Raw genomic sequence first — 55,965 nt, 5'->3', positions numbered from 1 at the left:
ATAGCCGCCGATGGAGTTCGCGAGCAGAATCGGGGCGTTCGCTGGGTCGACCGTCTCGCCGTCGATCTCGACCGGGGCGCTGACGATGAGCGACTGGTAGGTGGCGTCCACCGGGTTCGCGACGTACGTCATCGCCTTCCAGAAGTGGTAGACGACCGTGTGCTCGTCACCGTCGGTGTCCGTGACGGTCTTGGTCAGCTTCGTGTAGCCGTCCGGGTCGAAGACCAGCGCGTCCGAGGAGGAGGACGCCGCGGACGCCGAGGACTTCGCGTCGCTCGCGTTCGCGCTGAGTGCGATGCCGCCGACCGCCGCGACACCGGCGGTGGCGCCGAGCCCCATGACCACTGTCCTGCGCTTCACTGCCCTGTGCTTCACCGTGCTGCCTCTCGCCGCTCCGACGTCATGGCCTGACTTCCTGGCCTGACTTCCTGGCCTTGCGCTTGCGAACGTAAGTGGTCGCGAACAAAATCGTCAACAATCTGCGGTGCCTTCATGGGGAGCCCACAGCCCTCTCCTGGACTCACAGGTTTTTCCGACGCCCCCCTCGGCTTCCGCACATATCTGACGTACCGTCAGATGCCATGGACACGATCTGGCTCAGCGGGGCGGAATGGCTCGCGGTCCTTCGGATAGGACTCGGCCTGTGGTGGCTGGAGAGCTGGCGGCACAAGGACAAGAAGGGCTGGTTCGAACGCGGGACCGGCATCGAGTGGGCGGCGGGCGTGGCGGCCAAACACCGCTGGAACGCGGTCCGTTCGGGCTTCGACGTCGTTGTCCGCCCACGCCCCCGCACGATGGCGTACGTCGTCGTCTACGCCGAACTGGCCCTGGGCCTCGGCCTGGTGGCCGGCTTCCTGACCCCCGTCGCCCTGATCGGCGGACTGCTCCTCAACGTCCTCTACTTCACGCTCATGATCCACGACTGGGCCGAGCAGGGGCAGAACGCGATGATGGCGCTGATCTCCCTGGTCGCCCTGTTCGGGATGGCCTGGCAGACCTGGTCGGTGGACAGCGCGCTGGGCTGGTTCGGCGGATGACGACGACCGGGTCCCCGCGCGGTTTCGACGTCCCCGAACCGGACGCCTTCACCAGCGCCTACTGGGAGGCGGCGGCGCAGGGCCGCCTCCTGATCCGCCGCTGCGCGAGCTGCACCCGCGCCCACCACTACCCCCGCGAGTTCTGCCCGCACTGCTGGAGCGAGGACGTGACCTGGGAGCCGGCGACCGGCCGGGCGACCTTGTACACCTGGTCGACCGTCCACCGCAACGACCTCCCGCCCTTCGCCACCCGCACCCCGTACATCGCCGCCGTGGTCGACCTGGCGGAGGGACCGCGGATGATGACGGAGATCGTGGGGTGCGGGGAGGGGGAGCTGCGGGCCGGGATGGAACTGGCGGCGACCTTCCCGGACGGCGTCCCGAAATTCAGGCCGCACGGCACGGCCCCAACGACTTGAATGGCCGGATGGCCCACGCAGACGCCCACCACGTGACCGACCCCGCCGATTCCCCGTCCCCCTCCGCCGCCCCCTTCCCCGACCTGCGGGGCCAAGGCCTCCGCCTGCGCTCGTGGGACGCGGACTCGGACGCCGACGCCGAGGCCTGGCTGCGCGGGGTCGCGGACCCGGAGTTCCAGCGCTGGAACACTCCGCTCACGCTGATCAGCGACCTGGACGGCGCCCGCGGGCTGCTGCGCGACCGGGTCCGGCAGCAGGCGGAGGGCACGACGGCGTCGTACTGCATCACCGACGAGTCGAGCGGTACGACGCTGGGGCACATCAGCGCCAACGGCATCAGCCACATCTTCAGCAACGCCCACATCGGCTACTGGGTCCTGCCCGAGGCCCGCGGCCAGGGCGTCGCCACCCGCGCGCTGCGCCTCGTCGCCCACTGGGCCTTCACCGACCTCGGCCTGCACCGCCTCGACCTGGGTCACGCCCTCGGCCACGACGCCTCCTGCCACATCGCCGAACGGTGCGGCTTCCGCTACGAGGGCACCCTGCGCGGCTCGATGTTCGAGGCGGGCCGGCACGACGCCTTCCGCGACAGCCACCTGCACGGACGGCTGGCCACGGATCCGGAGGGGCCGTAGTAGTCCGCAGGTGCGGGCCGCTCCACGGTCTCCACGGCCGCCACGGCCCCTGCGCTCCCTACGGCCAGAGGAGCTCCCGCTCCCAAGTCCCGCCCGCACGCCGGTAGTTCACCCGCACATGCCGCCGCCGCTCGTCCCCCTGGAAGAACTCCACCGCGTCCGGCCGCAGTCGGTACAGCGTCCAGGTCGACACCGGGGCGTCCGGCTCGCGCTGGGCCCGGTCCCAGGCGGCCTGCGACGCGCTCGCCAACTCCTCCAGTGAGCCCAGGACTTCGCTCTGCCGGCCGGTCAGGGCGGCTGCCAGGGCGCCGGTGGAGCGGGCGTGGAGGTCGGCTCGGCCCTCCTGGGACGGGGCCGCGGTCACCGGGCCGCGGACGCGGACCTGGCGGCCCAGCACGGGCCAGTAGAAGGCGAGCGCGGCGTGCGGGCGGGTGGCCAGGTGGGTGCCCTTGCGGCTGGTCGCGTGGGTCGCGAAGGACCAGCCGTCCTCGTCCGCGCCGTGCAGCATGACGATCCGCACGTCCGGGTCGCCGGCGGCGTCCGCGGTGGCCAGGGACATGGTGTGCGGCTCCGGCTGGCCCGCCGCGACCGCCTCCGCGAACCACGTCGTGAAGAGGGCGAGCGGGGTCGCCGGAGCCGTCGTCGGGTCGAAGGGCGGCAGTGAGGTGACCTTCGGGTCCCACACCCGCAGTGACCTCAGCAGCTCGTGAAGATCCGTTTCCGTTCCCATGCGGGGATTGTCCCGCGGATCACCACGCCGGACCGTTTCCTGGTCAGAGCGAGCCCAGGTCCGACGACAGCCACCGCTCCGGCCGCATCCGGACCAGCACCTGATCGCCGTGGTTCTTCTCGGCGAACTCGACGTAGCCGTCGACCTTCTCGGCGGGCAGATAGCGCGCGCTGATCTCCCGCAGATGGTCGGTCGTGGAGGGCTCGGTCGCGATCACCGGGCCCTCCACCGACACGTACCGGATCGTGGGCTCGAGCCGGTCGATCATCAGGGAGAAGCGCCCCGCCGCCTGGATCAGTTCGTTCTTGCGGGAGTTGAGCGCCGTCATGATCCAGACCGTGCCGTCGGGCTCGTACTGGTACCAGATCGGCACCGTGAGCGGCGCCCGCCCCGCTCCGGCGTCCACCGCCAGCGCGGCGACGTGCGGCTCGGCCAGGAACTGTTCGCGCTCTTCGCGGTTGAGGGCCATGCGGGTTTCCTCCAGCGGCTCGGCGGCGTCGAACTACATCCGTGTACGTCCATGTACATCCATACAACGAGGGCCGAGCAGGGCTGTGTTCCCTCCGCCGTGTCCCCTTCCGTGTCGTCCTACTGGCGCCGCCCGCCCAGCACGCAGAACTCGTTGCCCTCGGGGTCCGCCAGGACCACCCACGACTGCTCGCCCTGGCCGATGTCCACGCGCTTGGCCCCGTGCGCCTCCAGGCGGGCCACCTCGGCGTCCTGGTCGTCGGGCCGGAAGTCGAGATGCAGCCGGCTCTTGGCCTTCTTGTGCTCGTCGACCCGTACGAAGTCCAGCCCCGGCACCCGATCCGGCGCCGGGCGGATCTCGAACTCGTCGTCGGAGGAGTGGACGACGACCCAGCCGAGAGCGTCGGCCCACCACTGGCCCAGGGCAGCCGGATCCAGCGAGTGGACGATTACCTGTTCCCATTCCAAGGTCATCCGGTGAGCTTAGACGGGCCCCGCGTACGCTGCACCGATGACCGCCCCCGCGAAAACGATCTATGGCTGGGGCGGTGGCGTCCTGGCGCTCCTGCTCCTGCTGGTCGGCCTCAACTGGTGGAGCACGGGCACCCCGTTCGGCAGTGGCGACGCGCGGACGCTGGACGCGCCCGACGTCTACTACCTGCGGCCCCACGGCGATTCGGCCGGTGCCGCGGACCCGCGGGCGCTGTCGGTGGAGGCGAAGGGCGGGTCGGTGGAGCCCAGGGGCCGGCACCGGATGACCGCCGACGTGGAGCCGGGCTCCGAGGACGTCGTACGCCTGCGCAAGCACGGGCCCGACTGCACAAGCACCCCCGCTCGCACCCACGTCACCTGCCAGATCACCGGCGGCTCCCTCAACCATGTCGCCGACACCCGCGTCTTCGCCGTCGCCGCGCAGGGCAGTCACGTCGGTGACGTGGGGTACGTCCGCTTCACGTTCACGAAGGCGGACGGCAGGAAACTCACCGCGCGCACCAAGGTCGTCGTCGGGGAGCCGGTCGTCGAGATCGGGCGGACCGGACCCGTGCGGGAGGTACGGCCGGGCGCGGTGGTGACCACGCCGTTCGTCGTGCGCAACAGTGGGGAGCGTACGGTCGAGGGGCTCGGCATCCGACTCGGCTCGGGGCAGATGGAGTTCACCGAGCGGTACGCCAACTGCCGTTACCCCGGCACCGCCCACCACACCGCCGTCTGCACCTTCCCGGACCTGCGGGTCGCACCCGGCGAGACCGTCGTCCTCCGCCCCGGGACCCGACCGGGGTTCACGATGCGCGCCGCCGAGACCGAGATGTACGACGTCGTCACGCAGGCCGCCTGGCCCCTCGACGTCGGCCCGGGTGAGGGCGGTGACTGGCTGAGCAGCGGTGACCACGGCGACGGGTCGACCCTCACGCCCGAGTTCGGCCCCGCCGAGGGCGTCCGTGCCTTCTCCCAGGGCGAGTTGCGCACCTCCGTCGGCCTCGCCGTCCGCGCCGACTACGCCGTCTCCGCCAGTGCCCTGCACGGCGCCCCCGGCACCGAGCGGCTCCTGCGGCTGACCGTCCGCAACGACGGCCCCGGCGACCCCGGCAATGCGGCCGACCTGGTCTTCACCCCGCCCCCGGGCGCCGAGGTGCGGAAGCAGCCCATGGAGGAGATCGACGAGGACGCCTACGAGCCCTACTGCGAGGACGAGGACGGCGCCTACACCTGCCTGATCGGCGCACTGGCCCCCGGTTCGGACCGCACCTTCGAGTTCACCCTGCGGCTCGGCGAACCGGATACGGCCGGCAGCGTACGCATAGTGGACAACAAGCCCAACCTCTTCGATCCGCCGGACCAGTTGGATCACCTCGGCCGCCAGGACCCGGACCCGACCGACGACCGGGCCGCCGTCCCGGTCCTCAACTGACCTGACGCCCGCCCTGCTTGAGCCCTCTCACCCGCCCGGCACCACCGCTCCCGACCCCCTCACCGCCCCAGCACCACCGTCCCCGCCGAGCAGAACCACCCCCCGGTCCCGCTCGCCACCCCCAGCCGTGCCACCTCCCCGTCCCGTCCCCGCACCTGCCGCGCCCCCGCCTCGCCGCGCAGCTGCCGTACCGCCTCCACCAGCAGGAACAGCCCCCGCATTCCCGGGTGTTGGGCCGACAGCCCACCCCCGTCCGTGTTCACCGGCAGCTCGCCGCCCTCGACCCGCAGCCGCCCCTTCTCCACGAACGCCCCGCCCTCGCCCTTCGCGCAGAAGCCGAGGTCCTCCAGCGTCACCAGGGTCATGTAGGTGAAGGCGTCGTAGAGCTGGGCGAAGTCCATCTCGGCCGGCCCGACCCCGGCCCGCTCGAAGGCCAGGCGGCCGCTCACCGCCGCCGGGGACACCGTGAAGTCGGGCCACTCGGACATCGCGGAGTGCGAGACGTGCTCCCCGGTGCCGAGCACCCACACGGGCGCGGTACGGCAGTCCCGTACGTACTCCTCGGCCGCCAGCAGCACCGCCGCGCCGCCGTCGGAGCGGATGCAGCAGTGCAGCTTGGTGAAGGGGTCGGCGATCATCGGGCCGGCGAGGACGTCGTCCACGGTGATCGGGTCGCGGAACATCGCCTCGGGGTTGAGCGCCGCGTTGGCCCGGGCCTGGACCGCGACCTCCGCCAACTGCTCGATCGTCGTACCGAATTCGATCATGTGGCGGCGGGCCGCCATCGCGTACTTGGCGATCAGCGTGTGGCCGTAGGGGACTTCGAACTGGAGCGGGCCGCGCGCGCCGAAGGAGAGGTTGCCGGTGCGGCGGCCCGCCTTGATGTCCGCGCGGGCCGTGGAGCCGTAGACCAGCAGGACGGCGTTCGCGTGGCCCGCGGCGATCGCGTCCGTCGCGTGGGCCGCCATGACCTCCCAGGTGGAGCCGCCGACCGCCGTCGAGTCGACCCAGGTGGGGCGCAGGCCCAGGTACTCGGCCACCTCGACCGGCGGGAGCGTGCCCAGGCCCGCCGAGCCGAAGCCGTCGACGTGCCGGCGCTCCAGGCCCGCGTCCGCGAGCGCGCGCCGGGCCGCCTGGGCGTGCAGCGCGTACGGGGTCGCCTCGTCGACCCGGCCGCAGTCGGACAGGGCCACGCCGACCACGGCGACCTTCCGCCCTCCCCGTGTCCCGGCCGGTGTCGCGGCTGAGGTGCCGACCGATGTGCCGACCGGTGTCATGAGGGGCCCGCCTTCCTCTGTGCATATCGTTCCCGGACTCCTAATATGACGGACCGTCAGATCCGGAGGGAAGTGCCATGGACGCGAGCTTCACCGCCGAACAGGACGAGATCCGCCGTACCCTGCGCGAACTCCTCGACAAGCGTTGTGGGTACGAGGAGTTGCGGGCCGCCGTCGACCTGCCCCGCGGGCACGACCCCGCCCTGTGGACGGCTCTGGCCCGGCAACTCGGCCTGCCCGGGCTCGCCCTGCCCGAGGCGTATGGCGGTGTCGGCTGCTCGGCCACCGAACTCGCCCTGGCCTGCGAGGAGACGGGCCGGGCCCTTGCCCCCTCGCCGCTGCTGGCGACCGCCGTGCTCGCCGCGCCCCTCGTCCTCGCCCTCGGCACCGACGCCCAGCGCGCGGAGCTGCTGCCCCGCCTCGCGGCCGGCGACCTCACCGCCGCCCTCGCCGTCCCCGGCACCGCCCTGGCCGCCGCCCTCGCCCTGACCGGCGACAACGGCGGCGAGTGGGCCGGCGGCGGACGGGCCGGCGGGGTGCAGGCGCGGCGGGTGGGGGAGGGGTGGAGGTTGTACGGGCAGGCCGACCAGGTGCTGGACGGGCACAGTGCGCGGTTGTTGGTGGTCGCCGCGCATGCCGGGGGGTTCGCCCGGTCCCGGACGCTGTTCTTCCTGGTCGCGGGGGAGGCGGAGGGGCTGGTGCGGGCGCGGCAGACCACCCTGGACGCCACCCGGCCGCAGGCCCGCGTCCAACTGAGGGATGTGGAAGCCGAGTTGCTGGGGGAGGAGGACGGGCACGGTGTTCTCGCCGCGCTCTCCTCCGTCGGTGACCGGGCCGCCGCCGCGCTCGCCTGTGAGGCGGTGGGGGCGGCCGACCGGGCGTTGGAGCGGACCGTCGAGTACGTGAAGCAGCGGGAGCAGTTCGGGCGGGCGATCGGGTCCTTCCAGGCCGTCAAGCATCGGCTGGCGGATGTGTATGTGCAGGTCCAGGCGGCCCGTTCGGCCGCCTACTACGCGGCCTGGGCGACCGTCCACGGGGAGCGGGTGGGCGGGGTGGCGCTCGCGCAGGCCCTGGAGGCGCTGCGGGACTCGGCCGCCGAGGGGATCCAGCTGCACGGCGGCATCGGGTTCACCTGGGAGCACGAAGCGCATCTGTACTTCAAGCGGGCCTGCGGCGACGAGCTGCTGTTCGGCCCCGCGCACCGGCTGCGGGCGCACGCGGCGGACGCGGCACGGCTCTTCGAGGGACGGGAGGTGGCGATGTGATCGGCGTCCGGGTGGTGCAGAAGGTCTCGTCGACGCGGGGGTTCGCGAAGGTCGCCCCGCATGTGATCCCCGCGCTCGACCGTGCCGTGCACCGGCTGACGCGGGGGAGGGTGCTGCTCAGCGCCCAGATGCTGCCGGGGGTGATCCTCACCGCGACCGGCGCGAGGAGCGGGCAGGTCCGGCGTACGCCGCTGGCCTGCATGCCGGAGGAGAAGGGCCGCACCTGGATCCTCATCGGCTCCAACTTCGGCCGTACGGGCCATCCCGCCTGGACCGCCAACCTCCTCGCCCACCCCGATGCCGAGATCAACTGGCGGGGCACGGACATCCCGGTCACGGCCCGCTTGCTGGAGGGGGAGGAACGGGCGGAGGTCTGGAAGCAGCTGCTCCTGTTCTGGCCGCCGTACGCGACGTATCAGGAACGCGTCGAGCGCGAGATCCGGGTCTTCAGGATCGTAGGGAATTCAGGAGCGTAGGGAATGACACGGCAGGCGGTGGTCCACCGGGGTGGACCACCGCCTGTCAGACAGGACTTGAGCCGGAGTACTGGAGGTCGAGTACTACTTGGTCGGCTTCTTTCCGGTCACGCCGAGGTGCACCAACAGCGCCAGGTTCGGCTTGAGTTCGGCCTGCTTGACACCCCAGGTCTGGAAGCCCTTCTGGTGCGAGGCGACGGCCGCGAGCATCGCGACCAGTGAACCGGCGACCGCCGCCGGGTTCACGTCCTTGTCGACCTTGCCCTTGGACTGCAACTCGGCGACCGCGTCCGAGAGGGAGTTGTTCACGGAGTTAAGGATCTTCATCCGGATCTTGTAGAACCGTTTGTCGCCCTCGGCGGCACCGAGGTCGACGACCCTGAGGATCGCGTCGTTGCGGCGCCAGAACTCCAGGAAGCCGTCCACGAGTTCCTGCGAGGTGGCCCATCCGGCCTTGCCGACCCACGACCGGCCGTCGAGCAGCGCCGTCAACTGGCCGCCCTCCGTGGCCATTTGCTCGGCGATCTCCAGGACGGCGCCTTCGACGTCCGGGAAGTACTGGTAGAAGGTGGCGGGCGAAGTGCCCGCCTTCCGGGCGACATCGATGACTTTGACGTCCCGGTAGGGGGAAGAGCTGAGCATCTCGCTCAGGCAGTCGAGCAGCTTCTGCCGGGTCGCCTGCCCACGCCGGCCGGCCACGCGGCCGTCGACGGTACGCACTTGTCCTGTCATGCCGTCAGCTTACCGAGGGGTGATCGGAGCGCGATTCGGCCGACTGCAAATGGGGTGCACGGGTGCTCAGAGGCGGGTGTGCCTGGTCTGCGGGGTGCGTGAGTCGCCGTTAGCTTGGCGGTATGGCCGAAAACAGGGCATCCGCGTACGGAGAGGGCGTCCCCTGCTGGATGGACGCGCAGCTTCCCGACGTCGAGGCGGGCAAGCGGTTCTACGGTGGGCTCTTCGGGTGGACCTTCGAGGAGGCGTACGGGGGATCCGTGTGGGCCCGCCAGGACGGGGAGCCCGTCGCCGCGCTCGCGCACAAGACGGACGGGCGGATGCCCACCGTATGGACGGTGTACTTCGCCACCCCGGACGCGGAGGCCCTGGCGGACCGGGTCTGGGCGGCCGGCGGCCAGGTCGTCACCGCGCCCCTCCCGGTCGCCGAGCTGGGCACGACGGCGCTGGTGACGGACCCGGAAGGGGCCGTCTTCGGGCTCTGGGAGCCGTCCGGGCACCCCGGCTTCGGCCGGCGGCACGAGCCGGGCACCTTCGCCTGGGTCGAGCTGTACACCCGGGACACCGAGGCCGCGAACGACTTCTACGGCGGTCTCTTCCACGACGCCCTGTTCGGTCCCGACGCCGAGCCCGACTTCGGCCGCGCGGCCGTCTCCGACGTCTTCCCGGCCGAGATGCCCCCGCATTTCCTGGTCCACTTCGCCGTCGAGGACTGCGCGGCCGTGGTCGGGGTCGTCCAGCGGCTCGGCGGGCGGGTGCAGGCTCCGCCATTCGAGACGTCGTACGGAAAAGTGGCGGTCGTCACGGACAATCAAGGGGCGTCGTTCGCGGTCCTGGAGCGGCTTCAGGGGTAGTCGGGGGTCGATCGGGGCGGTATCGGGACGGAATCGGGGTGGCATCCGGGGTGGATCGGTGATGGATCATGCCGTTTTGCGCGAGACATCCCGATATGTTCCCGGGTTCGCAACCTGTGGCCCGGACAGGAAGAATCAGGGTGCGTGCCGCCAGGGCGGTGCGGTGGTGAGACGCTGCACGGGGTCGCGTACATATGTGGGTGGCGCGGCCCGTACGGGGAGGTGGCAGGCAAGTGGTGGATCAGCTGACGCAGCACGATCCGCGGCGGATCGGTCCGTTCGAGGTGCTGGGACGGCTGGGTGCGGGCGGCATGGGGCTGGTCTATCTCGCGCGCTCGGCGTCCGGCCGGCGCGTGGCGATCAAGACGGTCCGTACGGAGCTCGCCGAGGACCAGCTCTTCCGGGTCCGCTTCACGCGTGAGGTGGAGGCGGCCCGGGCGGTCTCCGGCTTCTACACGGCGGCCGTGGTCGACGCCGATCCCCGCGCGGCCGTGCCGTGGCTGGCAACCGCGTACGTTCCCGCGCCCTCCCTCGAAGAGATAGTGAACGAGTGCGGGCCCATGCCGGCCCAGGCGGTGCGCTGGCTGGCGGCCGGGGTCGCGGAGGCGCTGCAGTCCATCCACGGCGCCGGGCTCGTGCACCGGGACCTGAAACCCTCCAACGTCCTCGTCGTCGAGGACGGCCCCCGGGTGATCGACTTCGGTATCGCCTCCGGTGTGTCGAACACGCGTTTGACGATGACGAACGTGGCGGTGGGCACGCCCGCCTACATGTCTCCCGAGCAGGCGAAGGACTCCCGCAGCGTCACCGGCGCGAGTGACGTCTTCTCGCTCGGCTCGATGCTGGTCTTCGCCGCCACCGGGCATCCGCCCTTCCACGGGGCCAACCCGGTCGAGACGGTCTTCATGCTGCTGCGCGAGGGCCCGGACCTGGAGGGCATGCCGGACGAGCTGCGTCCGCTGATCGAGTCCTGCATGCAGATGGAGGCCACCGGCCGGCCCAACCCCGCCGACCTCCAGTCCCAGCTCGCCCCGCACCTCTTCGGCTCCGGCTCCGACGACAGCGGCACCGCCTCCGCATGGCTGCCCGAGCGGGCCGTCAGCCTGATCGAGGCCCGCCGCAACGGACGCCCGCCGGCCAAGCCGGGCCCCGGCGGTCCCGGCGGCCGCAGCGGCGGACGCGGCGCCCTGCCGCCCCCGCCCCCGCCCCCGCACGACCCGGTGATCCCGGCCCCCGTCGGCGCCCCGGACACCGGCCCGGTCCGGCTGGCCGGCGGCCAGGTGCCCATCGGCCCCGGGCCCCGCGTCTCCGACGTGCGCGCCGCCGCCGTACAGGCCCCGCGCCCCGAGACCGCTCTGGCCGCCTCCTGGGCCAAGGCCCGCCCCGGCGTCAACGGCGCCGACCCCGGTCTGGGCGTACCCGCCCTGCCGCCCGTTCCGCCGGAGACCGCGAGCGGCTGGCGGCCCTGGCGGTTCCGTATGTCGAACGACGTCTGGGGCACCCCCTCCGTCTCCGACGCGCTCGTCTACGTCACCTCCTTCGAGGTGCACGCCCTGGACGTGGCCACCGGCCGGCGCAGCTTCAAGACGCGGGACGTGGCCTGGTCGATGGCGGTCGCGGACGGCCGCATCCACGCCTCCGACGGGCCCACGCTGTACGCCCTGGACGCCCGCGAGGGCGGCGATCTGTGGCGGCTGTCCCTCGACGCCTGGGTGTACTCCCTCAAGGCCGACCGGGGCACGGTCGTCACCGGCACCCGCGGCGGTGGCGTCCAGGCATGGGAGGCCTCCAACGGCCAGAAACTCTGGGAGCTCACCGGCTGTCAGAGCGACTTCGAGTCCCCGGAGGCCGGGCCCGCCGTCCACGAGGGCACGGTGTTCGTCTGGCAGGACGCCCGGCTGCGCGCCCTGGACGCCCGCACGGGCGAGGAGCGCTGGTCCTACCCGATCGGCGACGCGGCCTCCTGCGGCGGGGTCCCGGTCCGGCTGACGTACGCGCCCGACGGCTATGTGTACGCCAGCGCCGGCACCCGCGTGCTGGCCATCGACGTGGCGACCGGCCGGGTGAGGTGGCACTTCGAGGCCCCCGCGGCCTTCCTGTGCGCGCCCACCTTCGCGCCCGGACCGGCGGTCACCGGCGGTGGCGTCTACCTCGCCGACTACCTCGGCACGGTCTACGCCCTCGACGCCACCGACGGCCGCGACCGCTGGCGCATCGCCACCGAGTCCCGGGCCTCCATCGAGCCGGTGCTGGTGGCCGCGGGCCATGTCCACGTGGGCAGCGGCAAGGGCCTCTACACCCTGGACGCGGTCACCGGGACACCCAAATGGCGGTTCCAGGCGGGCGGCGACATCGTGGGCGCCCCGGCGGTCGCCGAGGGCCGGATCCACTTCGGCTCCACCGACCACCTCCTCTACACGCTCAAGGCCGACGACGGCCGGCTGCGCTGGAAGCTCGCCACCGGCGGCGAGATCACCGGCTCCCCGGTGGTCAAGGACGGCGTGGTGTACGCGTGCAGCAAGGACCGCTGCGTGTACGCGCTGGACGCGGAGAAGGGGACGGGGACGGCGCGGACGTCCTAGCGGGCGTCGGCGGATCCATGGCGAGGGTCGGCGGATCCATGGTGGGCGTCAGCGGATACGGAACTCCCTGTTCCGCTGCGCGAACAGCTCCGCCTGGCGTTCGCCCGGCAGGTTCCCGAGCGAGACCAGGTGCGGTGCCTGCGCGAACCCGGCGGTCACCGCACTCTCCCGCGCGGCCCACAGTGCCCGCACGGTCCCCTGGACGCCCTCGGGCGGATACCCGGCGAGCACGGCCGCGCACGCCGTCGCCGCCGCCAACGCCCCACCGGGCTCGGTGAGTTCGGAGACCAGACCGATATCGTACGCCCGCCGCGCCCCGATCCGCTCGGCGGTTCCCATCAGCATCATCCGGGCGACCTCCCCGTACGGCATCCGCTGCGCCATCAGCACCGACTCGTACGCGCTGACCATGCCGTACGTGGTGTGCGGATCGAAGAAGCTCGCGCTCGGCTCGGCGACCAGGAACTCCGACTCCCCGAGCAGATAGAACGCGCCCCCGCAGGCCATGCCCCGCACGGCGGCGACGACCGGCTTCCACAGGTCGTTGGCCTTGGGGCCGACGCGCAGCAGCGGATCGTCCGCCATGTAGGGGGAGTTCGGCTGCGGGACGTCCGCGTCCCGGTCGAGCCCGGTGCAGAAGGCACGCTCCCCGCTGCCGGTGAGCACGACGGCCCGCACCGAGTCGTCGAACCGCAACTCCCGCCAGACCTGCTGGAGTTCGTCCCGCATGGTCAGGTCGATGGCGTTGAGCCGCTCGGGCCGGTCGAGGGTGACGACGGCGACCCCGGTGTCCTTGTCGGTGTCGAGCAGGACGGTGTTCATGGCACCTCCAGGGCGCGCGGCGGCCGCCCGGGCGGACGACTCCGCCGTCGCTCGGATGTCCGGGGTCTCGCGGCCCGCCTTCATGCCCGCTCCAGAACCCACTGCGGCAACCCGGAATCGTCGAAGACGACCTGCACCCGCGCCCCGATCCGGATCCGCTCCGGCGGTACCGAGTCAAGGCGTGCCCCTGCCTCCGCGACCAGGTTGCCGACCAGGCGGATCCTTGGATGCTCGGCGAGTTCGACGACGATCACGTTGTACGGGGCCTGCTCGGCGTAGTCCGGCAGGAGCGGGGGGTGGGGGACGACGTAGGACCAGATGCGGCCGTGGCCCGAGACCCGGTGCCACTCGCTCGCGAAGGACTGGCAGTGCGGGCAGCAGGGGCGGGGCGGGAAGCGGGGTTCGGCGCACTCGGCGCAGGTCTGGACGCGGAGTTCGCCCTGGGACGCGTACTGCCAGAAGGGGGCGCCGTCGGCGTCGGTGACCGGAGTCAGCATGGGTCAGCTCCTGTTGGTGAGCAGCAGCGCGGAGGTCGGGACGCCCTCGCCGGCGGTGACGAGACAGGTCGCGGCGCCCGGGACCTGGGCGGTGCTGGTGCCGCGGAGCTGTTTGACGCCCTCGTTGATGAGGTTGAAGCCGTGCACGTAGGCCTCGCTGAGTCCGCCGCCGCCGGTGTTGATCGGCAGCCGGCCGCCGATCTCCAGGGCGCCCTGCTCGGTGAACGCGCCGCCCTCGCCGCGCCCGCAGAAGCCGTAGCCCTCGAGGGAGAGCGGGACCAGGGCGCTGAACGCGTCGTAGATCTGGGCCACATCGACGTCCTGGGGCGTGAAGTCGGCGTGTTTCCACAGGTGTCGGGCGGCGCTCCAGGCGGGCCCGGTGAGCGGGTCGTCGTTCCAGTAGTTGACCATGCCGTGGTGCTGGGCGGGCAGGCCCTGGGCGGCGGAGTGGATGTGGACGGGCCGCCGGCGGCAGTCCCGTGCCCGGTCGGCGCTGACGACCACGCAGGCCAACGCGCCGTCCGTCTCGAGGCAGTTGTCGAAGAGGCAGAGAGGCTCGCTGATCCAGCGGGAGGTCATGTACATATCGCGGGTCAGGGGGCGCTCGTACATGATCGCGGCCGGGTTCTGGTTGGCGCGGTTGCGGCAGGCGAGGGCGACGTTGAAGAGGTGGTCGCGGGTGGCGCCGTACTCGTGCAGGTAGCGGCGGGTGAGCATGGCTATCTCGTCGGCGGGGCGGAGCAGGCCGAAGGGGCGGGTCCACTGGCCGGGGGTGGGGAGTTGGCGGGTGGTGTTGGACCACGGGCGCGGTCCGCTGCCGCGTTTGCGGGACCGCCAGGCGACGCCGACCGTGGCCTGGCCGGTGGCGATCGCGGCGGCGAGATGCGCGACCGTGGCGCAGGAACCGCCGCCGCCGAAGCCGACCTTGCTGAAGAAGGTGAGGTCGCCGAAGCCGACGGCCTTGGCCAGTTCGACCTCGTCGGTCTCCTCCATCGTGTACGAGGCGAGCGCGTCCACCTCGCCGGGGGCGATGCCGGCGTCGTCGAGCGCGGCGAGCACGGCCCGGCAGGCCAGGGTCCGTTCGTCGTCCTCGAGGTGTTTCGCGAACGGGGTCTGGCCGATGCCGACGATCGCCGTGGCGTCCTTGATGGTCACGCTGCACGCACCTCCGCACCTTGTGAGGCCTGCTGACAGCCCGTCAGGCTACAGCTAATCTGACGGGTAGTCAGCTAATGCGTCGGACGTTGGAAGTTCAGGTGCGGGGAGGCCGATTGTGGAGTGGCGCAGCATCCCGGAGCTGGTCCGTGCGGCGGCGGAGCGGTACGCGGACACCGAGGCGGTGGTGGACGGGCGGACCCGCGTCTCGTACGCCGAGCTGGGCGCGCGGGTGGAGCGGGCGGCGGCGGCCTGTGTCGCGAACGGCGTGATGCCGGGGGACCGGGTCGGCATCTGGGCGCCCAACTCCCTGGACTGGATGGTCGCGGCGCTGGGCGCGGTCTCGGCCGGCGGGGTGCTGGTGCCGCTCAACACCCGCTTCAAGGGCACGGAGGCGACGGACGTGCTGCGCCGCAGCGGGACCCGGCTGCTGTTCGTGACCGGCACGTTCCTGGGGACCTCGTACGTGGCGGCGCTGCGGCGGGCGGCGGGGGAGGGCGCGGGGGACGGGCCGCTGCCGGGGCTGCCCGCGCTCGAGCAGGTGGTGGTGCTCTCCGACGACGCACCGGCCGACTTCCGATCCTGGAAGGACTTCCTGGCGAGCGGGGACAAGGTGCCGGAGGCCGAAGTCGCCGCCCGCGCCGCGGCGTTGGACGGCTCGACGCCGTCGGACATCGTCTTCACGTCCGGCACCACGGGCCGCCCCAAGGGCGCGGTGATCACGCACGCGCAGACGCTGCGAGGCTACGAGATCTGGAGCGAGCTGGCGGGCCTGCGGCACGGCGACCGCTACCTGATCGTGAACCCGTTCTTCCACACCTTCGGCTACAAGGCGGGGGTGATCGCGTGCCTCATGCGCGGCGCGACGATGATCCCGCAGCCGGTCTTCGACATCGACACGGTGCTGGCGAACATCGCGGCGGAACGGGTGTCGGTCCTGCCGGGCCCGCCCACCCTCCACCAGTCCCTGCTGGACCACCCGGCCCGCGACTCCCACGACCTGTCGGCCCTGCGCCTGGTGGTGACCGGCGCGGCCGTGGTCCCCCTGCGCCTGGTGGAACGCCTGCGCGGCGAACTGGGCGTGGGCACCGTCCTCACCGCCTACGGACTGTCCGAGGCGAGCGGCATCGTCACGATGTGCCGCCGCGGCGACCCGCCCGAGGTGATCGCCTCGACCTCGGGCCGCGCGATCCCCGGCACGGAGGTGAAGGTGGACGCGGCCCCCGGCAAACCCGGCGAGATCCTGGTCCGCGGCTTCAACGTCATGCGCGGCTACTACGAGGACGAGGCGGCGACCGCCGAGGCGGTGACGCCGGACGGCTGGCTGCGCACGGGCGATGTCGGCATCCTCGACGAGGCCGGCAACCTCCGTATCACCGACCGGATCAAGGACATGTTCATCGTCGGCGGCTTCAACGCGTACCCGGCGGAGATAGAGCAACTCCTCGGCCTGCACGCGGATGTGGCCGACGTGGCGGTGATCGGCGTCCCGGACGCGCGGCTCGGCGAGGTCGGCAAGGCGTACGTGGTGCGGCGCGCGGGCGCGGTCACCACGGGCGAGGACCTGATCGCCTGGGCGCGGCGGGAGATGGCGAACTACAAGGTGCCGCGGTCGGTGGAGTTCGTCGCCGGACTGCCGCGGAACGCCAGCGGGAAGGTGCTCAAGAGGGAGCTGCGGGCGCGCTAGCCGGGCCCTTCGGCCGGGTGCCCGGACATGCCTCGGCCGCGACGGCTCCCCCTCGGTGCCGCCGCGGCCGGGTCCCCCGTCGGGACGTCGCGCGTACTGGGTCAGACGGTCTCGTCCGAGGCGTGGTTGTCCAGGAGACGGGCTTCCTCGCCGGAGGCGTGGTTGTCCAGCGTGGTCACCTGACCCGGGGTCTGGGTCGTGGCCTGCGGCGCCTTGTCCTTCGCGGCCGTGATGAGGTTCTCCTCCACCAGGGAGGCGTGGTTGTCGAGTGGCTTGACGACGTCGTCGTTCTGCTCGGGCTGGGTCATGATCATCAACTCCTGCGAGACGGTGCACGAAATCTGAGCGGCCCGTCCGACTGCTCCCCCGGGGGCTGTCGGACGGGCCGTCGCGGGCCGTTCACCCTAATGGGGCGCCCTCATCGAGATCCGTCTGCCCCCCGACGCGACGGATCGACTGAGGCAAGACTGGCGCGCGCCGATAAACGAACGATGAACGCGCTATGCGGCGGCCTTCGACGCCAGCAGCGCCCGGACCTCGACGGCCTCGGCCGAGCCCAACTGCTCGTAGATGGTGAGGGCTTCCCGCCAGCAGGCCTGTGCGCGGTCGGACTGGCCGAGCCGCGCCAGGGCCCTGCCCAGGACGGTGAGGACCGTCCCGCGCCGCCACTCGCCGCCGATCCCGCGCAGCGCGATCGCCTGTTCCGCGTGGCTCGCGGCGAGGGTGGGCTGCTGGGCCGCGAGGTGCATCTCGGCGATCCGGAAGTGGGTGACGCCCTCCCAGAGCGGCTGGCGGTGCTCGTGGAACAACGCCAGTGCCTCGGTGAGCTGGTGGAGCGCCTCGGGCAGGCGCATGGCCTCGGTCAGCGCGATGCCCAGGGCGTAACGGCCGTTGGCCAGGCGCAGGGTGAGGCCCATCCGGTCGTAGATGTCGATGCCCTGCTGGGCGAGTTCGATGGCGCTCGCGGTACGGCCCATGGCGAGCCGGATCCGGGAGAGGTTGCACAGCGCGCTGGCCTCGCCGACATCGCTGCCGTCCGCCCGGAAGTTGTCGATGGCCAGCTGCAGATAGCGCTCGCCGTCGGCGTGCCGGTTCTCGTAGAGGGCGATGATGCCCCGGTCGTTGGGGGCCCAGCAGCTCGGCAGCGGGTCGTTCGCGTCGGCCGCCAGGGCCATGGCGTGCTGGGCCTCCTCGTCGGCCTCCTTGAAGCGGCCCGCGATGAGGTGGACGGTCGTCAGCACCGTGCGGGCGCGGCCCTCCGCGTGGGCGTTGCCGACCTCGTGGGCGGCGTCCCGGACGGTCAGCGCGGCCAGTTCGTACACGCGGGCGTTGGCGCCCGACTCGGCCAGGTCCTTGGTGGCCCACAGGAGGTCGACGGCCCGCCGCAGACTCCGGTCGTGGGCGGACTGCCGTACGCAGGCCATCAGGCAGTTGGCCTCGGAGTAGAGCCAGTCCTGCGCGGCGCGGGCGGAGTCGAAGGTGAGACCCGGATAGGCGGTCCGCTCCAGATGGTGCACCAGGCGGTCGCCGGGCCGCTCGATCGCGTAGACGCCCGCGGCGGTCGCGAGATAGAAGTCCAGCAGCCGGGACATGGCCGCCTCCCGCTCCGCGGGCGGCAACTCGTCCCGTTCCGCGCAAGAACGCGCGTAGAGCCGTACGAGGTCGTGGTAGCGGTAGCGGCCCGGCGCCGCCGACTCCACCAGGGAGGTGTCGACGAGGGACTCCAGCAGGTCCTCCGTCGCCTCCACCGGGAGATCCAGTACGGCCGCGGCGGCGGCCAGCGAGATGTCCGGGCCGTCGGCCAGGCCCAGCAGGCGGAAGGCGCGGGCCTGGGCCGGCTCCAGTTGGCCGTAGCCGAGTTCGAAGGTCGCCTTCACCGCCAGGTCACCGGCCTGGAGTTCGTCGAGCCGGCGCCGCTCGTCCGCCAGCTTCGCCGCCAGCACCGACACCGTCCAGGTCCGGCGCGCCGCCAGCCGGGAGGCCGCGATGCGCAGAGCCAGCGGCAGGAACCCGCAGGCCGCGACCACGTCCAGGGCCGCCTCCCGCTCCGCGGCCACCCGCTCCTCGCCCACGATCTTCGTGAACAGGGACAGCGCCTCGTCCGGGGACATCACGTCCAGGTCGACGAGATGGGCCCCGGCGAGATCGACCATCCGCACCCGGGCCGTGACCAGCGCCGCGCAGCCCGCGGTGCCCGGCAGCAGCGGACGTACCTGCGCCGCGTCCCGCGCGTTGTCCAGCAGTACCAGCACCCGGCGCCCGTCCAGGACGGACCGGTACAGCGCCGAGCGCTCCTCCAGGGTGGCCGGTATCGCCGAGTCGGCCGTGCCCAGGGCGCGCAGGAAGGAGCCGAGTACGGTCTCCGGTTCGGCGGGCCTGGGCCCCGCGCCCTGGAGGTCGACGTAGAGCTGTCCGTCCGGGAAGGCGGCCCGTGCCTCGTGGGCCACGTGCACGGCGAGGGTCGTCTTGCCGACACCGCCGATGCCCGCGAGCGCCGACACCGCCATCACCCGGCCCTCCGCCGAGGCGAGGACCTGGCCGAGTTCGGCGACGAAGGCCGAGCGGCCGGTGAAGTCCGGGACCGTGGCGGGAAGTTGCGCGGGGCGGACCGAGGCCGTGGCGGGCTCCGGCTGCGGCGCCGAGGGCTCGGCGAGGCCGGGGTCGGCCTGGAGGATCCGGTGCTGGAGCTCGCGCAGGCCGGGGCGCGGGTCGACGCCGAGTTCCTCGGCCAGCAGGCGGCGGGTGTCCGCGTACACCGCGAGGGCCTCCGCCTGCCGGCCGCTGCGGTACAGGGCCAGCATCAGCAGCTCGCGCAGCCGTTCCCGCAGCGGATGCGCCGCGGTCAGCGCGGTCAACTCCGAGACCGCCTCCGCGTGGCAGCCCTGCTCCAGGTCCATGTCCAGCCGGGTCTCGGTCAGTTGCAGCCGCCACTCCTCCAACCGGACCCGCTGCGCCTCCGCGTACGGCCCCGGCACCCCCGCCAGCGCCTCCCCGTCCCACAGCGCCAGCGCCCGCCCCAGCACCTCCCGGGCATGGCACAGGTCACCGGCGTTCTTCGCCTTCTCCGCCTCGGCCGCCAACTCCTGTGCCACCGCGAGGTCCAGCGCGCCCTCGTCGAGTCCGCGCACCGCGTACCCGCCGGACTCGCTGACCAGGACCCCGGCGCCCAGCACCTTCCGCAGCCGGGAGGCGTACGTGCGCAGCGCGGCCAGCGCCTGCGACGGCGGCTCCTCGCCCCACAGGGCGTCGATCAGCTCGGCCGCCGTCGCCATCCGGCCCTCGCGCAGCAACAGGGCCGCCAGCAGGGCGCGTTGCTGCGGGGAGCCGGTGCTCAGCTGCTCCGCGCCGCGCCGGGCGCGCACCGGGCCGAGCACACCGAAGCCCAGCGCCTCCGGGTCCGCGACATCGCGGCGCCGCTGCTCCGGTACTCGCGGTACGTCCATGGCCGTCCCCCTAGAGCCTGTCTTCAACCCCGTCAGTTTGCCTTGTTCATGGCGGATGCGTCAGCTGTGGAGGGCACGGTCACAGCCGGCCGCGCGGGATATCACAAAGCCCTCACACGCTCCGTGCATACATCTGCGCGGAGCGGAGGGCCGAGAAGCCGCCAAGAAGCCGTCATCCGCCTAGCTGACGACCCGTCAGATCGGCGCTACCGTGGCCGCCATGGACACCCACGACACCGCCCAGGCCGAGTTCCCCCTGATCATCTCCGTGGACGACCACACCGTGGAGCCCGCGGACGTCTGGCAGGACCGCCTCCCGAAGAAGTACCTCGACACCGGCCCCCGCATAGTCCGCGCCCCGCTGAAGGAAATGACCTTCCTCGGCGGCCGGTTCGCCCCCGTCATGGGTGAGCCGGGGGACGACGGACCCATCGGCGACTGGTGGGTCTACGAGGACCTGCACCGCCCCCTGACCCGCCTCGACACCGCCGTCGGCTACAGCAGGGACGAGATCAAACTCGAAGTCATCACCTACGAGCAGATGCGCCCCGGCTCCTTCGACGTCCCGCAGCGCCTGGCCGACATGGACGTCAACCACGTCCAGTCCGCCGTCTGCTTCCCGACCTTCCCGCGCTTCTGCGGCCAGACCTTCACCGAGGCCACCGACCGCGAACTGGGCCTGCTCTGCGTCCAGGCCTACAACGACTGGATGGTGGAGGAGTGGTGCGGCCCCGCCGCGCGGGGCCGCCTGATCCCGCTCACCCTGATCCCGCTGTGGGACCCGGAGTTGGCCGCGGCCGAGGTCCGCCGCAACGCGGCCCGGGGCGTGCGGGCCGTCGCGTTCTCCGAGATACCCCCGCACCTGGGCCTGCCCTCCATCCACACCGACGACTGGGACCCCTTCCTCGCCGCCTGCGACGAGACCGGCACGGTCGTCTCCATGCACATCGGCTCCAGCAGCCGGATGCCCTCCACCTCCAAGGACGCGCCGCCCGCGGTCGGTTCGACGATCACCTTCGCCAACTGCTGCTTCTCGATGGTCGACTGGCTGATGAGCGGCAAGTTCGAGCGCTTCCCGAACCTCAAGGTCATGTACGCGGAGGGCCAGATCGGCTGGATCCCGTACATCCTGGAGCGCGCCGACGTGGTCTGGGAGGAGAACCGCGCCTGGGGCGGGGTCGCCGACAAGGTCCACCGCCCGCCGTCCGAGCTGTTCGCCGAGCACGTCTACGGCTGCTTCTTCGACGACGCCTTCGGCCTGAAGAACCTCGACTCCATCGGCGTCGCCAACGTCCTGTACGAGACCGACTACCCCCACTCCGACTCCACCTGGCCCAAGTCCCGCGAGGTCGGCGAGGCCCAGATGGGCCACCTGGCCCCGGACGTGGTGGAACGGATCGTGCGCGGCAACGCCATCGACCTGCTCGGCCTGACCCCCGAGGGACTGTGGCGGTGAGCGCCCCGGCGTACGGCATCCAACTCCCGGTCCAGTCCCAGAGCACGATCTATGCCGAGCCGTGGGAGGCCGCGGCCGGCGTGGCCGACCTGGTCGAGATCGCCCGCGCCGCCGACCGGGCCGGCTTCGGCTACATCGCGGGCTGCGACCATGTCGGCGTCCCGCGCCGCCTGGCCGCCGCGATGGGCACGACCTGGTACGACCCCGTGGCCACCCTCTCCTTCCTGGCCGGCGTCACCGAACGCGTCCGTCTGCTCAGCCACGTGGCGGTGGTCGGTCTGCGCCACCCCCTCGTGACCGCGAAGCAGTACGCCACCCTCGACCACCTCAGCGGCGGCCGGCTGATCCTCGGGGTCGGCGCCGGGCACGTACGGGAGGAGTTCGAGGCACTGGGCGTCGACTTCGACCGGCGCGGACCGGTCCTGGACGAGTGCGTGGACGCCCTGCGCGAGGCGCTCGGCCCGGACGAGTTCCCCGAACACCACGGCAAGCTCTACGACTTCGAGGGCCTGGGCCAGCGCCCCCGCCCCGCCCAGCCGCGCGTCCCCCTCTGGGTCGGCGGCTCCTCACCCGCCGCCGTCCGCCGCGCCGCGCTCAAGGGCGACGGCTGGCTGCCCCAGGGCGACCCGCGCGACCGCCTCCCCGCCCAGTTCGCCCGCATCCGCGAACTGCGCGAACGGGCGGGCATCGAGGGCCCGTTCACGAACGGCGCGATCACCGAGCCGCTCTACGTCGGCACCGCCGGCTGGGACGTCGGCCGCCGTACCCTCACCGGCCCGCCGGACGCCCTCGCCGAGTCCCTGCGGGCGTACCGGGCGATGGGCGCGCACCAGATCCAGGTCCGCTTCCGCTGCCGCGACCGCGCCGAACTCACCGACCAGATCACCGCGTTCGGCACCGAGGTGGCGCCCCTGCTCTGATCACCCCCTGTTTGAACATGGTCACGCCGAGCCGCGTATGTACGGACGTACGGACGTGATGGCTCCGGCGGAAGGACCCCCGAAGTGCGATCCCTCCAGCGGCTCTCCGTCGTACTGGCCTCCACGGGGGACAGCTGGCCCTACGACGACTGGCCGGCCCCGGACGACGCGTTCGTCGGTAGTCTGCTGCGCGTTCTCCCGCCCTACCGCGGGCTGCGCGAGACCACGGCGGACGTCGTCCTGCTGCGCTGCGAGGATCCGGCGGAGACTTTCCCGGGACTGCTGGCGCACCTCGGCACCCGGGGCGTTCCGGTGGTCGTCATCAGCCCGCGCCAGGACACCGGGACGGTGGTCGAGGTGTTCCGCAGCGGGGCGGGCTATCTGGTCGAGGGCGACTACTGCGACCAGGTGCTGTCCTCGGCGGCCATGGCCGCCTCCGTCGGGCACACCTACCTCTCGCCGTCCGCGTCCGCCGCCCTGCGGGAGGGGGCCCGCCGGATGGCCGCGACCGACGGCGCGATGCAGCGGCTGCGCGGCCTGCTCTCGCCGCGCGAGCAGCAGATCATGGAGCTGCTGTCGACGGGCCTGGGCGCCCGGCAGATCGGCCTGCGCCTGCGGCTGAGCGAGAAGACGGTCCGCAACAACCTCAGCAACATCTATGCCAAGTTGGACGCCCGCAGCGGCACGGACGCGGTCCTGCGCTGGCTGGGGACCACGCCCGTGCTTCGCACCTGAGAACCGATGCCGGTGGCGGTCAGGGGGCCGGGATCTCCGTCAGTGGTATTTCCACGTCGGTGACATCGGCGCCGCCCTGGCCGAATCCGGGCTCCGACCGGACGGCCTTCGTCGAGTTCGGGACCGCGTCGGCCGCGGCGGTTCCGCATGTCACATTCCGCAGCCAAAGGCGCCCGTCGGGCGTTCCGTTGTTCAGGATCTGCGGATAGAAGACGTGCACGGTCGCGGCGCCCTCGCTCGGTGAGAAGAACACCGTCTGCCCGTCCTGCGCCTCCTTGTACGTGGCCCGCAGGAATCCGCTGACATCGGTGCGCTTGGCGGACCACATGAAGAAGGCGGTGCTGTCCGCCTGCACGGTGTCCGTCCGGCTGAACGCGAGGGTGGTCGTCTTGTCGTCACGCGTGATGTTGATGGTCGACGTGCTGTATTCCAGGCCGACCTCGAAGAGCGAACTGCCGAGTTTCGTACCGGCCTCGGCGACGGTTCCCTCCTCCACCTGAAGCGTCCTCGTCACCGAGGTGCTCACATTGAAGGTCTTCGTGGCCGTGCTCGTGGAACCGCAGTTGTCGGTCACCGGGGAGACGCGTTCATTGGGGCCGAGACTGTTCGCCTTGAACTGGACATCGACGAACTGGCAGTCGGCCAGCCCGTCGGAGTCCGAGGAACAGTCGGCGGCCACCTCGGACGGGGTGGCGGCACTCGCCTGGTTCATCAGCGGGACGATCACCGCCAGCGCCGCCACGGGCGCCAGGGCGAGGGTGATGCGCTTCTTCCTGCTCCGGTGGCTTCTGATGCGGCCGGTCCGGGTCATGGGTGTCTCCCGTAAGGGTGAAGTGGGGGTGAGCTGCGGTTGCTTGACGACCGGCCGGAGGCTCAGCAGTCCTCCAGGACCGCCTTGGAGGTGCCGTCCACGACACCCGGGGCGCCGGCGGCGCCGGGCAGGACGACGGGTCCCTCGACCACGTCCGGCGCGACGAAGTTCTGTTCGGGGGAGGGGTTGACGGCGAAGCTGCCGGGGTCGGCGTCGATCCGCACCCGCCACTCGCCGGTCATGCGCTGCACCTTCGGCGTGAACTCCATGTGGAGCACCTTCCCGACCGGTACGTCCCGCGCTTCCGTGTCCCCGGCCGTCGCCGATTTCACGGTCATGTCCAGGGTGCCCTTGTGCTTGGTCCAGGACCCGCTCAGGAATCCGAAGAGGCCACCCGCGGCGCCCTGTTGGGTGGAGACGTACGTGCCCTGCCCCTGCGCCACGGTCGACGACCAGGAGACGGACACCTTGGCCGGTTCGGTGGCGTTCGGCTCGCAGTTCGGGAAGTCGATGGAGGCCTTCTCGGTGGACCCGTCGAAGGTCTCGAAATTCGTCTCGACGAAATCGCAGTTGTCGGCCTGGAAACCGTCCGCGAACGCGCCGCCGAAATCCTCCACCGACCGCTGCTCGCCATTCACCACCGCGGACCGCTCACACATGGTCATGATCTGGTCCGCCGTCTTCTCCTCGGCCGCGTTCGCCGACGGAAGAAGGGTGACGACCACCCCGCCGGTGGCGAGCGCCGCGCCGATCGCCACATACCTGACTTTCCTGTTGCGCAATCTCCGCTGTGCCATACCCGGCATTGTTGGAGCCAAGGAGAGGTGTGGCCAGGGTCAAATATCCCTACCCGTAGGTCACTTGATGTGTGCTTGTGCAATGGTCGGACGACTGTCTGACGCTCCGTCAGATGCGGCGCTACGATGCCGGTATCCACCGATGCGAAGGAGTGCGCCATGGGCAAGCTCGACGGACGCGTCGTCCTCGTCACCGGGGCGGCGCGCGGGCAGGGGGAGCAGGAGGCGCGGCTGTTCGCGGCCGAGGGCGCGAGCGTGGTCGTTGCGGACGTGCTGGACGAGCAGGGCAAGGCGCTGGCCGAGGAGCTGGGCGCGCTCTACGTCCATCTCGACGTCGGCGAGGAGGAGGGCTGGGGCGCCGCGGTGGCCGCGGTCAAGGAGGCCCACGGGCGGATCGACGGACTGATCAACAACGCCGGGATCCTGCGCTTCAACTCCCTCGTCGACACGCCTCTGGACGAGTTCATGCAGGTCGTGCGGGTGAACCAGGTCGGCTGCTTCCTCGGCATCAAGACCGTGGCCCCTGCGATGGAGGACGGCGGCACGATCGTCAACACGGCCTCGTACACGGCGGTGACGGGCATGGCGGCCGTCGGCACGTACGCCGCCACCAAGCACGCCATCCTCGGACTCACCCGCGTCGCCGCCCTCGAACTCGCGGACCGGCACATCCGGGTCAACGCCATGTGCCCCGGCGCGATCGACACCGCGATGTCCAACCCGGCCCAACTGGACCCGGGCGCGGACGTGGAGGGGATGTCGAGGGCGCTGGACGACCTGTACCGCAAGCTCGTGCCGCTCGGCCGGATCGGGCGCCCGGAGGAAGTGGCCCGCCTCGCCCTCTTCCTCACCTCCGACGACTCCTCCTACATCACCGGGCAGCCCTTCGTGATCGACGGGGGCTGGCTCGCCGGGGTCTCCGTCATCTGACTCCACGTCAGGTATTGACCCTCCATGCGCGTGGTGCAACAGTCGGGCCAACTGAGCTGACGGATCGTCAGAAACCGTGGACACCAGAACCGGGGACGGTGAACCTCCTTGGAATTCGGGCTCTTTGTACAGGGATATGTGGGCAAGCGCGCCGAGACCGACCCGCTCGCCGAGCACAAGGCGCTGATGGAGGAGACCGAGTACGTCATCCAGGCGGACAAGTCCGGCTTCAAGTACGCCTGGGCGTCCGAGCACCACTTCCTGGAGGAGTACTCGCACCTCTCCGCCAACGACGTCTTCCTCGGCTACCTCGCCCATGCGACCGACCGCATCCACCTCGGATCGGGCATCTTCAACCCGCTGGCCCAGGTCAACCACCCGGTGAAGGTGGCCGAGAAGGTCGCCATGCTCGACCATCTCACCGGCAACCGCTTCGAGTTCGGCTCGGGCCGCGGGGCCGGCTCGCACGAGATCCTCGGCTTCCTCCCCGGCATCACCGACATGAACTACACCAAGGAGATCTGGGAGGAGACGATCGCCGAGTTCCCCAAGATGTGGCTCCAGGACGAGTACGTCGGCTTCCAGGGCAAGCACTGGCAGCTGCCGCCGCGGAAGATCCTGCCGAAGCCGTACGGGAAGTCGCACCCGGCGATGTGGTACGCGGCGGGCTCCCCTCCGTCGTACGCCATGGCCGCGCGCAAGGGGCTCGGCGTGCTCGGCTTCAGCATCCAGAAGGTCTCCGACATGGAGTGGGTGCTGGAGCAGTACAAGACGGCGGTCGTGAACGCGGAGCCGATCGGCGACTTCGTCAACGACAACGTGATGGTGACGACGACGGCGATCTGCGCGCCGACGCACGCCGAGGCGATCGAGGTCGCCGTGAACGGCGGGCTGCACTATCTGCCCTCGCTGGTGTTCCGCTACCACGACACGTTCCCCCGTCCCGAGGGGTTCCCGGTGTGGCCGGAGACGCTGCCCGAGTACAACGCGGAGTTCGTGGAGCTGCTGATCGAGGAGGAGTTGCTGATCTGCGGCGACCCCGACGAGGTGACGCGGCAGTGCAAGAGGTGGGAGCAGGCAGGGGCGGATCAGCTGAGCTTCGGGCTGCCGGTCGGGGTGCCGAAGGAGGACACGCTGCGCACGATCCGGCTGATCGGCGAGCACGTGATCCCGAAGATCGACACGGATCCGGTCCACCGGACCTCGCGGTTCCGTCAGTCCGTGTAGGGGGGATCCGTTCCATGCTCGATCACGTCATCAAAGGTGCCACTGTCGTCGACGGCACGGGTGCGCCCGCCCGTACCGCCGACGTCGGCATACGAGACGGTCGGATCGCCGTCGTCGGCACTGTCACCGAGGAGTCCCGGACCTCCGAGGACGCCTCCGGGCTCGTCCTCGCACCCGGGTTCGTCGATCCCCATACCCACTACGACGCCCAGTTGTTCTGGGACCCGTATGCCACCCCCTCCCTCAATCACGGCGTGACCACGGTCGCCGCCGGGAACTGTGGATTCACGCTCGCCCCTCTCAATCCCTCCCGGCCCGCCGACGCCGACTACACGCGGCGGATGATGTCCAAGGTCGAGGGGATGTCGCTGGTGGCCTTGGAGGAGGGGGCGCCCTGGAGTTGGAGTTCCTTCGGGGAGTACCTCGATGCTCTCGAGGGGCGGATCGCCGTCAACGCCGGTTTCATGGTGGGGCATTGCGCGCTGCGCCGGCATGTGATGGGGCCGGATGCCGTCGGTGGGCAGCCCAGTGACGAGCAACTGGCCGAGATCGTACGGCTGTTGCACGAGGCCATGGAGGCCGGGGCCTGGGGATTCTCCACCACCCAGTCCTCCACGCACTCCGACGGGGACGGACAGCCCGTCGCCTCGCGGCACGCGAAGCCCGCCGAACTGATCGCTCTCTCCAAGGCCGTTGGAGAGCACGAGGGGACGCAGATCGAGGCGATCGTGGCCGGGTGTCTCGATCAGTTCAGCGATGCCGAGATCGAGCTGTTCGCGGAGATGAGCGCGGCGGCCGGGCGGCCCCTGAACTGGAACGTGCTGACCATCGACGCGTCCGTGCCCGAGCGGGTGCCCCGGCAGTTGTTCGCGAGCGAGCGGGCGCGGAAGGCCGGGGGGCGGGTGGTCGCCCTGACCATGCCGATCCTCACGCCGATGAACATGTCCCTGGGCACGTTCTGCGCGCTGAACCTGATACCCGGCTGGGGCCCGATCCTGGGCCTCCCCGTGCCGGAACGGATCGAGCGGCTGCGGGACGCGGACGTGCGGGCGGAGATGCTGCGGCGCGCCGAGTCCAAGGAGGCGGGCGTCTTCCGGCGGCTCGCGAACTTCGCGCGGTACGTCATCGGCGACACCTACAGCGAGGCGAACGAGGGGCTGACCGGGCGGGTCGTCGAGGACATCGCGGCGGAACGCGGGCAGGACCCCTTCCACACCCTGGTCGAGATCTGCGCCGCCGACGAGTTGCGTACGGTCCTGTGGCCCATGCCGACCGACAACGACCCGGCGTCCTGGACGCTGCGCGCCGAGACCTGGCAGCACGAGGACGTCATGCTCGGCGGCTCCGACGCGGGCGCGCATCTGGACCGGATGTGCGGAGCGCCGTACACCACGCGGTTCATCGGCGACTGCCTGCGCGGACGGAAGCTGGTGGGTCTGGAACAGGCGGTGAAGATGCTGACCGACGACCCGGCGCGGCTGTTCGGGCTGCGGGAGCGCGGGCGGGTGGCGGAGGGCTTCCATGCGGACCTGGTGCTCTTCGACCCGGAGCGGATCGACGCCGGCAAGGCCACCCTGGTGCACGACCTGCCGGGTGACAGCCCACGCCTGGACGCCAAGGCGATCGGGATACGGGCCGTGTGGGTCAACGGGGTCGAGGCGATCCGGGACGACGTGGTGAGCGGGTCGGTGCCGGGGAAGGTGCTGCGGTCGGGACGGGACACCAGGACGGTGAGCACCAGGTGAGCGAGGCGACTCGGCCGGGCCAAGTGACCGACGGGCAGCGGCTGTTCGTCGGCGGCACCTGGGTGGAGCCGGACGGCGGGCACTACGAGGTCGTCGACCCGGCGACCGAGGAGACCGTCGGCTGGGCGCCGGAGGCCTCGCGGGATCAGGTGCACGCGGCCTGCGCCGCGGCCCGCGAGGCCTTCGGGCCGTGGTCGCGGACCTCGCCCCAGGAACGGGCGGCGGTGCTGGGGCGGGCGGCGGACATCATCGCGAGCCGGTTCGTGCCGTACGCCGAGCTGGCCCGGGCCGAGACCGGTGCCACGACGGGCACGGCGCGCGCGATGCAGGTCGGGGTGGGCGTCGCCCGCTTCCGGCGGTACGCGCGCGTGGAGAGCGCCGAGTGGGCGATCGCGCCGCAGATCAACGAGGCCGGGCCGATGGGGAAGGCCGGCGTGATGGGCGCGCTCGCCGTACGCCAGCCGGTCGGGGTCGTCACGTGCATCACCTCGTACAACAACCCGTGGGCCAACCCGGCGGGCAAGGTCGCGCCGGCCCTCGCCATGGGCAACACGGTGGTCGTGAAGCCCGCTCCGCAGGACCCGCTGTCGGTCTACCGGATGGCGGAGGCGCTGGAGGCTGCCGGTGCGCCGCCGGGCGTGGTGAACGTCGTCTCCGGCGGCTCGGTCGGGGTCGGCGAGGCGGCCGTCTCCTCACCCGACGTCGACATGGTCAGCTTCACCGGCTCCACGGCGGTCGGGCAGCGGATCGCCGAGGCGTGCGGCCGGGACATGAAACGCCAGCTGATGGAGCTGGGCGGCAAGGGCGCGGCGGTCGTCCTGGACGACGCGGACATCGGCTCGGCGGTGGCCGGCATCGGCACGACCTTCTCCTTCTACAGCGGCCAGATCTGCACGGCACCGACACGCGTACTGGCCCAACGGGGCGTGTACGGCCGCCTGGTCGAGCAACTGGCCCTGTACGCAGGCCGATTGAAGGTAGGCGACCCCCAGGAACCCGACACGGTCGTCGGCCCGGTGATCTCGGCAGCCCACCGCGACCGCGTCGAGTCGTACGTCGAACTGGGCCGCAAGGAGGGCGCGGTGGTGATGGCGGGAGGCGAACGCCCGCCCCTGGACCGCGGCTTCTACGTCACCCCGACCCTCCTCGCCGAATGCACCAACGACATGCGGGTGGCCCGCGAGGAGATCTTCGGCCCCGTGGTCGTCGTCATCCCCTTCGACGACGAGGAGGAAGGCATCGCCCTCGCCAACGACACCGACTACGGCCTCATCGACTACGTCTGGTCCGCCGACGTCGCCAAGGCCTTCCGGGTAGCCCGCCGCCTCCGCGCCGGCGGCGTCGGCATCAACACCGTCGGCCGCAACATGGAGGCCCCCTTCGGCGGCTTCAAGAGAAGCGGGGTGGGCCGGGACGTCGGCTCCTACGCACTGCACGCGTACAGCGAGGTACAGGCGATCGTCTGGCCGGGGTGAGAGAAGGGGCTGGAGAAGAGGGGAGAGAAAGAGGCGAGAGAAGAGGTGTTCACCCCTCCAGATCCACCCGTACGGTCAACAACCCCGCCCCGATGGCCCGTACCGACCTGCTGTTCATCCGCGGCAGTGTGCGCAGGCGGGCCGTCGTGTCGTCCTCCGGCATGAGGTGGGCCGTGCCGGTGTGCCACCGCCCCCGGATCCGCACCCGCACCCTCGGGTCGGCCTTGATGTTGCGGATGTAGTGGGAGCGTTCGCCGAACTCGGAGACCAGCCAGAAGGTGTCGCCGATGCGGCGGCCGCCCACGGGTGTCGGGCGGGGCAGGCCGGAGGTGCGGCCCGTGGTCTCCAGGACCGTCTGGAGGGGCAGGCGGCGCATGACCGGGTTGAGGAGGCGTTGGAAGGAGCGCGCCTTCCGGTACTTGTTCTCGGCGTTGCTGGACATGGCCGCTGAGACTCCTGTCTCGTGTCGTCTCTTTTGTCGTCCGATTCCCGGCGGGCGCCGGTGACAGCGGCTTCAATGGTCCCAGCGTCCGCTGCGGGCAGGTGAAGGGGTGTCGGCGATGCGTGTGATGACCTGGAACCTGTGGTGGCGGTTCGGCCCCTGGGCGGAGCGGCAGAAGGCGATCCTGGCCGTGCTGCGGGAGACCGACGCGGATGTCGTCGGGTTGCAGGAGGTGTGGGCCGCCGACGGCGAGAACCTCGCCGGGTGGCTGGCCGGCGAACTCGGTCTGCACTGGACCTGGGCCCCCTCACCCGCCTCCGACCGCTGGCAGCGCCGGATCGGCCGGCCGGGCGTCGAGGTCGGCAACGCGGTACTGAGCCGCTGGCCCGTCGTCGAACAGGACGTGCTCCGCCTGCCGGCCCCCGAGGAGTCCGACGACGGCCGACTCGCCCTCTACGCGCGCGTGGACGCCCCCGGCCACCAGGTGCCCTTCTTCACCGTCCACCTCACCTCCCAGCTCCACCTCTCCGCCCTGCGCGGCCGCCAGGTCACCGCCCTCGCCGAGTTCGTCGCCGCCCACCGCTCCGGCACCGACTTCCCGCCGGTCGTCACCGGAGACTTCAACGCCGCGCCGGACTCGGACGAGATCCGCCGCTTCACCGGGACGAGGACAGCGCCCGTCGTACCGAGGCAGGTGTTCTTCGACGCCTGGGAGTACGCCGACCCGTCGACACCGTCGACCACCTGGGACCACGCGAACCCGTACGTCCACCCGGGCCTCGGCCCCAGCACCCGTATCGACCACATCCTGGTGGGCGGCCCGGCAGGCCCCGGCGGAATCGGCACCGTGCGGGACGTACGGCGGACCGGACACGGCCCGGTCGACGGCGTCTGGCCCTCCGACCACGCGGCGGTCGTGGCGGATCTCGACTCCCTGTCCGCGGGATGACTCAGCAGGTCGATCAGGGCGTCAAAGGCGACGGAGCTGATGGTGAGGACTGTCTACGCGTCGTCATCCGGACACCTTCACAGGTTCTGGGCGATGGAATGGATCAGATTCCGGGACTTCTCGCGGCTGAGAGCGGTGGCCGTGATGACGTCGAGGAGACGCCGGTACTTTTCCAGATGATCTTCAGCGTCCAGGAGAACTGGACCGTGGAACTGGTCCAGCTGCACGGTGTCAAGCAGAGGTACGGTGCCGCACAGGTAGGTGACGGACTGGCCCGACCCGGGAAGTGCCCCCGCCTCGAAGGGGAGCACACGAAGGGTGATGTGATCCCGTTCGCTCATGTCGAGCAGATGCCGGAGCTGATCGCGCGCCACCCGCCGACCACCGACCCGCATGTGCAGGGCGGCCTCGTGGACAACGGTGCTGTACGGATTCGGGTCGTCGCGGAACACGAAGTCCTGGCGCTTGATCCGGTACGAGACGCGGTGCTCCACCTCCGGCGGCGTGGGAGCCGGGACGGCGTGGCCGAGTATCTCCCGGGCGTGCTCGGCGGTCTGGAGCATGCCGGGGATATTCGCGATGAAGACGGTACGGACAGCGGTGGCATGGTGTTCCAGCTCGGCGAGGGTGAGCAGCCCTGAGGGAAGCACCTGGCGGTACGCCTCCCACCATCGGCCGTGGGCCTTCTCGGCTGCCATATCGGCGAGGGCGTCGACGTACGGCTGGTTCGTGCACGAGTAGATGCCGGCCATCGCCCGCACGCGGTTCGGACTCACGCCGAATCTGGCGGACTCGACGTTGCTGAGTTGACCCGAACTCGTGCCGAGCAATTGCGCGGCCTCCGTCGAGGTCAACCCCGACCGTTCACGGAGTTTGCGCAGCTCCGTCGCGAGCCGGACGCGTCGGGCCGTCGGTGCGGGCCTCGGCGTCATGAGACCTCCTCCTATCGGGCGTACGGCGAGCTTGTCACCCGCACGAGGGAGAAAGCGCAAAGAATCGTCGGAGTTTCGCAAAGCAGCTTTGCATACTCCCTATCGTCATTACCGGGCGCCTCGCCAGGAGACGCACCGTGGGACGTCACGGTGGTGTGCGAGCTGGGCGTGTCCAAAGGCGGCAAGCTGCTGTGGGCCGAGTGCGGAGGCAGGGTGGCGGCGTGGTGAGCAGCGCCATACTGGGAAGCGGAGCGATGCCCGTTCGTCAGGAGCAGATCATGAGCGCACAGGCCGAGCACGGTTGGGGAGCGATGCCGCTGCCGGAGATCCGGACCGTGGACGACCTGCGCAGTGCGCTCAGCCGCTATGGGTTCCCGGGCGACCGGGAGCGGTTCGAGGAGGAGCTGTCGGCCGCCATAGGGGCTTCTCCGACCGACGACTTCGCGGCGGCCGCAGCCGTGGTCAGGGCCTACCGGCATCGGGTTCTGATCAGGAACTCGCCCGAGACCATGGCGGCTCTGGAAGACGCCCGGCGGGAGGCGGCGGCCCGTGAATGAAGTCCCGCTGGAGGAGGCCGAGCCCGCCAGGAAGGCGTTCGGTGACCTGACAGAGGGGGAGCGGGACGTCGTCCGGGAGGCACTCGCGGTCATCGCACGCGATCCGACTGCGGGCCGTGAGATTCCCGGCTGGCGGGCTCCATCCGTGGAGTACACGTACACCACGCCCCTCGCCCATGACTCGGCCGAGGCGATCACGGTCGTGTACACGCACACTCAGGGTCTGGGTGTGACGGTCGTCTACTACTTCCGTGATCCACAGGTGGTGGACTGAGCCGTCCTTCCTGGGGCCGATGGTCACTCTTCCCGGCTGGACAGCAGTAGTGCCCTCGTCCAGGTCGCCAGCTGGCGCACGATCGAGACCGCATGAGCGGTCCGATGGCGGAGGAAGGGCAGGACGAGCAGAGCGGGCACGAATGCCAGGGTGACGACGAGCACGGGTACGAGCGCGAACAGGACGATGAGTACGCGCTGTGCCCGGTGGGCGGCGGCAAGCATGGCAGGGGATTCCTCCGGTTCGGGAGACGGCTGGTTGCTGCCGGAACCCTCAAGCCGTTCAGCTATGTTGCGAAAGGCGCACCACGGTGCCAACGCCGGGGCAATCCATCGCGGGGGACAGCATGTCCGAGACGACTCGTTCACCAGGGAGTTCGTCAGAGGTCGAACGCGGCGAGGTGCCGGAACTTGCCACGCTCGGCACCATGGTGCGAAGCCTCTTCATCACGCTGGACATCAGCCAGAGGCAGTACGCGCATCGGGTGCATCTCGATCCCTCCGCGGTGTCGAGGTATCTGAGCGGGCGACGTGTCCCTCCACGCCACTTCGTCGAGCGATTGATCGCAGAGGTCGAGTCGGAACGGGGAGGGTCCGTCACTCCTGAAGTCAGGGAGAAGTTCGAGAACACCTGGCTCGCGGCACTGAAGGCGTGCAACCCGGGCGAATACCAACTGGAGAACCTGCGCACCGACCTGGCACGGTCCAGACGGGACACCGAGCGGGCCAACCGCACGGTCGAGGCGCTGCAGCTTCTCTTGGAACAGAAGGAATCACAGGTCCGCGAAGCCGGCCGGGAGCTGGCCGGCTTGCAGGCGGACTGGGCTGCTGATCGCGCGGAAGTGGCTCGTACAGAGATCGAGTCGCAACCGGAGCGGGAGTCCCCCGCGGCGTCGCGGGATGCCCTGCTGCGGGAGATCGAGCACCTGAGAAGCGACCTGTGCGAAGCCGTGAGGCTGCGGGGCGAGGCCGAGAAGCACAGTCGCGAACTGCGCGACCTGGTCCTGCGGTTGGAGGCACAGCTGGCCGAACGCGGGGCGATGGATGAGGCGCCGATGGACGTCTTCAAGGCGCAGCTGGAGCAGATGTGGGAGGACGAGAACTTTCCGGAGGCCACCCGTGAGCTCACGGAAGCGGCTTGGGCGCGGCCGGTGGACGACGTGGTCGATCTGTTGCGGTGGTTGATGGAACGGGACGCGGATGGGCGGGCTGTTCCTTTCATGGCAGACGTCGGCCGTCTGCGGCCTGTCGATGATGTGCTGAGAGTTGTCAAAGAGTGGGTGTCCGAGAACGAGCTGTCCCGGTCGGGCGACGACGCGCTGGCTGTAGCGATTGCTTCGCGGATCACTCTGCGAGAAGTTGCGGCTTTCTGCCAAGGACTGGCAGAACTCGGTCCCTTCGGCAAGATACTCAGCGACGAGGTACTGACGGAAGCGGTGTTCGGCGCTTCCACGGCGGCGTATGCCGTCGATCTGGTCATTCATGTACTGGAGGGTCAGGAGACGCTCGATCTCTTCAGAGCGACGGCCCAGGAAATGGCAGGCCTCTATCTTCGCTACTCGCTCCCCTATCTGGTGGCTCTGGGGTTGTTCGAGGCCGGTCGATTTGATGCGGCGGATGTTCTGCTTGGTGCCGCCGCTTCCCTTTCAAGGACGGCGCGGGACTCCGCTGACGAGGCGGGGAGTCTCTACGTGGGCCTGGAAGAGCTGGACGGACGTAGTCTCCGAACGTTGTTCGCCTTCATGGCGGCCCAGTCTTCCCAGGAAACGGCCGCTCGCTTTGCGCAAGCGGTATATCGAGAGGCGGCAAGGTCGAGCGACCCTGGCCCGCTCGAGCAACTGGCCGTTCTCGGGCCGAAGGTGCGGAAGTGGGTCGACGATCACCCTGGCAGCTTGAGTACCGAGCTGATCGACTATCTAGATCACCTTGAGGCTTGACGCGCCTATCCCCAGACGAGCCACAGAGGGCATGGCGATCGGAGAGTTTCTACCGACCCAGGAACACCGGGTTCGTGAACGCCGCCATCACCCCGGGCAGCGGCCCGACCGCCGTCTCGTGCCGTAGTTCGGCCCGTACGTAGGTCGCGTACCCGGCGGTCGTGCGCCACTCCACCGTGCCGGAGCCGGAGACCGGCAGCGGGTCACTGGTGAACAGCACGCCCTGGTCGGTCACGAAGCGGACCGTGCAGCGCGGGGCGCCCTCGGCCGTCAGGCGCACGGTGACCGGGGTGTCGGGGTCGGTCTCCAGCCGCTCGCCGATGCCAGCGACCTGCCTGTCTGCGGACGCGGTGAAGTCCAGGGACACGGACCGCGACTCGGCGACGTACGACCTCCCCGCCCGCAGCCCCTCCAGGATCGCCTCCCGGGTCAGCTCCTCGGCGTGGACGACCGTCTGCGGCAGCCCGACCACGTCCGGATCGCGGTGCGCGTCACTGTTGCCCATGGCCGGCAGCCAGCCCCGCCCCTCCTCGCGGTCGCGCACGGACGCGACGAGCCCGCCGTCCCACTCCGCCAGCGCCGCCTCGTCGTCCGGCGTCCAGGGCCCGTTCCACACCTCGACGGCGTCCGCCTCCCCGAACCCGAACTTCCAGCCGCAGCCGATGCAGGAGGCGTGCGGATGGGCCGGCACGACGAGCCCGCCGGCGTCGCGGATCCGCCGCGCGAACCCCTCCCAGCGGCCGTCCCGCGCCCGGTACCGCCAGTCGACCCAGGTGCCGGGCTCGATCCCGAGGGCGAGCACGTGCCCGTTCCTGGTCGTCACCTCCTCGCCGAGCAGGATCAACAGGTCGTCGCCCGCCTCGGTGGCCCAATGGGCGTGCGAGGAAGGCGTGTTGTGGTCGGTCGAGGTGATGAAGTCCAGCCCGGCCGCCCGCGCCCGCGCCGCGATCTCGGCCGGGGTCCGGCGCCCGTCGGAGTACCAGGAGTGGAGGTGACAGTCGCCCCGGTACCAGCCGGGACCCCGGCCGACGACCCGACCGGGCGGATACGCCGGCTCCGGCGCCGCGTCCCCGGGCTCCCCGTACGTGAACGTGACCACGACCTCGTACGACAGTCCCTGCGGAGCGACCGTGTACGGCCCCAGCGCGACATGCCACGTACCGGCCCGCACGGGCCCCGGCAGATAACCGGGCGTCGCGGCGTCCGCCCGTACGAAGAACTCGCTCCGGGCCCCGCCCGACCACCCCCGGAAGCCCGCCCCGCCCAGCTCGGTGCCGCGCTCGTCGAAGAGGCCGATGTCGAGGGCGTTGCCGAGGGTGCCGGGCGGTACGGACGGCCGGTCGTAGGAGTACGAGACCCACAACTCCCGGACGCCGTCGGGGACTTCGAAGGGAACGTAGACATAGTCCGGCGCCCCTGGGGGAAGGGTGCCGCTGAAGGTCCTCGTTTCCTGTTCCGGGTCGAGGGTCACGCGTCCACCGTAGATCCCGGAGTGGTCTTCGTCACCGGCATGGATGAGGCCGACCGGTCGGTATGGACATCTGAGGGCGCGGCCGGTACAGATGGGGAATGCGCATCGCCGTAACGATCTTCCTCACCGACGAGACGATCGCCCCGACCCGGCTCGCTCGTGAGCTGGAGCAGCGCGGGTTCGCGGGCCTGTACCTGCCCGAGCACACGCACATCCCGGTCGAGCGGACGACCCCGTACCCGATGGGCGGCGAGCTGCCGCCCGAGTACGGCCGCACCCTCGACCCCTTCGTCGCCCTCGCCCAGGCCGCCGCGGTGACCGAACGGCTCGACCTCGGCACCGGCATCACCCTGGTCGCCCAGCACGACCCGATCGACCTCGCCAAGCAGATCGCCACCCTCGACCACCTCTCCGGCGGCCGCTTCACCCTCGGCCTCGGCTTCGGCTGGAACGTCGAGGAGGCCGCGGACCACGGCGTGACCTGGCGGACGCGGCGGGAACTGAGCCGGGACCGGATGGGCCTCATGCGCGCCCTCTGGTCGGCCGAACCCACCGCCTACGACGGGGAGTTCGGCGGCGTACGGGCCAGCTACGCGTTCCCCAAGCCGGCCCAGAAGCCACGCGGCCCGGTCATCGGCCCCCGCACCCTCGTCGGCGGAGCGGCCGGCCCGAAGCTCTTCGCCCACATCACGGAGTACGCCGACGGCTGGATGCCGATCGGGGGGCGGGGCCTGACGGAGACCTTGCCGGTACTGCGGGGCGTCTGGGCGGACGCGGGCCGCGACCCGGCGGCCCTCCAGGTCGTCCCGTACGCGATCTACCCGACGGCGGGCAAGCTCGCTCACTACGAGGGACTGGGCATCGAGGAGGTAGTGGTCCAGCTGCCACCGGCGGGGGAGGCGGAGGTCCTTGGGGTGCTGGACGAATATGCGGCGTACCTCTGAGTGGGCGTCCGGGTCACCCACCCAGGGGCGCGGGACTGTATCGATGTGCGGCTCCGCCGCGTGGGCGCGACCAGCCACGACAAACCCGCACCCGGCACCGCACCGCACCACCCAGGACCCTCTCCGAACCCATGGATCCCGAACGTATGCTCACTAAATGACGATTTCCGCGACCTCCGGAACGGGCCCGACCGACAACTCCATGCGTCGCGCCCTCAAACGCGCCCGTGACGGCGTCGCCCTCGACGTGACGGAAGCGGCCGTGCTCCTCCAGGCTCGCGGCGAGTCCCTGACCGACCTCACCGCATCCGCAGCCCGCGTACGCGATGCAGGTCTCACCGCCGCCAACCGCCCCGGCGTCATCACGTACTCGAAGAGCGTCTTCATCCCCCTCACCCGCCTCTGCCGCGACAAATGCCACTACTGCACCTTCGTCACCGTCCCCGGCAAACTCCGCCGAGCCGGCCACGGCATGTTCATGTCCCCGGACGAGGTACTGGACATCGCGCGCAAGGGCGCGGCCCTCGGCTGCAAGGAAGCCCTGATCACCCTCGGCGACAAGCCCGAGGACCGCTGGCCCGAGGCGCGCGAGTGGCTCGACGCGCACGGTTACGACGACACGATCGCCTACGTCCGCGCCATCTCCATCCGCATCCTGGAGGAGACGGGCCTGCTGCCCCACCTCAACCCGGGCGTCATGAGCTGGACCGACTTCCAGCGGCTCAAGCCGGTCGCACCGAGCATGGGCATGATGCTGGAGACGACGGCGACCCGGCTCTGGTCCGAGCCCGGCGGCCCCCACTACGGCTCCCCGGACAAGGAACCCGCCGTACGTCTGCGGGTGTTGGAGGACGCGGGCCGCTCGTCGGTCCCCTTCACCTCCGGCCTTCTGATCGGCATCGGCGAGACGTACGAGGAGCGCGCGGAGTCCCTCTTCGCGCTGCGGAAGGTGGCGCGGGCCTACCACTCGATCCAGGAACTGATCATCCAGAACTTCCGCGCCAAGCCGGACACCGCGATGCGCGGCATGCCGGACGCGGAACTCGACGAACTGATCGCCACGGTGGCCGTCGCCCGGCACATCATGGGCCCCGGCGCCAACATCCAGGCCCCGCCGAACCTGGTCGACAGCGAGTACGAGCGGCTGCTCGGCGCCGGTATCGACGACTGGGGCGGGGTCTCCCCGCTGACCATCGACCACGTCAACCCGGAACGCCCCTGGCCGCAGATCGAGGAGCTCACGGCACGCTCCGCGGCGGCCGGTTTCGAGTTGAGGGAACGTCTCTGCGTATACCCGGAGTTCGTGCAGCGCGGCGAGCCCTGGCTGGACCCGCGCCTGCGCCCGCACGTGGCCGCGCTGGCCGACCCGGAGACCGGCCTCGCCCGCCCGGACGCGGTGGTGGAGGGCCACGCCTGGCAGGAGCCGGAGGAGGCCTTCGTCTCGACCGGCCGTACGGATCTGCACTCCACGATCGACACCGAGGGCCGTACGTCCGACCGCCGTGACGACTTCGACGAGGTGTACGGCGACTGGGGCGCCCTGCGCGAGGCGGCCGCCCCCGGCATGGTCCCGGAGCGCATCGACACGGACGTACGGCAGGCGCTGGCGACGGCAGCGGACGACCCGACGAAGCTGACCGACGCGGAGGCGCTGGCGCTGTTGCACGCGGACGGTCCGGCGCTGGACGCGCTGACGCGGATCGCGGACGACGTACGGAAGTCGGTGGTCGGCGACGACGTGACCTACATCGTCACGCGGAACATCAACTTCACCAACGTCTGCTACACGGGCTGCCGTTTCTGCGCCTTCGCCCAACGCCGTACGGACGCGGACGCGTACACGCTGTCGTTGGACCAGGTGGCCGACCGCGCCCAACAGGCGTGGGAGGTCGGGGCAGTTGAGGTCTGCATGCAGGGCGGGATCCATCCCGACCTGCCCGGGACGGCGTACTTCGACATCGCGAAGGCGGTCAAGGAGCGCGTCCCCGGGATGCACGTCCACGCCTTCTCGCCGATGGAGGTCGTCAACGGCGCGACGCGGACCGGCCTTTCGATCCGCGAGTGGCTGAGCGCGGCGAAGGAGGCGGGCCTGGACACCATCCCCGGCACCGCCGCCGAGATCCTCGACGACGAGGTCCGCTGGATCCTCACCAAGGGCAAGCTGCCGACGGCGACCTGGATCGAAGTCGTCACGACCGCCCACGAGTTGGGCATCCGGTCGAGCTCGACGATGATGTACGGCCACGTGGACCAGCCGCGCCACTGGCTGGGCCACCTCCGCACCCTCGCGGGCATCCAGCAACGGACGGGCGGCTTCACGGAGTTCGTGACGCTCCCCTTCATCCACACCAACGCGCCGGTGTACCTGGCGGGGATCGCGCGGCCGGGCCCGACGATGCGCGACAACCGGGCGGTGACGGCGATGGCTCGTCTCCTCCTGCACCCGTACATCCCCAACATCCAGACGAGCTGGGTGAAGCTGGGCACGGAGGGCGCGGCGGAGATGCTCCGCTCCGGCGCGAACGACCTCGGCGGCACGCTGATGGAGGAGACGATCTCCCGCATGGCCGGTTCCTCCTACGGCTCGTACAAGTCGGTGAAGGACCTGATCGCGGTGGCGGAGGCGGCGGGCCGTCCGGCGCGGGCGCGTACGACGTTGTACGGGGAGGTGTCCCAGGAGCGGCAGCGGGCGGCGGCGGCCTCGGACGGGCACCTGCCGGAGCTGCTGCCGGTCCTGGACTGAGAGGAGAGGCCGGAGGCTTCGGGCCGGGCGGCCGCAGGCTTCGGGCCGGGCGGCCGGAGGCTGTCGGCTGGGCGGGCGTCGAGATCCGGGCCGGTACGATGATCCGACGCCCGTTCTCCGTTTGACGGGGATCCTTAGTCGAGGAGATGCGAGCCGTGCCAGCCCCGAAGGTCTGGGTTACCGGTCTGACGGTGGGAGCGATCGCCGCTGTCGTCGTCCTGGCCGTGCAGGCCGACAAGGGAACGAAGCCGGAGGCGGCCACCGCCCGGCCGAGCGCGTCCGCGACGGCGCATCCCAAGCCCACGAAGACGGCGCCGCCGGCGGCCGTGCCGGACGGCTCCGGTACCGGGCGCCGGATCGTCTACTCCCTGGGCCAGAAACGCGTCTGGCTGGTCGGCGCGACCGACACCGCGAGCCGCACCTTCGCCGTCTGGCCGGGGACGGTCACTCCGGACGCCGGCACCTACACGGTCGGTCAGCGCACGGAGGGCCCCCTCACCGGCTCCGACGGCGTGCGGGTCGAGCACGTCCTCTACTTCACCGTGAAGTCCGGCGTCAACGTCGCCTTCTCCAACGCGGTCGACGGCTCCTCCCCACCGCCCGCCTCCGGCGTCCAGACCGGCGGCATCCGCATGGGCACGGCGGACGGCGCGGCGGTGTGGACGTTCGGCTCGGCGGGCACGAAGGTCGCGGTCGTCGACTAGGGGTCGTCGACCGGCGGGCTTCAACCGGCGCTCGTCAACCGGCGTCGGGCGCGGCGTCGGGCAGGTGGATCACCAGCAGCACCAGCCCGCTCAGCACGAACACCCGGGCCGCCGCCTCCAGCCCGTTCCAGTCCTCGGACTGCCACATCGCGAACCACTCACCGCCGATCCCGATGAACCCGGCCCCGAACAACACCATCAACATCAGCAGCCCGTACGTGGAGACCTGCCGGGCCCGCCCGTACTCCCGCCGCCCCCAGAACCAGGTCCCGCCGATCAGCACGACCGCGGCCACGACCTCCCAGGCGATGATCACGACATACGCGGCGTCCTGCAGCCCATGACTGGTGACCGCCCGCCACATCAGGTCGTCGTCCTTGAACGTCGTGTCCATCGCCAGCACATGCCGAACGAACTGCTGATTGCTGTCGAAGTCGGTGATGTTCCCGAACGCGACCAGGGCGATGTAGAGCGCGACGGTCGCCGTGAGAAGGGTCGCGGCGAGGGGAAGGGCACGCGGGGCGCGTGAGGTGGGGGTGGTGGTCATGGGGGATGTCCTTCCCCACATGACGGGGTGGGCCGCGTCGGCTTTGAGCCAGAGTCCTCAGCGCCGCGCGGTGAGAACCGGCTGGTAGTAGCCGCTGGAGTCCGGACCGTGCCAGGTGATGTCGCCGAAGCCGGCTTCGGTCACGAACTCGGTCAGCTGCGGGGGCGTCAGCGCCCAGTAGGTGCTCCGGCGGACGCGGACCTCCCAGGTGTTCCCCGCGGGGACGAGCTGGAAGTGCTCCAGGTCGTAGCGCTCGCGGTCGTCATGCCAGTGCCACAGCTGGAAGGTGATCACCTGGCCGTCGCGTGTTTCGGAGACCTGGGGAGGTGTCGCCGTGGGCCTGGTCCGGCGTGCCTCGTCATAGTCCCGGACAGTGATCATCAACAGTCCGTCGTCTCGCAGTACCCGCCTCATGCCGAGGAGCGCCGCCCGGAGATCCTGCCCCGAGAGCAGATGCGGGAGCGCGTTGTCCGCGCAGAGGACGGCGTCGAACGACGCCTCCTTGAACGGCAGTTGGCGCATGTCGGCCGCAGCCGCCGGGAGCCGGCAGCCCCGGGCCGCAGCTTCGGCGGCGGCGCGCGCGGCGGCGACCGGGCTGAGATCACTGCCGACGACCCGGTGCCCGGCCAGGGCCAGCCCGATGGCCTGGGTACCGATCCCGCACGAGCAGTCCAGAACTGTGTGCGGCCCCGCACCGAGGGATGGACGGAGCAACTCGCCCAACACCTCGGCCTGGTGGGCCATGCTCGCGTCCCAGTCCCGGAACATCAGGTGGTAGTCGCGGGCCAGATCGTCGTAGAAGTCCCGCACGGAGGGCTCAGGCATGCATCCCAGCGTAGGCACGGCCCGTGGGCGACAATGACCCCACCCGGCCCCAGAGGCACCCGCCCGACAAGGGAGCGTAAGCGTGGCGCAGGCTCGGCCGTCGATGCAGGAGTTGATCCGGCGGCGCCGGCGGGCCGGATTTGTCGGGCGGGGGGCCGAACGGGCCGTCTTTCGGGGGAACTTCGACATCCCGCCCGAGGACGAGCGGCATCGGTTTCTGTTTCATGTGCACGGCAATGCGGGGGTCGGGAAGACCTTTCTCGTGCGGGAGTTGGAGCAGATCGCCCGGGAGAAGGGGGCGCTCACCGCGTACGTCGACGAAGGTGTCGGCGGTCTGCCCGAGGCCATGGGGGTCATCGCGCGCCAATTCGCCTCCCAGGGGCGGCGGTTGAAGGAAGTCGAACGGCTGCTTGCCGCGCAGCGGGCGCGGCGGCACGAGGCCGAGGCCGGCCTCGCGCTCGAGGGGGAGGCGGGTGGGCCCTCCGTCGGGAGCGTGGTGGCGGCGCGGGCCGGGTTGGTCGGGCTGGGGATGGTGCCGGGGGTGGGGGCCCTCGCGGGGGTTCTCGACGCCGGTCAACTCGCCCAGGGGGCCGAGCGGTTGAGGGCCGGTCTCAGTGCGCGCTTCCGCAGTCAGGAGGACGTGCAGCTGGTGTTGGCGCCCGAAAGAGTGCTCACGCCGGTGTTGCTCGGTGAGCTCGACGAGGCGGCCTCGGCCGTTCCTTGGGTCGTCCTGTTCTTCGATACGTTTGAAAGGACCGGGGCTTTCCTCGACGAGTGGCTGCACGAACTGATGGACAGTGATCAGTACGGGACCCTGGCCCCCAACGTCGTCGTCGTGACCTCCGGCCAACGCCCTTTCGACACCGCCCGCTGGGGCGCCTTCGCCGACTTCATGACGGACCTGCCGCTGGGGCCGTTCACCGACGCGGAGGCCCGAGGGCTGCTGGCGGGCAAGGGAGTCGTGGACGAGCCCGTGGTCGAAGAGGTGCTGCGGCTCACCGGCGGGCTCCCGGTACTGGTGTCGACGCTGGCCGAACAGCACCCCGCCGACCCGGACGACGTGGGCGATCCCAGCGCCACGGCGGTCGAGCGCTTCCTGAAGTGGGAGCAGGACCCGGTGCGCCGCGCGGTGGCACTCGCGTGCGCGCTGCCCCGCAGCCTGGACATGGACGTGTTCCGGGCCGCCGCCGAATGCCCGGCCGAGGAGGCGGACGCGCTGTTCGCGTGGCTGCGCGGCCTGCCGTTCGTGGACGACCGGGGTGGCGATCGCGTCCGCTACCACGACCTCGTGCGCGAGCCGATGCTCCGGCTGCAACGCCGCCGCTCCCCCCGCGGTTGGGCCGAGCGGCAGAACCGGCTCGCCGAGGTCTTCGCCCGGTGGCGGGCGGAGGCCGAACTGGGCCGCGAGCCCGAGGAGTTCAGGGCCGACGAGGAGTGGCGCGCACTGCGCCTCGCCGAGTCGTACCACTCCCTGTGCGCCCGGCCCCGGACCGCGCGGACCACGCTCCCCGCCGACCTCGTCGCCGCCTGCTCGGACGGGGACGACGTGGTGGGGCGGTGGGTGCGGCTGGTCGCGGAGGCCGGGGAGGACACGGACGCCGAGACCGTACGGACGTACGGGCGGGCCCTGACGGACGCGTTCGCGGACGGTGGGGTGACGGGGCTGCTGCGGCTGTTGCTGAGCCGCGCGCGAGGGGACGAGCCCTGGCGGGCCGAGGCCTGGGCGCACCACGGCGACGCCCTGGCCCGGGCCGGTGACTTCGAGCGGGCGCTGGAGAGTTGGGACCGTGCGCTCGCCCTCGAGCCGGACCTCGTACGGGCTCTGCGGGCGAAGGCCGTGACCCTGGGCGGGATGCGTGACTACCGGGCGGCGCTCGACTTGCTCGACCGGGTGGTGGCGCTGGAGCCGGCCAACGCCTACCACCACATCCTGCGCGGCGAGCACCACCGTATGGCGGGCCATCCGGACGAGGCGGTCCGCGACCTGGACGAGGGGCTGCGGCTCGACCCGGGCAGCGACTTCGGCTGGGCATCCCGGGGCACCGCCCACTTCGCCCGGGGCGAACTCGACCTGGCCCTCGCCGACTTGAACCGCGCGCTGGACCTCAAGCCCGTCTACGCCTGGGCGCTCGTCCGGCGGGCCCGGGTGTGGCGCGACCTCGGCGACCCCGGGCACCGGCTGGCCGACCTCGACCGCGCCGTCCAACTGCAACCCGACTGGGCGTGGAGCTACTGCGAACGCGGTGACGCCCTGCGCACCACCGGCCGCGACGAGGAGGCCCTCGCCGACTTCGACCGGGCCGTCGCCCTCGACCCCGACTACGCTTCGGCGTACGCCAGCCGCGGCGCGAGCCTGGCGAACCTGGGCCGCGACGAGGAGGCCCTGACCGACCTGGACCGCTCCCTGGAGCTCAACCCCTCCTCCACCTGGGCCCAGGAACAGCGGGCGGCCGTACGGCGACGGCTGGACGCGATATGACCGGATATGGCTGATGTTCGACCGTTCATGGCCGACCATCGAACATTCCGTGCATCCTCCCGCCCCCTCAACCCACCGTCCCCGTTCGATTACAGTGCTGTGCTGTCGTGCGTAGAGGCGGTGCCGTCGGGGAGGTCTTGGTGGGTGCGACAGCCGGGGCCGTCTGGGGCCGTGCCGAGCAGCAGGACTTCCGCAGCCGGGTGCGCGGGACGCTCCTCGGGGTGTCCGTCGGGGACGCGCTGGGCGCGCCCGTCGACGAACTGGACCTGGAGGAGATCAAGGAGGCGTACGGCGCGGAAGGCGTCGGCGACCTCGCCTTCGCCTACGGGCGGCGCGGTGCCGTCACCCACCTCACGCAGCTCACGCTGTTCTCCGTGGACGGGCTGATACGCGCCCAGGTACGCCGTGACACCGGCGCCTGGCATCCGCCGACCGATCTGCACCGGGCGTATCTGCGCTGGGCCTCCACCCAGCGGGACTGGGGGCCGGACGAGCGCCGTAAGGACGACGGCTGGCTGGCGCGCGAGGAGTGGCTGTACGCCCGGCGCGAGCCGACCCGCGCGCTGCTCATCGGGTTCGGCGACGACACCATGGGCACGCTGGAGTCCCCCAAGAGCCCGGCCGAGCTCGGCCCGGAGGCGACGGCCCGCTCGGCGCCCTTCGGGCTGCTCGTCGGCTGGGAGCCGCAGCTGGTAGTCCAGCTCGCCGTGGAGTGCGCCGCGCAGACCCACGGGCATCCCACGGCGTACCTGTCGGCGGGGGCGTACGCCGTCATCGTGCACGGGCTCGCGCGCGGTGAGAGCCTCGACGCGGCCGTGCAGCGGGCGCTGGGGCTGCTGGCGGCCCGACCGGGGCACGAGCACGTCTCCGACGCCCTGCAGCACGCCCTGGGCGCCGTCCGGCAGGGCATGCCCACGCCGGCGCGGGTGGAGGAGCTGGCGGCGGACGGCTCGGCGGACGGGGTGCTGGCGGCCGCCGTGTACTGCGCCCTGGTCGGCGAGGACGTCCGGCACGGCCTGTGCCTCGCGGTCAACCACGACGGCCCCTCGGGCGCGACCGGCGCCCTCACCGGCGGCCTCCTTGGCGCCCTGCACGGCGAAACGGCCCTCCCGCCGGCCTGGCTGGCCGAGCTGGAGGGCCGTCCCACACTGCTGGAACTGGCGGACGACTTCGCGATGGAGATGACCCAGGGTCCGGCGCTGCACGGTCCCGGGGGATCGTCCCCGGGGTGGCTGGTGCGCTACCCGCGGGCCTGAGCGGTCGGTCCCTGGCCGGTGACGTCGGTCAGTCCTTGGTCGGTGACGTGGCGACCGTGTCCTCGACCGGGCCGGCCGGGGCCGGTACGGCGACCGCGGTGCTGTCGTCGTCCGTGTTGATCGTCTCGATGACCGCGAGGCGCTCCGGGGTGTCCTCCGGCTTCAGGTAGCCGACCAGGATGTAGAGGACCAGCGACACGGCCAGCGGGATCGACACCTGGTACTGGAGCGGGACGCCGCCGTCGACGTTCCAGTTGATCGGGTAGTTGACCAGCCAGAAGGCGAGCAGACCCATGGACCAGCTGGTGAGCGCCGCCGTCGGGCCGGAGCGGCGGAACTGGCGGAGCAGACCCAGCATCATCGGGATCGCGATCGGGCCCATGAGACCGGCGACCCACTTGATCACGACGGTGATGATGTCCTTGAACGCGGGGGAGTTGACCTGGGTGGCCACCGCCATGGACAGACCGAGGAAGAGCACGGTGGTGATGCGCGCCGCGATCAGCCCGGCCCGCTCGGTCCAGGCCCGCGCCTGCTTCGACACCACCGGCGCCACGTCACGGGTGAAGACGGCCGCGATCGCGTTGGCGTCGGAGGAGCACATGGCCATGGTGTGCGAGAAGAAACCGACGATCACGAGGCCCAACAGACCGTGGGGGAGGAGCTGTTCGGTCATCAGGGCGTACGAGTCGGAGCCGTCCGGCTTCTTCGCGGTCACCAGCAGCGGCGACATCCACATCGGGAAGAACAGGACCACCGGCCAGATCAGCCACAGCGCCGCCGACAGCCGCGCCGAGCGCTCGGCCTCGCGCGGGCTGCCCGTGGCCATGTAGCGCTGGGCCTGGTTGAGCATGCCGCCGTTGTACTCGAAGAGCTTGATGAAGAGGAAGGCGAGCAGGAAGACCGTGCCGTACGGGCCGACCAGGGGCTTGCCGTGGCCGTGCAGGGCCGGCTCGTCCCAGGCGCCGAGGAAGCCGATGCCCTTGTCGTTCAGCTTCAGCACGACGGCGACGAACATCGCGACGCCGGCCAGCAACTGGATGATGAACTGGCCCAGTTCGGTCAGCGCGTCGGCCCACAGGCCGCCGATCGTGCAGTAGACCGCCGTGATCGCGCCGGTGATGAGGATGCCCTGGTTGAGGGAGATCCCGGTGAACACGGACAACAGGGTCGCGATCGCCGCCCACTTGGCGCCGACGTCGACGATCTTCAGCAGCATGCCGGACCACGCGAGGGCCTGCTGCGTCTTCAAGTCGTAGCGGTTCTTGAGGTATTCGAGCGGGGAGGCCACGTGCAGCCGTGAGCGCAGCCGGTTGATGCGCGGCGCGAACAGCTTGGAGCCGATGGCGATGCCCAGCGCGATCGGGAAGGACCAGGTGATGAACGACGTGACGCCGTAGGTATAGGCGATGCCCGCGTAGCCCGTGAACATCACCGCGCTGTAGCCCGACATGTGGTGCGAGATGCCGGACAGCCACCAGGGCATCTTGCCGCCGGCGGTGAAGAAGTCGCTGACGTTGTCCACTCGCTTGTGCGACCAGACGCCGATGGCGATCATCACGCCGAAATAGGCGATGAGCACAGCCCAGTCGAGACTGTTCATGGGTCCCCTTCCATGTTCCCGCTGCCGGGGTCGGGCATGTGAACTCTGGGCGGGGTGGCGTGCCCACGGCAAGCAAGTGGAAGGTCAAGAGACTGTAAAATCGTTCCGATTGCTGTCCTGGGTTTATGTATCTGAACAGTCGATCGACTGCGAAAGTGGCGTCATCGCATCAACTCACCCGCGTTGACCAGCAAAGACTGTCCCGTGATCGCCCGCGCGCGGTCCGAGGCGAGAAAGACGGCCGCGTCCGCCACGTCCCCGTCCGTGGCGAGGTCCGGCAGCGCCATCCGATCCGTCAGCCGCTTCAGTACGTCCGCCTCCGGCGCCCCTTCCGTGTGCGAGGTGAATTGCACGAACGCCTGCACCGGCGGCCCCCACATCCAGCCGGGCAGCACGGTGTTGACCCGGATCCGGTCGGGCCCCAGCTCCCGCGCCAGCGAGTACATCGCGCTCGTCAGCGCCCCCTTGGAGGCCGCGTACGCCGCCTGCCGCACCTGCGAGGGCGCCGCCACCGCCGACTGCGTCCCGATGAGGACGACGGACCCGCCCCCGGCCGCCCTGAGCCCCGCCAGACAGGCCCGCGCCATCCGCAGCGACCCCAGCAGGTTCACGTCGATCACCGACAGCCAGGTCGCGAAGTCGGCGTCCTCCACCCCGCCGAAGTAGCTGTCCCAGGCGGCCACCTGGACCACCGCGTCGATCCGCCCGAACCGCTCCAGCGCGAGCGCGGCGAGGGCCTCGCACTGCGCCTCGTCGGTGATGTCGGTCGCCCGGTACGCCGTGTGCGCCCCGTCCGGATCGATGTCGGAGGCGCTCTTGGCGAGGTTCGCCTCGGTGCGCGCCCCGAGCACCGCGTTCCCGCCGTCGCGCACGACCGCCGCCGCGACCTGATGACCGAGCCCGGCGCCGACTCCCGACACGACGACCGTCTTGCCCGTGAGCAGTGACATGAGAGACCTCCGACCCAGCGCTTCCCTGACCCTGGCGCTTTTTCTGACGGGGCGTCAGAGTATGGGCGACCGGCGGACGAAGGAAGGGGAGCGCCCATGTCCGAGGGCCCCGAAAAGACAGACACCCGCAGTCAGACGTACGCCGAACTGGCCGCCGTAGGCCCGTACGGAGTCCGCCCGGGCCACGCGCTGATCACCATGGTCGAGCCGCACCCGGGCCACGAGTACGCGTACAACAGGTGGTACGAGGACGACCACTACTACGCCGGTGCGATGGCGATGCCCTGGATGTACGCCGGGCGCCGCTGGGTCGCCACCCGGGACCTCCAACTCCTGCGCTACCCCGAGAAGTCGGCGATCGCCCAGCCGGTCGCCGCCGGCTGCTACCTCTCCACGTACTGGATCACCGACGGCCGCTACGACGAGCACATGAAGTGGACCGTGGGGATCAACAAGCGGCTCAACCGGGACGCCCGGGTCTACCAGGACCGTACCCACGTCTTCACCGCCTTCCAGGACCACGAGGTGAGCGTGTACCGGGACGGGGCGGCCGGGCCGCGGGACTTCCACGCCCTCGACCACCCGTACGCGGGGCTGGTGTTGGAGGTGATCGACGCCGAATCGGCCGAGCAGCGGGCGGAGTTGGCGGAGTGGTTGCGTTCGCGCCATCTGCCCAAGCGGGTCGCCGGATCACCGGCCGCGCTGGTGACCGTCTTCCGGCCGACGCCCCTGCCCGGTGATCGGATGACCTACGTCAAGCAGGTCGAGGGGGTCGATACCCGGCTGACCCTCCTGTGGTTCCTGGAGGCGGACCCGCGCGAGTGCTGGGAGGAGTACTTCACCGGACTGGACGAGCAGGTCGCCGAATCGGGCCTGGGGCGGGTCGAGTTGGTGGCGCCGTTCATCCCGACCGTGCCGGGGACGGACACCTACGTGGACCGGCTCCGCTGACCGGAACCGTCAGGAATGTCGGGGCACAAGCCGAGCCCCCTCGGCAAGGACGGCGGGCTGGTCGAGAGGGCTCTGATGGTGCAGCTTGTGAAGTTGTCGCATGTGTGACAGACGTGCCGTTACGCCTTGACCGAGGCCACGAAGGCGTTCCACGCGTCGGAGGGGAAAGCCAGTTCCGGTCCTTCGGTGACCTTGGAGTCACGGACGGACAGGCCCTCGATGACCGGGGACTTGACCTCGACGCAGGCCCCGTTCCCGGTGGAGTAGGAGGACTTGGTCCAGGTGGCCGTGGCGCCCTGACGAATTGCCATTTTTGCTCCGTATTGCCAGATGACGAGTTGCTGGTTTGCGCCAACCTTGGTGTCTGATTGGCGTGATCGACGGTACTCGCCAACCCCCGCGTACGAAGCGGCTATTCACTCGTCTGAATGGCATATTCCAGGTGGGTCTTCCAATTCGGCCTACGGAAGGTGTACTCTGCGGCCGCTTCCGTCGAAGACCCCCTCGGAAGGCCCTGATTCACCTCACCGCGCGTACTCCTTGGCGATGTCCGCGATGAACTGCCGCGACTGGTCCGCGTTCAGCGCCTGCGCCCTCAAGTGCTCGTACATCACGCTGTACTTCTGGACGTCGTTCGCCTTCTCCAGATACAGGTCGCTGGTCACGCCCTCGATGTAGACCACGCTGGAGTCGGCCGCGTCGGGGAACTCCAGGATCGCGTACTGGCCGTTCACGCCCGGGTGCGCGCCCATCTCGAAGGGGATCACCTGCACAGTGACGTGCGGCAGTTGGGACTGCTCGACGAGATGCTCCAGCTGGTCGCGCATCAGGGAGCGGTTGCCGACGACCCGGCGCACCGCCGCCTCGTCCATCACCGTCCACAGGCGCAACGGGTTCTCCGGGGCGGTGATTCGTTCCTGCCGGCGCAGCCGCACCTGGACGCGCTTCTCCACGTCCGCGGCGGCGGTCTCCGGCAACGCGCCCGCGATCAGCGCCTCGGCGTACTGCCGGGTCTGCAACAGACCGGGGACGACCTGGGGATCGTAGACGCGCAGACTCGCCGCGTCCGTCTCCAGTCCGATGTAGACGCTGTAGGGGATGTCGCCGAAGGAGTGCCACCAGCCCTGCTGGCGCGAGTCCTTGGCCATCTGCATCAGCGAGTCGACGATGCGGACGTCCTCGACCTCGTAGACCCCGCACAGATCGCGGACGTCACGCTGGCTGATGCTGCGCCGGCCGTTCTCCAGCCGGCTGATCTTCGACTGCGACACCAGCAGTCGCTCGGCGACTTCTTCTGCCGTCATGCCTTTCAGCTCACGGAGCCGGCGCAACTCTTGACCCAGCCGGCGTCGCCGGACGGTGGGATTGACACTGGACGCCACGGGACGTGCACCTCCGGCTGCGAACCTACGTTTGCCACTTTGCGTATCTGCTGTTGAGCAGATTGCCACCAAGGTGGTTACTACCGCTGGGAAACGTTGGATATGCGGCAGGTCCAGGCCGTATTCGGGTTTTCCGAAAGCCCTCGTGGACGGGGCCGAGACGCGGCCGAGCGGGGTGAAGAGACGTTACGTCTGCTTCACCCCGCTCGGTCCAGCGGCTCCCGTACCGGGTCATGGGGACTTGCGGTGCGGCGCTTGGCGGTGCGGTTCTGCGGTCATGCGGTTGTAGTGCCGTTGTGCTGTACGGCGATGTCGTGGAACTGCGGCTCAGTGGGCCACGACACGCGCCATGGAACTGCGGTGCGGCTGCATCGGAACACCGCGAGCGGGTTCGGACACCTGCCTGGCCGGTGGTCCGACCGCCTGCCGGCCGGCCGGGGCCGGACTGCGACGCGGCTGGGCCGCCACACCGTTCTGGACGTCCATCACGGCGTGTGCCACGAGGCCGCCCATCGGGTCGTGCCGGATCAGATCCCGCAGCCGGGAGCGGGACGAGCGTCCCTCATTACCCGGATACAGGTGTTTGCCGAGGCCGACAGCGTGAGCGAGCGCGGCCAACGCCGCGGTCCGTGGGTCCGGCGGAACGCCGGTACGGATCGCGGAATCCAGCCGGGCACGGATCTCCCGGCTGATGGCGTTGTCCGTCGCCTGATAACGAGTCGTCGGCAACACCCCGCACATCTGTCCCGCCACGGCATGCACCATGCCGCACCGCTCCAGATGCGAGAGGTAGGTCTGGCGCAACCCCAGTCGGGGCCCGCCGATCCAGTGGACCGCACGCACCGGAGCGCCACGCCTTCGCAGCAACTCCAACGCGCAGTCCAGTGTCGGATCTCCAGTCGGCCGTGGTGCCACCACGGCGATACGATCCCCGTCTGGGGCTATCCGTCCGGCCAGCGCCAGCTCTACTAGCTGTGCTCCGGCCAGACCGAGGTCGAGCGACTGCGGCTGTGCAGTGGTACCCGTGGCCGGGTCCAATGCCAGCAGCAGAAGCTCTTCCGGAAGTGTTCTGCGGCTCCTGCCCATCCATGCCTCCCCGCGTGGATGAAAGACAGGGTGACCCCTCTCACATTGGTCTGTCGAGGGTGCGTGACCTCTTTGTAGTGGAACCGGTAGGTATGTCGTTCTCGTCTACCGCAGAGGTTAAGCCCGCACACAGGACACTGGTACATGGTTCGGACAGCGTCGGGGAGGCGTGGTCCGAGCGGGCGGTCAGACGGTTCGGTAGCCGCGCGGACGGCGTGCGGCAAGGAGGAGGCACCGGTGGCGGGCGAGTCCCCCGACAGGTCGAAGCAGCGCGAGTCGTCGACAGGATCGACGTCGGGGAGCGCGGGTCCGGTTCCCGAGGCGAGGACGCGGCAACGCGATCCGCGCCTGGCGGTGAGCCGGGATCCGGAGCGGACGCCTTCGGAGACGGAGGCAGGGGCCCGGGGCGGGGTGGACACGGCGACGCGGGTGTTCTCGGTACGGGATCTCGCGACGGACGCGGAGCCCGAGCCCGGACCCGACGCGGAGGCTGACGCGAAGCCCGATGCCGAGGCTGAGGCGAGGCCCGTGGGGTCGGCCGAGGTCGATGAGTCCGCCGAGGGCACCAAGGGCGCCGAAGGTGCCGAGAGCGGTGAGGGCGGCGAGAGCGGCGGAGGGACGGCCGGGGGCGAGGGCGCGTCCGGCGACGGGACCTCTCAGGCCTCCGATGATTCCGAGGGTGCCGAAGGCTCAGAGGGCTCCGAGGGTCCCGAGGACGGCGACGGAACCGGGGACGAGTCCGAGGCCCCCGAGGACGCCATCGGCAGTGCTGACGCCGAGGGCCACGAGCCCGAGGACGCGCCGGTCGACGCCGCCCCGGCGGACGTGGCCGAGCCCGAGGACGCTCGTACGGACGCCAGCGTGAGCGACAAGGCTCCGGAGCCCGCCGACGCGGTCGTCGCGGACGATGAGCCCGAGGACGCTCCTGTCGACGGCACCCGGGCGGACGTGGCCGAGCCCGAGGACGCCCCGGTGGACGCCGGTGTGCGCGACAAGGCCCCGGAGCCCGCCGACGCGGTCGTCGCGGACGACGAGCCTGCGGACGCCCCCGTGGACGCCTCGCGGGCGGACACATCCGAGTCCGAGCCCGAGGACGCCCCGGTGGACGCCGGCGTGCGTGACAAGGCCCCGGAACCCGCCGACGCGGTCGTCGTGGACGACGAGCCTGCGGACGCCCCCGTGGACGCCGCACCGGCGGACACGGCCGGGACCGAGCCCGAGGACGCCCCTGTCGACGCCGCCCAGGCGGACGCGGCCGAGCCGGAAGACGCCCCCGTGGACGCGGGCAAGACCGCCGACGCCGAGGACGGCGGTGACGGCGACGGCGTTGCCGACGAACCCGCCGGCGATCAGCACACCACCATGCTCAAGCGGCCCCAGGTCGACCAGCCGACCACCATGCTCAAGCTGGGCGACTTCAGGGCTCCCAAGGCATCCGATGCCACCAGGACATCCGATGTCCCCAAGCCTGCTGACGCGCCCAAGCCTGTCGACGCGCCCAAACCCGCCGGTGCGGCCAAGGCGGATCAGCCCTCCACGGCCCCCGCTGCCAAGGCGCCCGCCGCCAAAGCCCCCGAGCAGGAGGCCGAGCGCACCAGCAGGTTCGTCGCGCTCAGGCCGCTGGACGAGCCACCCGTCCGCAAGCCGGCGGACGCCACCGCGGCCATTCCGCAGGTCTCGCCCGAGCGGACCACCCAGCAGCCGTTGCCGCCGAAGCCGCCGTTGGACCTGCTGGCCGAGCTGACCAACACCCCGCCGCCGCCCCAGACCCCGGTCCGCACGTTCGTGCGGCGGGTCAAGATCTGGACCCCGCTGGTCCTGCTGCTGGCCGTCGTGTTTGCGATCGTGCAGGCCATGCGCCCGCTGCCGACCCCCTCGCTCCAGCTCACCGCCGACGACTCGTACACCTTCGACGGCAGCAAGGCCGACCTCCCGTGGCCGTCCGAGGGCCAGGGCAGCCTGGACATCAACGGCATCGGCACGATGGGCGCCTTCGGCAAGCAGACGCCCGTCGCGATCGGCTCGGTCGCCAAGGCCATGACGGCGTACATCGTCCTCAAGGACCACCCGCTGAAGGCGGGCGCCGAGGGCGAGAAGATCACCGTGGACGCGCTGGCGGAGAAGGAGGGCGGCTACGACAAGGACGGTGAGTCCACCCTCAACACCGTCAAGCAGGGCGACATACTCACCGAGCGGCAGGCGCTGTCGGCGATCATGATCCCGTCCGCGAACAACATCGCGCGTCTGCTGGCCCGTTGGGACGCCGGTTCCGAGGCCGCGTTCATCAAGAAGATGAACGACACCGCCAAGGAACTCGGCATGACGAACACGACGTACACCGACGCCTCCGGTCTCAAGGAGACCACCGTCTCCAGCGCCGCGGACCAGGTGAAGCTCGGCAACGAGCTGGTGAAGATCCCGGCGCTGATGGAGATCACCAAGCTGCCCAGCTGGAAGGACCCGTCGGGCAAGACCTGGAACAACTACAACCGTCTCGTCCCCTACAACGGCGCCCTCGGCATCAAGACGGGCACCACCACCAAGGCCGGCGGCAACCTGCTCTTCGCCGCCACCAAGGAGGTCGGCGGTGAGACGGTCACCGTGGTCGGCGCGATCCTCGGCCAGCACACGGCGCCGATCATCGACACGGTCAACGCCGTCAGCAAGACCGCGATGCTGGCCGCGCAGGACGCGTTGACCTCGGCGAAGATCCTCAAGAAGGACACCGTCGTCGGCTACGTGGACGACGGTCTCGGCGGTCACACCCCGGTCGTGCTCACCAAGGACGTCACCGCGGTCGGCTGGGCCGGCCTCGAGGTGAAGCTGTCCTTCGCCGCCGACGAGGTACCGCACACCGCGAAGGCCGGCACCAAGGTGGGCACCCTCACCGTGGGCGACGGCTCCGGCGGCGCGGTCAAGGTGCCGGTCGCCCTGCAGTCCGACCTCACGGAGCCCGGTTTCACCTCCAAGCTGACGCGTATCGGCTGATCCGGGTCGCCGGAAGACAACTGACGCCCGCGCACCCCGTCGGTGGGCCCCACCCGGGCGCTCCCCGGCGGGGTGCGTGCTAGCGTCACGAAACGGGGCAGGCCGGAGCGCTCGGGACGCGTACAGACGGCAGACCTGAACGAGAAGAAGACCTGAACAGAAGACGGGACACCACGGGGAGTGCCTTCAGGTGGCCACAGCGGAGCCGACACGCGCCGACGACGCCGATCCGGGCCCGGTATCCGGCCCGCGAATACGTGTGTCCGCAGATCGGTCCGAGGGGCGGGAGACCCGGCCCACGGGTACGGACGAATCCACCGCCACGACCGCCGCCAGAGGTAGGACCGCCGCCGCGCGGGCCGCGCTGCTCGCCCTGCGGGAGCGGCTGCTGCGGCACCCGGTGCTGTCCTTCACGGCCCTGTCCGGCGTCCTGCACATCGCCTGGTTCTTCACGTTCGCGAACAGTGGCGGCGACCTCGCAGCTCAGGACGCCTGGGCCGAGTTCGTCGGCCGGCACCCCGACTCGGCGTACAACCTCGCCTGGTACGGCGGTATGCACCCGGTGTCGTACAGCATGGTGTCGCCGTATCTGATGTCCGTCCTGGGCGTCCGTACGACGATGATGATCGCCGGCACGATCTCGGCGGGGCTGCTGACGCTGATCCTGCTGCGCAGCCGGTCGGTGCGGAACCCGTTGTGGGCCTCGCTCGCCGGCGTCTTCGCCTTCCTGTGCAACGCGGCCTCGGGCCGGGTGACGTACGGACTCGGCACGGTCTTCGCGCTCGGCGCGGTCGCCGTCGTCTTCTGCTGGCCCCACCGCTGGCGCTACAAACGCTGGGCGAAGGCCCTGTGCGCGGCCCCG

At 70.8% G+C, this 55,965-nt stretch carries 52 protein-coding genes (2 of these 52 running past the window's edge); 28 read left to right on the top strand and 24 right to left on the bottom strand.

Going from position 1 to position 55,965, the window contains the following annotated elements:
* On the bottom strand, positions 1-339 hold the start of the coding sequence (locus ACWD5F_RS15650) for a subtype B tannase (protein ID WP_451255105.1). 1,266 nt of this gene lie to the left of the window's left edge; only the first 339 of its 1,605 coding nucleotides appear in the window; the start codon lies at positions 337-339; its stop codon lies off the left edge, out of view.
* A gap of 242 nt (positions 340-581) precedes the next feature.
* On the opposite strand from ACWD5F_RS15650, the gene ACWD5F_RS15645 reads away from it, so the two are divergent.
* The 3 genes from ACWD5F_RS15645 to ACWD5F_RS15635 are packed head-to-tail and all read left to right on the top strand — an operon-like array spanning position 582 to position 2,091.
* The gene (locus ACWD5F_RS15645) at positions 582-1,037 is read left to right on the top strand and encodes a DoxX family protein (protein WP_451254620.1); all 456 of its coding nucleotides are present in this window, start codon (positions 582-584) and stop codon (positions 1,035-1,037) included.
* Positions 1,034-1,456, top strand: a complete 423-nt coding sequence (locus ACWD5F_RS15640; RefSeq protein WP_451254618.1) for a Zn-ribbon domain-containing OB-fold protein — start codon at positions 1,034-1,036, stop codon at positions 1,454-1,456. The genes ACWD5F_RS15645 and ACWD5F_RS15640 overlap by 4 nt, the downstream gene beginning before the upstream one ends.
* Before the next feature lie 8 nt (positions 1,457-1,464).
* Complete coding sequence (locus tag ACWD5F_RS15635; protein ID WP_451254616.1) at positions 1,465-2,091, top strand: GNAT family N-acetyltransferase; 627 nt, start codon at positions 1,465-1,467, stop codon at positions 2,089-2,091.
* Between the two features lie 58 nt (positions 2,092-2,149).
* Here the strand turns inward: ACWD5F_RS15635 and ACWD5F_RS15630 are convergent, their stop codons facing one another.
* From ACWD5F_RS15630 to ACWD5F_RS15620, 3 genes are all read right to left on the bottom strand, one after another.
* Positions 2,150-2,821: a pyridoxine/pyridoxamine 5'-phosphate oxidase gene (locus ACWD5F_RS15630; protein ID WP_451254614.1), complete on the bottom strand. Its 672-nt coding sequence runs from the start codon at positions 2,819-2,821 to the stop codon at positions 2,150-2,152.
* A gap of 43 nt (positions 2,822-2,864) precedes the next feature.
* Positions 2,865-3,290 carry a pyridoxamine 5'-phosphate oxidase family protein gene (locus ACWD5F_RS15625; RefSeq protein ID WP_451254612.1) on the bottom strand — a complete coding sequence of 142 codons (426 nt, stop codon included), beginning with the start codon at positions 3,288-3,290 and terminating at the stop codon, positions 2,865-2,867.
* A gap of 119 nt (positions 3,291-3,409) precedes the next feature.
* Positions 3,410-3,763, bottom strand: coding sequence for a VOC family protein (locus tag ACWD5F_RS15620; protein ID WP_451254610.1), 354 nt, complete (start codon positions 3,761-3,763; stop codon positions 3,410-3,412).
* Between the two features lie 37 nt (positions 3,764-3,800).
* On the opposite strand from ACWD5F_RS15620, the gene ACWD5F_RS15615 reads away from it, so the two are divergent.
* On the top strand, positions 3,801-5,198 hold the full coding sequence (locus ACWD5F_RS15615) for a hypothetical protein (RefSeq protein ID WP_451254608.1): 1,398 nt from the start codon (positions 3,801-3,803) through the stop codon (positions 5,196-5,198).
* Between the two features lie 59 nt (positions 5,199-5,257).
* Here ACWD5F_RS15615 and ACWD5F_RS15610 read toward each other — a convergent pair whose 3' ends face one another.
* Positions 5,258-6,475: a thiolase C-terminal domain-containing protein gene (locus ACWD5F_RS15610; RefSeq protein ID WP_451254606.1), complete on the bottom strand. Its 1,218-nt coding sequence runs from the start codon at positions 6,473-6,475 to the stop codon at positions 5,258-5,260.
* A gap of 77 nt (positions 6,476-6,552) precedes the next feature.
* Here ACWD5F_RS15610 and ACWD5F_RS15605 point away from each other — a divergent pair, with 77 nt between their 5' ends.
* The gene (locus ACWD5F_RS15605; protein WP_451254604.1) at positions 6,553-7,740 is read left to right on the top strand and encodes an acyl-CoA dehydrogenase family protein; all 1,188 of its coding nucleotides are present in this window, start codon (positions 6,553-6,555) and stop codon (positions 7,738-7,740) included.
* Complete coding sequence (locus ACWD5F_RS15600; RefSeq protein ID WP_451254602.1) at positions 7,737-8,216, top strand: nitroreductase/quinone reductase family protein; 480 nt, start codon at positions 7,737-7,739, stop codon at positions 8,214-8,216. The genes ACWD5F_RS15605 and ACWD5F_RS15600 overlap by 4 nt, the downstream gene beginning before the upstream one ends.
* 84 nt (positions 8,217-8,300) lie before the next feature.
* On the opposite strand, the gene ACWD5F_RS15595 is transcribed toward ACWD5F_RS15600, so the two are convergent.
* Positions 8,301-8,936 (bottom strand): TetR family transcriptional regulator, encoded by a 636-nt coding sequence (locus ACWD5F_RS15595; protein WP_401716983.1) that lies wholly within the window; start codon positions 8,934-8,936, stop codon positions 8,301-8,303.
* Between the two features lie 134 nt (positions 8,937-9,070).
* Between ACWD5F_RS15595 and ACWD5F_RS15590 the strand changes: the two genes are divergently transcribed.
* A complete protein-coding gene (locus ACWD5F_RS15590; protein WP_451254600.1) occupies positions 9,071-9,802 on the top strand; it encodes a VOC family protein in 732 nt (243 codons plus the stop codon).
* A 233-nt stretch (positions 9,803-10,035) separates the two neighbouring features.
* Complete coding sequence (locus ACWD5F_RS15585; RefSeq protein WP_451254598.1) at positions 10,036-12,384, top strand: outer membrane protein assembly factor BamB family protein; 2,349 nt, start codon at positions 10,036-10,038, stop codon at positions 12,382-12,384.
* 48 nt (positions 12,385-12,432) lie between these two features.
* Here the strand turns inward: ACWD5F_RS15585 and ACWD5F_RS15580 are convergent, their stop codons facing one another.
* The 3 genes from ACWD5F_RS15580 to ACWD5F_RS15570 form a co-directional block, all read right to left on the bottom strand.
* Positions 12,433-13,206 (bottom strand): enoyl-CoA hydratase/isomerase family protein, encoded by a 774-nt coding sequence (locus ACWD5F_RS15580; RefSeq protein WP_451255103.1) that lies wholly within the window; start codon positions 13,204-13,206, stop codon positions 12,433-12,435.
* 80 nt (positions 13,207-13,286) lie between these two features.
* Positions 13,287-13,703 (bottom strand): Zn-ribbon domain-containing OB-fold protein, encoded by a 417-nt coding sequence (locus ACWD5F_RS15575; RefSeq protein WP_451254596.1) that lies wholly within the window; start codon positions 13,701-13,703, stop codon positions 13,287-13,289.
* Between the two features lie 3 nt (positions 13,704-13,706).
* Complete coding sequence (locus ACWD5F_RS15570) at positions 13,707-14,858, bottom strand: lipid-transfer protein (RefSeq protein WP_451254594.1); 1,152 nt, start codon at positions 14,856-14,858, stop codon at positions 13,707-13,709.
* Between the two features lie 118 nt (positions 14,859-14,976).
* Here ACWD5F_RS15570 and ACWD5F_RS15565 point away from each other — a divergent pair, with 118 nt between their 5' ends.
* On the top strand, positions 14,977-16,545 hold the full coding sequence (locus tag ACWD5F_RS15565) for a FadD3 family acyl-CoA ligase (protein ID WP_451254592.1): 1,569 nt from the start codon (positions 14,977-14,979) through the stop codon (positions 16,543-16,545).
* Positions 16,546-16,646: 101 nt separating this feature from the next.
* Here ACWD5F_RS15565 and ACWD5F_RS15560 read toward each other — a convergent pair whose 3' ends face one another.
* Together ACWD5F_RS15560 and ACWD5F_RS15555 are read right to left on the bottom strand one after the other, a co-directional pair.
* Positions 16,647-16,853 carry a hypothetical protein gene (locus tag ACWD5F_RS15560; protein ID WP_401716211.1) on the bottom strand — a complete coding sequence of 69 codons (207 nt, stop codon included), beginning with the start codon at positions 16,851-16,853 and terminating at the stop codon, positions 16,647-16,649.
* Positions 16,854-17,045: 192 nt separating this feature from the next.
* Positions 17,046-19,988 (bottom strand): BTAD domain-containing putative transcriptional regulator, encoded by a 2,943-nt coding sequence (locus tag ACWD5F_RS15555; RefSeq protein ID WP_451254590.1) that lies wholly within the window; start codon positions 19,986-19,988, stop codon positions 17,046-17,048.
* A gap of 220 nt (positions 19,989-20,208) precedes the next feature.
* Between ACWD5F_RS15555 and ACWD5F_RS15550 the strand changes: the two genes are divergently transcribed.
* The 3 genes from ACWD5F_RS15550 (at position 20,209) to ACWD5F_RS15540 (ending at position 23,099) form a co-directional block, all read left to right on the top strand.
* Positions 20,209-21,444: an amidohydrolase family protein gene (locus ACWD5F_RS15550; protein ID WP_401716215.1), complete on the top strand. Its 1,236-nt coding sequence runs from the start codon at positions 20,209-20,211 to the stop codon at positions 21,442-21,444.
* Positions 21,441-22,364: an LLM class F420-dependent oxidoreductase gene (locus ACWD5F_RS15545; RefSeq protein WP_451254588.1), complete on the top strand. Its 924-nt coding sequence runs from the start codon at positions 21,441-21,443 to the stop codon at positions 22,362-22,364. The genes ACWD5F_RS15550 and ACWD5F_RS15545 overlap by 4 nt, the downstream gene beginning before the upstream one ends.
* A gap of 84 nt (positions 22,365-22,448) precedes the next feature.
* Positions 22,449-23,099, top strand: coding sequence for a response regulator transcription factor (locus ACWD5F_RS15540; RefSeq protein WP_451254586.1), 651 nt, complete (start codon positions 22,449-22,451; stop codon positions 23,097-23,099).
* A 19-nt stretch (positions 23,100-23,118) separates the two neighbouring features.
* Here the strand turns inward: ACWD5F_RS15540 and ACWD5F_RS15535 are convergent, their stop codons facing one another.
* Entirely contained in the window at positions 23,119-23,910 is a 792-nt protein-coding gene (locus ACWD5F_RS15535; RefSeq protein ID WP_451254584.1) for a hypothetical protein, read from the bottom strand.
* A 62-nt stretch (positions 23,911-23,972) separates the two neighbouring features.
* Positions 23,973-24,707 (bottom strand): hypothetical protein, encoded by a 735-nt coding sequence (locus ACWD5F_RS15530; protein WP_451254582.1) that lies wholly within the window; start codon positions 24,705-24,707, stop codon positions 23,973-23,975.
* A gap of 159 nt (positions 24,708-24,866) precedes the next feature.
* Here ACWD5F_RS15530 and ACWD5F_RS15525 point away from each other — a divergent pair, with 159 nt between their 5' ends.
* From ACWD5F_RS15525 to ACWD5F_RS15510, 4 genes are all read left to right on the top strand, one after another.
* Entirely contained in the window at positions 24,867-25,637 is a 771-nt protein-coding gene (locus tag ACWD5F_RS15525) for an SDR family NAD(P)-dependent oxidoreductase (RefSeq protein ID WP_401716227.1), read from the top strand.
* A 108-nt stretch (positions 25,638-25,745) separates the two neighbouring features.
* Entirely contained in the window at positions 25,746-26,864 is a 1,119-nt protein-coding gene (locus tag ACWD5F_RS15520) for an LLM class flavin-dependent oxidoreductase (RefSeq protein WP_451254581.1), read from the top strand.
* Positions 26,865-26,878: 14 nt separating this feature from the next.
* A complete protein-coding gene (locus ACWD5F_RS15515; RefSeq protein ID WP_451254579.1) occupies positions 26,879-28,609 on the top strand; it encodes an N-acyl-D-amino-acid deacylase family protein in 1,731 nt (576 codons plus the stop codon).
* Positions 28,610-28,632: 23 nt separating this feature from the next.
* The gene (locus tag ACWD5F_RS15510; RefSeq protein ID WP_451255101.1) at positions 28,633-30,084 is read left to right on the top strand and encodes an aldehyde dehydrogenase family protein; all 1,452 of its coding nucleotides are present in this window, start codon (positions 28,633-28,635) and stop codon (positions 30,082-30,084) included.
* Positions 30,085-30,133: 49 nt separating this feature from the next.
* On the opposite strand, the gene ACWD5F_RS15505 is transcribed toward ACWD5F_RS15510, so the two are convergent.
* Complete coding sequence (locus ACWD5F_RS15505; protein ID WP_451254577.1) at positions 30,134-30,526, bottom strand: nitroreductase/quinone reductase family protein; 393 nt, start codon at positions 30,524-30,526, stop codon at positions 30,134-30,136.
* A gap of 118 nt (positions 30,527-30,644) precedes the next feature.
* Between ACWD5F_RS15505 and ACWD5F_RS15500 the strand changes: the two genes are divergently transcribed.
* Positions 30,645-31,475 carry an endonuclease/exonuclease/phosphatase family protein gene (locus ACWD5F_RS15500; RefSeq protein WP_451254576.1) on the top strand — a complete coding sequence of 277 codons (831 nt, stop codon included), beginning with the start codon at positions 30,645-30,647 and terminating at the stop codon, positions 31,473-31,475.
* A gap of 77 nt (positions 31,476-31,552) precedes the next feature.
* Here the strand turns inward: ACWD5F_RS15500 and ACWD5F_RS15495 are convergent, their stop codons facing one another.
* The gene (locus ACWD5F_RS15495) at positions 31,553-32,407 is read right to left on the bottom strand and encodes a helix-turn-helix domain-containing protein (protein ID WP_451254575.1); all 855 of its coding nucleotides are present in this window, start codon (positions 32,405-32,407) and stop codon (positions 31,553-31,555) included.
* 278 nt (positions 32,408-32,685) lie between these two features.
* Here ACWD5F_RS15495 and ACWD5F_RS15490 point away from each other — a divergent pair, with 278 nt between their 5' ends.
* Positions 32,686-32,964: a hypothetical protein gene (locus tag ACWD5F_RS15490; protein ID WP_451254573.1), complete on the top strand. Its 279-nt coding sequence runs from the start codon at positions 32,686-32,688 to the stop codon at positions 32,962-32,964.
* Positions 32,957-33,238, top strand: coding sequence for a hypothetical protein (locus ACWD5F_RS15485; protein WP_451254571.1), 282 nt, complete (start codon positions 32,957-32,959; stop codon positions 33,236-33,238). The genes ACWD5F_RS15490 and ACWD5F_RS15485 overlap by 8 nt, the downstream gene beginning before the upstream one ends.
* 23 nt (positions 33,239-33,261) lie before the next feature.
* Here the strand turns inward: ACWD5F_RS15485 and ACWD5F_RS15480 are convergent, their stop codons facing one another.
* A complete protein-coding gene (locus ACWD5F_RS15480; RefSeq protein WP_451254569.1) occupies positions 33,262-33,462 on the bottom strand; it encodes a dTMP kinase in 201 nt (66 codons plus the stop codon).
* A gap of 122 nt (positions 33,463-33,584) precedes the next feature.
* Here ACWD5F_RS15480 and ACWD5F_RS15475 point away from each other — a divergent pair, with 122 nt between their 5' ends.
* Positions 33,585-35,174 (top strand): helix-turn-helix domain-containing protein, encoded by a 1,590-nt coding sequence (locus tag ACWD5F_RS15475; protein ID WP_451254567.1) that lies wholly within the window; start codon positions 33,585-33,587, stop codon positions 35,172-35,174.
* A gap of 49 nt (positions 35,175-35,223) precedes the next feature.
* Here the strand turns inward: ACWD5F_RS15475 and ACWD5F_RS15470 are convergent, their stop codons facing one another.
* Positions 35,224-36,645 carry a CehA/McbA family metallohydrolase gene (locus ACWD5F_RS15470; RefSeq protein WP_451254565.1) on the bottom strand — a complete coding sequence of 474 codons (1,422 nt, stop codon included), beginning with the start codon at positions 36,643-36,645 and terminating at the stop codon, positions 35,224-35,226.
* Between the two features lie 98 nt (positions 36,646-36,743).
* Between ACWD5F_RS15470 and ACWD5F_RS15465 the strand changes: the two genes are divergently transcribed.
* From ACWD5F_RS15465 to ACWD5F_RS15455, 3 genes are all read left to right on the top strand, one after another.
* Positions 36,744-37,589, top strand: coding sequence for an LLM class F420-dependent oxidoreductase (locus ACWD5F_RS15465; RefSeq protein ID WP_451254563.1), 846 nt, complete (start codon positions 36,744-36,746; stop codon positions 37,587-37,589).
* A 157-nt stretch (positions 37,590-37,746) separates the two neighbouring features.
* Positions 37,747-40,332, top strand: coding sequence for a bifunctional FO biosynthesis protein CofGH (locus tag ACWD5F_RS15460; RefSeq protein ID WP_451254561.1), 2,586 nt, complete (start codon positions 37,747-37,749; stop codon positions 40,330-40,332).
* Positions 40,333-40,478: 146 nt separating this feature from the next.
* Entirely contained in the window at positions 40,479-41,036 is a 558-nt protein-coding gene (locus ACWD5F_RS15455) for a hypothetical protein (RefSeq protein WP_451254559.1), read from the top strand.
* A gap of 34 nt (positions 41,037-41,070) precedes the next feature.
* On the opposite strand, the gene ACWD5F_RS15450 is transcribed toward ACWD5F_RS15455, so the two are convergent.
* Both ACWD5F_RS15450 and ACWD5F_RS15445 read right to left on the bottom strand, forming a co-directional pair.
* Positions 41,071-41,583: a DUF2165 domain-containing protein gene (locus tag ACWD5F_RS15450; protein ID WP_451254557.1), complete on the bottom strand. Its 513-nt coding sequence runs from the start codon at positions 41,581-41,583 to the stop codon at positions 41,071-41,073.
* Positions 41,584-41,640: 57 nt separating this feature from the next.
* Positions 41,641-42,408 carry a class I SAM-dependent methyltransferase gene (locus tag ACWD5F_RS15445; protein ID WP_451254555.1) on the bottom strand — a complete coding sequence of 256 codons (768 nt, stop codon included), beginning with the start codon at positions 42,406-42,408 and terminating at the stop codon, positions 41,641-41,643.
* A gap of 82 nt (positions 42,409-42,490) precedes the next feature.
* Between ACWD5F_RS15445 and ACWD5F_RS15440 the strand changes: the two genes are divergently transcribed.
* Together ACWD5F_RS15440 and ACWD5F_RS15435 are read left to right on the top strand one after the other, a co-directional pair.
* Complete coding sequence (locus ACWD5F_RS15440; RefSeq protein WP_451254553.1) at positions 42,491-44,887, top strand: tetratricopeptide repeat protein; 2,397 nt, start codon at positions 42,491-42,493, stop codon at positions 44,885-44,887.
* A gap of 140 nt (positions 44,888-45,027) precedes the next feature.
* On the top strand, positions 45,028-46,143 hold the full coding sequence (locus tag ACWD5F_RS15435) for an ADP-ribosylglycohydrolase family protein (protein ID WP_451254551.1): 1,116 nt from the start codon (positions 45,028-45,030) through the stop codon (positions 46,141-46,143).
* Positions 46,144-46,171: 28 nt separating this feature from the next.
* On the opposite strand, the gene ACWD5F_RS15430 is transcribed toward ACWD5F_RS15435, so the two are convergent.
* Positions 46,172-47,746 carry a sodium:solute symporter family protein gene (locus ACWD5F_RS15430; protein WP_451254549.1) on the bottom strand — a complete coding sequence of 525 codons (1,575 nt, stop codon included), beginning with the start codon at positions 47,744-47,746 and terminating at the stop codon, positions 46,172-46,174.
* A 161-nt stretch (positions 47,747-47,907) separates the two neighbouring features.
* Complete coding sequence (locus ACWD5F_RS15425; protein WP_451254547.1) at positions 47,908-48,696, bottom strand: SDR family oxidoreductase; 789 nt, start codon at positions 48,694-48,696, stop codon at positions 47,908-47,910.
* Positions 48,697-48,792: 96 nt separating this feature from the next.
* Between ACWD5F_RS15425 and ACWD5F_RS15420 the strand changes: the two genes are divergently transcribed.
* Complete coding sequence (locus tag ACWD5F_RS15420; RefSeq protein WP_451254545.1) at positions 48,793-49,647, top strand: hypothetical protein; 855 nt, start codon at positions 48,793-48,795, stop codon at positions 49,645-49,647.
* A 119-nt stretch (positions 49,648-49,766) separates the two neighbouring features.
* Here ACWD5F_RS15420 and ACWD5F_RS15415 read toward each other — a convergent pair whose 3' ends face one another.
* From ACWD5F_RS15415 to ACWD5F_RS15405, 3 genes are all read right to left on the bottom strand, one after another.
* Positions 49,767-49,958, bottom strand: a complete 192-nt coding sequence (locus ACWD5F_RS15415) for a DUF397 domain-containing protein (RefSeq protein ID WP_401716272.1) — start codon at positions 49,956-49,958, stop codon at positions 49,767-49,769.
* A 213-nt stretch (positions 49,959-50,171) separates the two neighbouring features.
* Entirely contained in the window at positions 50,172-51,029 is an 858-nt protein-coding gene (locus tag ACWD5F_RS15410) for a helix-turn-helix domain-containing protein (RefSeq protein WP_124003940.1), read from the bottom strand.
* Positions 51,030-51,356: 327 nt separating this feature from the next.
* A complete protein-coding gene (locus ACWD5F_RS15405; RefSeq protein ID WP_401716276.1) occupies positions 51,357-52,115 on the bottom strand; it encodes a GOLPH3/VPS74 family protein in 759 nt (252 codons plus the stop codon).
* Between the two features lie 411 nt (positions 52,116-52,526).
* Between ACWD5F_RS15405 and ACWD5F_RS15400 the strand changes: the two genes are divergently transcribed.
* On the top strand, positions 52,527-55,103 hold the full coding sequence (locus tag ACWD5F_RS15400) for a D-alanyl-D-alanine carboxypeptidase (RefSeq protein WP_451254542.1): 2,577 nt from the start codon (positions 52,527-52,529) through the stop codon (positions 55,101-55,103).
* Between the two features lie 190 nt (positions 55,104-55,293).
* Positions 55,294-55,965: the start of an MFS transporter gene (locus ACWD5F_RS15395; protein WP_451254540.1), read on the top strand. 1,218 nt of this gene lie beyond the right edge of the window; 672 of the gene's 1,890 nt are visible here — the first part of the coding sequence; its start codon is at positions 55,294-55,296; its stop codon lies off the right edge, out of view.

It is taken from the genome of Streptomyces sp. NPDC002499 (assembly GCF_053595415.1).
This window is presented reverse-complemented; position numbering and strand designations above follow the sequence as displayed.

Bases quoted from the DNA above. Each gene is read 5' to 3' on its own strand.
- ACWD5F_RS15645 (WP_451254620.1), top strand. From the start codon at position 582: ATGGACACGATCTGGCTCAGCGGGGCGGAATGGCTCGCGGTCCTTCGG.
- ACWD5F_RS15640 (WP_451254618.1), top strand. From the start codon at position 1,034: ATGACGACGACCGGGTCCCCGCGCGGTTTCGACGTCCCCGAACCGGAC.
- ACWD5F_RS15635 (WP_451254616.1), top strand. From the start codon at position 1,465: ATGGCCCACGCAGACGCCCACCACGTGACCGACCCCGCCGATTCCCCG.
- ACWD5F_RS15630 (WP_451254614.1), bottom strand. From the start codon at position 2,821: ATGGGAACGGAAACGGATCTTCACGAGCTGCTGAGGTCACTGCGGGTG.
- ACWD5F_RS15625 (WP_451254612.1), bottom strand. From the start codon at position 3,290: ATGGCCCTCAACCGCGAAGAGCGCGAACAGTTCCTGGCCGAGCCGCAC.
- ACWD5F_RS15620 (WP_451254610.1), bottom strand. From the start codon at position 3,763: ATGACCTTGGAATGGGAACAGGTAATCGTCCACTCGCTGGATCCGGCT.
- ACWD5F_RS15615 (WP_451254608.1), top strand. From the start codon at position 3,801: ATGACCGCCCCCGCGAAAACGATCTATGGCTGGGGCGGTGGCGTCCTG.
- ACWD5F_RS15610 (WP_451254606.1), bottom strand. From the start codon at position 6,475: ATGACACCGGTCGGCACATCGGTCGGCACCTCAGCCGCGACACCGGCC.
- ACWD5F_RS15605 (WP_451254604.1), top strand. From the start codon at position 6,553: ATGGACGCGAGCTTCACCGCCGAACAGGACGAGATCCGCCGTACCCTG.
- ACWD5F_RS15590 (WP_451254600.1), top strand. From the start codon at position 9,071: ATGGCCGAAAACAGGGCATCCGCGTACGGAGAGGGCGTCCCCTGCTGG.
- ACWD5F_RS15580 (WP_451255103.1), bottom strand. From the start codon at position 13,206: ATGAACACCGTCCTGCTCGACACCGACAAGGACACCGGGGTCGCCGTC.
- ACWD5F_RS15575 (WP_451254596.1), bottom strand. From the start codon at position 13,703: ATGCTGACTCCGGTCACCGACGCCGACGGCGCCCCCTTCTGGCAGTAC.
- ACWD5F_RS15560 (WP_401716211.1), bottom strand. From the start codon at position 16,853: ATGACCCAGCCCGAGCAGAACGACGACGTCGTCAAGCCACTCGACAAC.
- ACWD5F_RS15555 (WP_451254590.1), bottom strand. From the start codon at position 19,988: ATGGACGTACCGCGAGTACCGGAGCAGCGGCGCCGCGATGTCGCGGAC.
- ACWD5F_RS15550 (WP_401716215.1), top strand. From the start codon at position 20,209: ATGGACACCCACGACACCGCCCAGGCCGAGTTCCCCCTGATCATCTCC.
- ACWD5F_RS15535 (WP_451254584.1), bottom strand. From the start codon at position 23,910: ATGACCCGGACCGGCCGCATCAGAAGCCACCGGAGCAGGAAGAAGCGC.
- ACWD5F_RS15530 (WP_451254582.1), bottom strand. From the start codon at position 24,707: ATGGCACAGCGGAGATTGCGCAACAGGAAAGTCAGGTATGTGGCGATC.
- ACWD5F_RS15525 (WP_401716227.1), top strand. From the start codon at position 24,867: ATGGGCAAGCTCGACGGACGCGTCGTCCTCGTCACCGGGGCGGCGCGC.
- ACWD5F_RS15515 (WP_451254579.1), top strand. From the start codon at position 26,879: ATGCTCGATCACGTCATCAAAGGTGCCACTGTCGTCGACGGCACGGGT.
- ACWD5F_RS15505 (WP_451254577.1), bottom strand. From the start codon at position 30,526: ATGTCCAGCAACGCCGAGAACAAGTACCGGAAGGCGCGCTCCTTCCAA.
- ACWD5F_RS15500 (WP_451254576.1), top strand. From the start codon at position 30,645: ATGCGTGTGATGACCTGGAACCTGTGGTGGCGGTTCGGCCCCTGGGCG.
- ACWD5F_RS15495 (WP_451254575.1), bottom strand. From the start codon at position 32,407: ATGACGCCGAGGCCCGCACCGACGGCCCGACGCGTCCGGCTCGCGACG.
- ACWD5F_RS15490 (WP_451254573.1), top strand. From the start codon at position 32,686: ATGAGCGCACAGGCCGAGCACGGTTGGGGAGCGATGCCGCTGCCGGAG.
- ACWD5F_RS15480 (WP_451254569.1), bottom strand. From the start codon at position 33,462: ATGCTTGCCGCCGCCCACCGGGCACAGCGCGTACTCATCGTCCTGTTC.
- ACWD5F_RS15475 (WP_451254567.1), top strand. From the start codon at position 33,585: ATGTCCGAGACGACTCGTTCACCAGGGAGTTCGTCAGAGGTCGAACGC.
- ACWD5F_RS15465 (WP_451254563.1), top strand. From the start codon at position 36,744: ATGCGCATCGCCGTAACGATCTTCCTCACCGACGAGACGATCGCCCCG.
- ACWD5F_RS15460 (WP_451254561.1), top strand. From the start codon at position 37,747: ATGACGATTTCCGCGACCTCCGGAACGGGCCCGACCGACAACTCCATG.
- ACWD5F_RS15455 (WP_451254559.1), top strand. From the start codon at position 40,479: ATGCGAGCCGTGCCAGCCCCGAAGGTCTGGGTTACCGGTCTGACGGTG.
- ACWD5F_RS15450 (WP_451254557.1), bottom strand. From the start codon at position 41,583: ATGACCACCACCCCCACCTCACGCGCCCCGCGTGCCCTTCCCCTCGCC.
- ACWD5F_RS15445 (WP_451254555.1), bottom strand. From the start codon at position 42,408: ATGCCTGAGCCCTCCGTGCGGGACTTCTACGACGATCTGGCCCGCGAC.
- ACWD5F_RS15430 (WP_451254549.1), bottom strand. From the start codon at position 47,746: ATGAACAGTCTCGACTGGGCTGTGCTCATCGCCTATTTCGGCGTGATG.
- ACWD5F_RS15425 (WP_451254547.1), bottom strand. From the start codon at position 48,696: ATGTCACTGCTCACGGGCAAGACGGTCGTCGTGTCGGGAGTCGGCGCC.
- ACWD5F_RS15420 (WP_451254545.1), top strand. From the start codon at position 48,793: ATGTCCGAGGGCCCCGAAAAGACAGACACCCGCAGTCAGACGTACGCC.
- ACWD5F_RS15415 (WP_401716272.1), bottom strand. From the start codon at position 49,958: ATGGCAATTCGTCAGGGCGCCACGGCCACCTGGACCAAGTCCTCCTAC.
- ACWD5F_RS15405 (WP_401716276.1), bottom strand. From the start codon at position 52,115: ATGGGCAGGAGCCGCAGAACACTTCCGGAAGAGCTTCTGCTGCTGGCA.